The following is a 51,466-nucleotide window of genomic DNA, read 5'->3' as shown; positions in this document are numbered from 1 at the left end:
GGCACTGCCATGGAGGACAGGACAGTTGACGACCGTCCCCCGGAGGTGCCCCGTGCAACCCGCGATCTTCAATCCCTGGGTCTGGCGTGACCCGTCCGCCCTCGCCGGCGGATATACGCAGACCACCCCGTCGGCCACGCCACCGGAAGGTCACGACGGTGGTCAGGACGGCCCCGACGCGCCCGGCCCCGGTACTCCCGTCGACCTGGTGGGCTACCACGTGGAGGCGACCGACGGGCGGATCGGCACCATCGACGAGGCGAGCAACGAGGCGGATGCCGGATACCTGGTGGTGGACACCGGCCCCTGGATCTTCGGCCAGAAGGTGTTGCTGCCGGCCGGCACGGTGGTCCGGGTGGATCACCACGACCGCGTCGTGCACGTCGACCGGGCTCGGCAGGACATCAAGGACGCACCACCGTTGGACGCCGATCACGCCGACCCGGAGTACCGGGAACGCGTCGGCAGCTACTACGCCGACAGCTACCTTCCCCCGCCCGGGGCCATACCGCGGGTAATCTGACCTCGTGGTCCGGCTGGGCAACTGCGTGTCGGAGGCGACCGAAACGGTCGACGGCCTCCCGTTCGGTGCGCTGCCCGGGGCCACGACCAGCCCCGGCGATGGCCGGGAGCAACTTCTCAACGTCCTCCGTGCCGGTGGTCTGCGGTACCGCGCCGGCGCGCGATGGCGGACGGCTCGCTGAGTCGATCCCGCTGACCGAGGGGGCCCGAACGGGCCCCGCTCGGCGCGCGCCCGCGTCACCCATCCCCGGATACGAGAGGCACACCCACCATGTCCGTCGCACGAATGCTCACCGGCGACCGGCCCACCGGCCGCCTTCACCTCGGCCACTACGTCGGAAGCATCGCCAACCGGGTACGGCTGCACCGGCGCTACGAAAGCTTCTTCATCATCGCCGACCTGCACATGCTCACCACCCGCAACCGCCGTGCGGACATCGAGCAGGTCTCCGGTAACGCCCGGGAGATGGTGAGCGACATCCTGGCCGCCGGTGTCGACCCGGAGCGGGCGACCTTCTACCTCCAGTCGGCGATCCCGGAGGTCGGCGACCTCAACACGCTTCTCCAGAACCTGGTGACCGTTCCCCGGCTGGAACGGGTTCCGTCGCTCAAGGACATGGCCCGCGACGCCGGCAAGGAGGAGATGCCGTACGGGTTGCTGGGTTACCCGGTGCTCCAGGCCGCGGACATCCTCTGCGTCAAGGGCGAGGTGGTCCCGGTCGGTCGGGACAACGCGGCGCACGTGGAGGTGACCCGCGAGATCGCGCGCCGGTTCAACCACCTGTACGGCCCGGTCTTCCCGGTGCCCGAGTTGATCCCGGCGGACACGCCGAGCCTGGTGGGCACCGACGGCGCGGCCAAGATGAGCAAGAGCCGGGGCAACACCATCGCCCTGTCCGACGACGCCGCCACCGTGCGCCGGAAGGTGCTCGGCATGTACACCGACCCGAACCGGGTACGGGCCGACGTGCCCGGCACGGTGGAGGGCAACCCGGTGTTCGCGTACCACGAGGTTTTCAATCCGGACCGCGACGAGGTCGCCGACCTGGCCCGGCGCTACCGGGCCGGGCAGGTCGGTGACGTCGAGGTCAAGGAACGGCTGATCGTCGCGCTGGAAGGGTTCCTGGCGCCGATTCGGCAGCGTCGGGCCGAGATGGAGGCGGACCGCGGGTTGGTGGACCGGCTGATCGTCGAGGGCACCGAACGGACCCGGGAGGAGGTTCGGAAAACCGTGAACGAGGTACGCCGGGCGATGGGGTTGACCGGCGCCTACCAGCAGGTGCGGCGGCGGGCTGAGCGGAGTCGGCGTCGGGCGCAGACGTGAGGCGGGAGCATTCGGGTGCTCGGCGGGGGGACCGGTCGAACCGTCGACCGGTTCGACCTGCCCCGTGGCGCAGAATGCGGGGATGAGGGGGATTTCGGGCGTTCGACCGGTGCCGGTCGCGAAGACGCACCGGACCACGATGTTCGAGATCTTCTTCGATCTGGTCTTCGTCTTCGCCCTCACCCGGGTCATCACGTTCATGGCCGGGTCGCCGAGCGCGCTCACTCTGGCCCAGGGGCTGCTCCTGCTCCTGCTGCTGCTCTACTCCTGGGGGCCGTACACCTGGGTGGGGAACCTGGTGCGCGCGGACGTCGGTCTGGTCCGCGCGGCCACCCTGGTCGCGATGGCGGCGATCTTCGTGGCCGCCCTGGTGCTGCCGGACGCGTGGACCCAGGGCCCGGGGCTCGTGGACGCGCCGCTCGCGCTCGCCCTGGCCTACGTCGTCGGACGCGCGGTGCAGCTCGTGGTCCTGTTCTGGGTGAGCACGACGGACCCGCCACTTCGTTCGACGCTGCGCTTCTTCGTCGTGCCGGTGGTGCTGGCGTGGTTCCCGCTGATCGGTGGAGCGCTGCTCGGCGGCGCGGCACAGACCGCGCTCTGGACGGTCGCGCTGCTGACCGACATCGGTGGCGCCCGGATCGCATCGGCCTTCCGGCCGTGGCATTTGCGCAGCGTGGGCCACTTCACCGAGCGGTTCGGTCTGGTGCTCATCATCGCGCTGGGCGAATCGTTGATCTCCGCCGGTGCGGGGCCGCGGACGATGGCGCCGGTCAGTGCGGCGGTGACGGCCGCGCTGCTCGGTCTCGCCAGCACTGTGTGTCTGTGGTGGCTCTACTTCGACCGACTGGCGCCCGCCGCCCGGGAGGCCGTCCGCAACGTGCCGGATGACCGACGCGGCCACGTCGCCGGTGACGCGTACGGCCTCGGGCACTCGCCGTTGATCATCGGGGCGATCTACGTCGCGCTCGGCATCGAGGAGGTGATCGGCCGGCTCACCGAGGGGTCTGGGCAGGCCGATCCGCTGGGCTGGGAGGCGGCCACCGCGCTCTACGCCGGCGCGGCCGTCTACCTGCTCAGCAGACTTGCCTTCCGCCGACTGACCCTCTGGACGATCTACCCGACGCAGGTCGTCGTGGCTGTGCTGCCGCTGGTCCTGCTGCCGGTCGGCCGTTCCCTGCCGCCACTGGCGGCGCTCGCCCTGCTGACCGTGCTCCTCATCGGCGTGACCTGGTTCGAGCGACGGGTGGATCGCCGCGACGAGCGGCCCGAACCCGCCCGGCCGGTCCGGCCGGGAGAAATCTGACGTGCCGTGTCGACATCCCCGGGCGCCGATCGTCGTCATGCTGTACGGCGACCTGCCGTACCGAGAGGAGCCAGAACGTGAAGTACATGCTGCTGTTCATGAGTCCCGTGGCCGACGGGGAGGCAGTCGACAACGGGTGCACGGTCGAGGACTGGATCCGCTACGACCGGGAGATGAAGGACGCCGGGGTCTGGGTTTCCGGGTACCCGTTGCAGGACCTGACCACCTGCACGACGGTGCAGGTCGGCCCCGGCGGTGAGCGCACGATCACCGACGGGCCGTTCGCCGAGACCCGGGAACTGCTCGGCGGGTACGACGTCATCGACGTGCCGGACCTCGACGCCGCGTTGGACTGGGCGGCCCGCAGCCCCGGTGCCATCGGTACCGGCTCGGTCCAGGTTCGCCCGATCTTCGAATTCGACATGCCGGGCTGACCATGACGGACGGGGAGGCAGCAGTCGGGTCGTCGGTGGAGGCGGTCTTCCGGGAGGAACGCGGTCGACTGCTCGCCTCGCTCGTGCACCGCTTCGGGGACCTCGACCTGGCCGAGGAGGTCGCGTCCGAGGCCATCGAGGCGGCGCTCGTGCACTGGCCGACCGACGGCGTTCCGAGCCGGCCCGGCGCCTGGCTGCTCACCACGGCCCGGCGACGGGCGGTGGACCGGCTGCGACGCGACAGGGTGTTGGCGACGCGGCTCGCCGTACTCCGGGCCGAGGCCGAACGGGCCGACCCCGCCCCACCCGCCGACGCGGACCGCGACCTGCCCGACGACCGGTTGGCGCTCTTTTTCACCTGTGCGCACCCGGCCCTGGCCGCGCCGGACCGCGGGGCGCTCACCCTGCGGTTCCTCGCCGGTCTCACCACGGTCGAGGTGGCCCGGGCCTTCCTGGTGCCACCGGCGACGATGGCCCAGCGACTCGTCCGGGCCAAGCGGAAGATCCGGGACGCCCGTATCCCGTTCCGGGTGCCCGGCGAGGACGAGTTGCCCAGTCGGCTGCCGACGGTGCTCCAGGCCGTCTACTCGGTCTTCACCGAGGGGTACGCGGCCAGTTCCGGCCCGGATCTGCAACGGATCGACCTGGCCGAGGAGGCCATCCGGCTGGGCCGGATCCTTCGACGGCTGCTGCCCGCCGAGCGGGAGGTCGCCGGGCTGCTCGGTCTGATGCTGCTGGTCCATGCCCGGCGGCACGCGCGGACCGGGCCGGACGGCGCGATGGTCCTCCTGGAGGACCAGGATCGCGGGCGCTGGGACCGCCCGATGATCGAGGAGGGGCGCGGGCTGGTGGTGGTCGCGTTGACCGGGCCCACCCCCGGCCCGTACGGGTTGCAGGCCGCCATCGCCGCCCTGCACGACGAGGCGGCGGACGTGGCCGGCACCGACTGGCCGCAGGTGGTGGCGCTCTACGACGTGCTGCTCGACCTGGTGCCCTCGCCGATCGTCGCGTTGAACAGGGCTGTCGCGGTGGCGATGCGGGACGGGCCGGAGGCGGGGCTCGCCCTGCTCGACGGGTTGGCCGACGATCCGCGTCTGCGCGGCCACCATCCCTATCCGGCGGCACGGGCCGACCTGCTGCGCCGGCTCGGCCGGTACGACGAGGCCGCCGAGGCGTACCGCAGCGCGTTGGAGCTGGTCGGCACCGAGCCGGAGCGGGCCTACCTGCTCGGCCGGCTCAGAGCCGTCACGACCGAGTGAGCTGTACCCTTCGCCGGGTGAGTCTGCCTCTGCCTCCCGGTGAGTTCGCCGCGTACCTGTTCGACTGCGACGGCACGATCGTCGACTCGATGCCGCTGCACTACGTGGCCTGGCAGCGGGCCTTGGAAGAGTGGGGCTGCGAGTTCCCGGAGGACCTCTTCTACGCCTGGGGTGGCCGGCCGACCGCCGACATCATCGTCGCCCTGAACGAGCAGCAGGGCCTGGCGATGCCGGTCGCGACAGTCGTCGAGAACCGTGAGCGCATCTACCAGGAGTTGTTGCCGCAGCTCGCCGCGGTGCCCGACGTGCTGGCGCACATCCACGACGCGCACCGGCGGGTGCCGTTCGCGGTCGTCTCCGGTAGCACCCGCGCCTCGGTCACCGCCTCCCTCGACGCGCTCGGCCTCCTGGACCGGTTCGACGTGCTGGTCTGCGCCGACGACTACACGCGGGCCAAGCCCGACCCGGAGGCGTTCCTGCTCGCGGCGGAACACCTCGGCGTACCCCCGGAGTCGTGCCTGGTCTTCGAGGACACCGACCTGGGCATCCAGGCCGCGACGGCGGCCGGCATGGCCTCGGTACGGGTGCCGCAGCAGCGCACGAGCTGAGCGCTCAGGCCACCGTGAGCAGGAGCTTCCCCGCGTAGGAGGTCTGCAGACGCTGGTGTGCCTCCCGCACCTTGCCCAGCGGGAACGTCTCCGCGACGTGCACCACGAACGGTCCCGCCTCGATGAGTTCGTTGAGGCGCTGCAACTGCCGGGGGTTCGACTCGCCGTCGTACGCCCGGACCACGACGCCGGGGCGTTCGCTCGGCTCCGGCTGCACCCCGTGGGCGTACGCGACCACGCCACCGTCGACGAGCGCCTCGGTGAGCCGGTCCACCGTCGCACCGCCGGCCATCGCGAGGATGGCGTCCACTCCGGCCGGTGCCGCGTCCCGGATCCGGGCGAGCACGTCGTCCAGGTCGCCGTGGCCGTCGAGGGAGATGTCGGCACCGAGCCGGGTCACCAGTGCGACGCCGTCCGCCCCGGAGGCCACGGCGATGACGTTCAGCCCCTGGCGCTTGGCCAACTGCACCGCCAGGTGACCTTGACCACCGCTCGCCCCGAAGATCAGCAACCACGAGCCGGCCGACAGGCTGAGCGTGTCGAGCCCGGCCAACGCGGTCAGCGCGTCGGTGGGCATGGCCCCGGCGTGCTCGGCCGGTACGCCGTCGGGCACCTTCGCCGCGTACTCCGCCTTGACGGCCGCGTACTCGGCGTAACAGCCACCCTTGGGCCGGGTCGTGGCGGAGACGTAGACCAGCTCTCCGACCGCGACGTTGGAAACCTTGCTGCCGGCCGCGATCACGGTTCCGGCACCGTCGGAGCCGGGCACGATCGGGAGGGAGGACCCCTCCGGCACGAAGGTGCCCTGTAGCTCGTACGCGTCCCACACCCCCACGCCGGCGCTCAGGACCTTGATCAGCACCTCGTCGTCGGCGACCTCGGGGATCGGCAGCTTGCGCAGCGTGATCACCTCCGGCCCACCGAACTCGTCGAAGGCCGCGGCCTGCATCCGCTCTGGCACATCCCCGTCAACCATGTGGATTCCCTCTCCGTGCCGGCGTCCCCGTCGCAGCATGCCGCCTCGGGGACAGCCCTGACCGGGTGCCGAACACCGTTCACCCACAAGGACGACCGGGCCGGGTTGACGCGCCGCGACAGGGCGTAGCCGGGCGGGCGGAGCAAGCGACGGGAAAGCACACCGCCGCCGACCAGGGCCGGCGGCGGTGACGAGAGCCATGATCAGGACGTCTGCGGCTTCGGGCCGCGCAGGGCCTGCTCGACGGCGTCGCGTACCCGGGCGTCCTCGCGCGCCTTGCGCTGCGTCCGGTTGCGGCGCTGGTACAGGTACGCGCCGACGAGCACGGCGATCAGGACGACGAACACCAGCACCAGCATCCAGGGAAGGGCCCAGCCGTGCGCGGTGGCCTGGACCGGCTTGAGCGAAGTGGTGGAACCGGAGGCGTCGGTCAGCAGCGGGGTGACTGTCGCGGTCGCGGCCAGCGAAACGGCGGGAGCCACCCCGGGCACCGGCACCGTCACGTTCCAGCTCTCGCCGGGCAGCAGCTCCGGCGGCGCGGCGATGTCGCCAGCCCGTACCCGCAGCAGGCCGAACGGACCCGAGACCGTCACCTCCTGCCGGCCGGACAGGGCGGCGTTGCCGACGTTGTGGACCTTGTAGGTGATCGTGGCGTCGCCCTTGACGAACGGGTTGGGCGAGCCGGCGTACGCGACGTGGAGGTCCTCGATCGCGAGGTTCGGCTTCAGCTCGCCGCCGACCCGCAACTTGATCCGGATACCGAGACGCCTGTCGACGTTGATGCCCTCGGCCTGGTCGGTCTGGGTCAGCGCGGTGAGGATGCCGCCGACGTAGTCACCGGGGGTGGCGTTCTCCGGCACGCTGATCTTGAAGGGCACCTGCGCGGTCTTGCCGGGCTGGACCACGACACTGTCGGCGTTCGCCTTCACCCAGGCGCCGACGGCGACGGACTTCTTGTCCTTGGTGAGCAGGTCGAGCTGGCCCGCGTCGGTGGTGAAGCCGTCGGCCGCGTACACGGCGAGGGTCAGCGGCGCGGAGCCGCGGTTGGCCACGACCATGGCGTCCTCGACGGCACCACCGGGGTTGACGTTGTAGCTGTAGCTGGACCGGGCCTCGCCGTAGCTGTTGGAGGCCGTCCGGACCGTCCAGGCGACGTCGCCCTCCGCCGCCGAGGCGGGGACGGCACCGACACCGACGGCCGCGACGGCGGCGAGCACTGACAGTGCGGTCGTACGGAGGAGTGTCTTCCAGCGCGTTACGGACGGGTACATGTCGGTTCCTTGAGGTGATCTTGGGAGGAGTGCAAACGGGTGGCGGGGTAGGCCCCCGAAGGTGCCTACCCCGCCGAATGGAGCGGTCCGGTCAGCTGCTCAGCGCAGTGATCGTGAGGGTGGTGCGGTAGCTACCCTTCGCGATGCTGTCCGGGATCTTCAGGTCCAGGTCAGCGCCGAGCTTGGCGCCACCACGGGGGTGACCCTGCGCGGCCGCACCGAGGGCGCTGGAGACCGAGAGGCCCTTGCCCTGGTCGTCGTAGGAGGACAGGACCGGCGCGCCGGCCTCGGCACCCGCTCCGGCGTCCAGCACGTACGGGGTCCAACCCAGGTAGGAGCCCGAGAAGGTCTTGTCGGCGTCGGAGAAGTCGCCGACGTTGGCCGAGATCGACCACGGCGCGAGTGAGCGACGGCTGTCCGACACGAGGATCGGGTTGATCTTGCCGTTCGCCTGGAAGTAGGTGCCGTCGCGCTCCTGCGCGGTGCCCAGGTCGACCAGACCGTTGTAGCCGTCGATCGTCCAGCCGAACTCGCCCGGGGCCGGGTTCGGCACGTTCACCTGGATGGACTGGCCGTCACCGTTGAACGGGTGCACCGTCACGTTGTCGACGATCGAGCCGACGGGCTGGCCCTCCGGGGTGTTGACGCAGGAGAGGCCGTTCTCGACCGACGCGTTCGGCGCCGCGCAGGTGCCGCTGCGGATGTTGGCCAGGACCAGCTTGTCGCTGCGCACCTGCACCTTGACGTAGCTGCGGACGTGCTCCTGGTTCTGCACGGAGTTGTACCAGTACTTGTTCGGATCCAGCGGGTCCGGGCCGTTGCCCCGGATGCCCGTGCCACTGGTGTCCGGCTTCTTGATGTCGTAGTACTTCGAGCCGGAGGCCGAGTTGGCGGTCACGTAGATGACGCCGCCCGGGCCGGGGAAGACGTCGGCGGCACCCGGCTTCTCGGCCGGGTTCTCCTTCTGGCCGTTCTTGATGGAGTAGCTGCGCGAGTAGCTGTGGTCGTGGCCCTGCAGCACCATGTCGATGCCGAGGTTCGAGAAGGCCGTGGTGAAGTCTTCCCGCCGCTGCTTGTTGTCGGTGTCGGTCGCGTGGCTGGCCGGCGAGTAGATGGAGTGGTGGTAGACCAGCACCTTCCACTTGGCCTCGGAGCCGTGCTTGTTGACCACGTCGGTGATGTACGCGACGTGGGCGGCGTCACCGGCGTTGCTGCCGTCGGTCGGCAGCTTGTAGCTGTTGCTGTTGATGTCGATGAACAGCACGTCCTTGTAGACGAACCAGTAGTCGCCACCGGACTTGGTGCCCGCCGGGTTCCCGTTGTCGTAGTACGGGGCCGTGCGGTCGGTGTTCGGGGTGAAGTGGTGCTGCTCGTAGGACTTGCCGCCGACGTCGTGGTTACCGATGGTGGCGACGACGGGGTACTGGCGCAGCTGGTCGGGAGCCATGAACGAGGTCCACTGGCCCTCGTCGTTGGCGGACTCGACGTGGTCGCCGCCGGAGACCAGCAGTTCGGCGTTCGGGTTGGCCGCGGTGGCGACCTTCAGGGTGTCCTCCCAGCCGGCCTGGTCCTTCAGCCGGTCGCCGGAGGAGCCGATCTGGGGGTCGCCGAAGAACAGGAAGTCGTAGTCGCCCTCGAAGTCCTGCGTCTTGAAGTCGTAGGTCGGGGACCAGCTGCCCTCGGCCCCGACCCGGTACGAGTACGCCGTCTTCTCGCGCAGGTTGCTGATCGTGGCGTGCCGGTTGAACCCGGTGGTGGAGGTGTTCGCCGCACCGACGGCGTCGAAGCTCACGGCGTTCGCCGGGAACTCGCCGTTGACGATCTCGGCGGTCGGGGCGAGCTGGATCTTCTGGGCGGTGTCGGCGGAGGAGTACCAGGTCACGATGCGCTGGGTCTCGTCGGCGCCGACGCCGAGGATCACGCTGCTGATCGTGGTGGACTCGGCCGCGCTCGCGGTGGCCATCAGGCCACTACCGAGGGCCGCTCCCATTCCCAGGAAGCCGGCGACGACCCCGGCGACCAGGCGCCGCCGGACGAGCCCGGAAGCCCGTGTCGAGGTGCTCAATGTCATCGACATTGTTCCCTTTTCAAATAGAGAAATGGATGTGTCTTCACCCGACGCTGGGGAAGCGAATCCACGCTTTCGCCGCCCGATGAACCGATCATGAACATGATCTTGCGAAAGACTGCACTTCGCAAACTACTTAGCCTTACTCAGGACCCGGAAATGCGCTGCACAAACCAGATGAGCCCCATGATGGACACCGCTCCAGAAACAGCACCGGTCGCCCAGAGACCGGTTTTCGGCGCACGGCGACGCAGCACGAGCAACAGCGGGAAGACAACCGCGATAATGGTCAACTGCACGACTTCGATGCCGACGTTGAACACCAGCAACGACCACAGCAGGGTCCACGACCACGCCTCGTCGATGCCCAACGCGCCGGCGAAGCCCAGGCCGTGCACGAGGCCGAAGCAGAACACCACGCCGAGGCGGATCCAGCCGGCCCGGTCCAGACTGAGGTGCCCGTGCCCGGCCGTCTCCAGGTCGGCGGCGTGAGTACCCCGCCGCCAGATCCCCCACAGGTGCCAGCCAGCGACGACGGCGATCGACAACGCGATAACCGGCTCCACGATCGACGCCGGCACCTCGACCAGGCCGAGCGCGGCGAGCATGAACGTCACCGAGTGCGCCAGGGTGAAGCTGGTGGCCGCGAGCACGATCTCGCGAAGCCGCCGCGACCCGGCGATGAGCGCCAGCAGGAACAGGATGTGGTCGATCCCGGACAGCAGATGCTCGGCGCCCAGCAGGAAGAACTCCCCGAACCGGTCGTACCAGGCCTGCCCGGTGGAGAAGGAGGGGTGGGCCGCGTCGAGTGCCGCGCTGCCCGTACGGCCGTCGAGCTCGTAGGTGACGATCGTCTTGGTGCCCTTGACGTACCCCTCGCCGTCCGGGAAGAGATCGCTGCGCACCTCGTGCTCGTCGACCCGCTGGGCGCAGGTCCAGTCCAGCAGCAGGTCCGCGTACGGCACGCCCTCGCGCTCGCCGATCGTCGCGTCGCCCACCTGCGTCGGCCGGCACGCCGTACTCCCCGACCTGACCTCGAAACGGTCCGAGACGTACCGGAGGACCGTCGACGCATGGCTCCTCAGGGCCGCGGCCTGGGCACCGGAGTCACCCGCCTCGAACGCGGCGGTCCCCGCCTGAAAGAGCGGATCGTCGTCACCGGAATCGGCGGCGGAGACGACCAGGAGGTCATATTCGAGCTCGACCGCCGTGCGAATGTGACCCTCGTCTCCCGCAGTGATTCTCGTGTACACAGTCGACGAGAAACCGTGCGCGGACGCCGGACCGGCGCCCAGAAATGGGATCACCGCCGCGGCGATCCCGACAGCGGTGACGATAACGGTGCGGCGGACGCGCCCTAACATGCGACTCCCTTGGTTGGCCAGTGCACGTTGCATGCCGAGGGTGAACACCAACCCGCGTGCCGACGAACCGCCGGAGAACAAAATCCCCGAGCGGCTACCCGCACATTGCCGTCGAGCGGAATTGCGATAGGAATACGGGAAAGAACGCGCGCTCCGCGCCACCACCCGAGAGGACGACCACCTTGCGCCCCCCGCTTCGGGCCGTCGCCATGCTGGCCGCGACCGCCGCGCTGGTCACCGCCTGCAACTCCGGCGACGACTGGTCCCAGCCGCGTCCGGCACCCAGCGCCGTCGGCACACTGGGCCCAGGATTCGTCGACCCCTCCACGAAGCCCGCGCCGGAGGCGACGATCACGCCGCGGCCGGGCTCCTGGTCCGGCGTGCACCCGCCGAAGGACTACCGGGTGGTGCTGCTGACCGCCGGCGGCGACGTCCCCACCAAAGCCCTCGTGACCGCGGTCAAGGAGTGGGCGGGCGACGAGCACGTCGATCTCCGGACGATCGTCGTCGGCAACGCCCACGACGCCGTTCCCAGCATCGCCGAGGCGATGGAGATGGGCCCGGATCTCATCGTCAGCGCGGGCAACGACCTCATCGATCCCCTCGCGCTGGTCACCCCGAGTCATCTCGACGAGAAGTTCCTGGTGGTGGGCGCGGAGCTGGCCGAGCCCACCCACAACGTCACGGCCGTCGACTGGGACGGCGCGTCGTTCCGAGGCGAAGGGCTCGGGGCGTCCTCGACGTACGACCCGGCCTCGTTCACCGGGGAACGCTGCGCCGCGGCCATCCGGGCAGGCGTGGCCGCCGTCCTCAACGACCTGACCGGGATCGTGATCTGGCTCTGACGATCGGATCCGGCCGAAGCCGGTGACTCCGGCACCGGTGACCGAGGACACGGTGCGCGGAACCGTCCGGCAGGGTGGAATCAGATGCGTGAGCAGAGCACACACCAGGAGTGACGGTGGGATGCGTGCTCTGCCGGACCGCCGTCCGGCCGCGCCCGGCGGTGACGATGCCTCCTCGTCTCCCGCACCGACGCGGGAGGCTGCGGCCTATCGACAGCGCTGGGCGGTGCAGACGATGGCCATCGCGCCCGACGACCAGGTGCTGGAGATCGGCTGCGGGCGAGGAGCAGCCGTCTCCCTGATCGCCGACCAGCTCAGCACCGGCCGGATCATCGCCGTCGACCGCTCGGCGACGATGGTGCGACTCGCCACCGAACGGAACACGAGCCACATCGACGCCGGCAGAGCCGAGATCAGATGTGCCGGATTCGAGTCGGCCGACCTCACCGACCACCGCTTCACCAAGATTTTCGCGGTGAACGTCAGCCTGTTCTGGTTGGGCGACGCGACGCAGCAGATCGACCGGGTACGAAGCCTGCTCGCGCCCGGTGGGCAGCTCTACGTCTTCGGCGAGCGGCCCGGCACCGCGCACGCCACGGCGAATCTCACCGCGACCGAGGTGCTGCTCCAAGCCCACGGCTTCGTGACGACCAGGTCGAGCGTCGTACGCGGCAAGGGCCGGGTACTCACCTGCGTCAGCGGCACACCGACCGAGTAGGTCGGGGCCTGCCCCCCATTGGACGTTGCGATCTCTTGGGACTTACCGGGGCAAGAACTGCGCAATCGCCAATTGATCTATCGCTCTCCGTCTGCACCCATCCGGGTTGCAGAGGTGTCGTAGCATTGACCGCGAACGTTATTCATCCCGGCACGGGGAGGGCGCGGCATGAAGTTCGACATGGGAGCGCAGACTCTCGGGAGTCTCACGAAGCAGACTCAGGGGTCGTCAGATGATCTCGGGAGTCTGATCAAGCAGTTGATTGCCGCCGCCGAGCCGCTGCAGGGCAACTTCAACGGTGCGGGGCGGGTGGCTTTCGACTCGTTCAAGGCGAACGCCGATTCGATCACCGCTGCGTTGAATTCGGCGTTGGGCGCGATTCTCGGCGGTCAGAGCGGAATGGATTCCGCGTTCGGTCAGGGTGACACCGAGATGGCCGACAACGCATCGTCGGCGGCGGGGACCGCCAACTTCGACGCCGCCAGGTTCTCAAGCGGCCGCTGATCCGGGGGAGTGGGCAGGTTATGAGCACGGACCGACGCAGTTTTGACGTGGGCACCTCGCAGCAGGTTCAGGGTGACCTCGCCGGGATCATCGCCCGGTTGGAGGCGGTGATCTCGCAGCGCAGCGCCGATGTCTCGGCCGCGATGGCGGACTTCCAGGCCGACGGTGTCTCGGAGGAATACCGGACGGTCGAGGATCGGTGGAACCGCGCGGCGAGCGAGGTGCGCACGATCATCGAACTGGTCAAGACCACCATGGTGAAGAACGACGACACGGCGACGACCACGTTGGCCAAGGCGCGCACGGCGGTGCAGTCCATCGGCTGAGCCAGGTTTTCCTTACCAGTGTTGACGAGGGAGCACTAGCGTGAGCGCCTGGGATATCTCCCCCGGTGGAGTGCGTGATGTCCTGAATCGCACGCATGCCGCGGCCGCCCCGTTCGAGGGGCAGATGAAGAACTTCAACTCGGCGTTGGAGGGTTCTGCCGTCCAGTCGAGTTCGGAGATCGTCGGGCAGGCGCTTCAGGGCTTCGTGGAATCGATCCGTACCGACCTTGAGTTCGTGTTCACTCGCACGGGGGCGTGTATGAATGCGGCGGCGCAGGCGACGAACGCCTATGTCCAGGGTGATCTGGACATGGCCGCCAACGCGCAGCGCAGCGCCTCGGCGGCACCCGACCCGTCGGCCACGATGCCGGGGCCGGGCCGTCAGGCGGTGCCGCAATGATCAATCCGGGGGAGATTCCGCAGATTCCAGGTGACATGGACCTGCTGGCCACCCACGCACAGACGATCAAAACCACCGGCGTCGACTTCGCCAACACCGGTCAGGCTGTCGACACCACCTGGCAGGGCTTGGCCGCGGTCTACGAGGCGCCGGAGGCGGCGCAGTTGTTCGCCGCGTCCGGCCCGATCCGCACCGTGTCGGCGTCGGTCGGCGAGGACGTCCAAGCCGTCGGCACCGCCCTGGCCACGTACGCCAGCGAGGTCAGGGAGATCAAGGCCCAACTCGCCGCGTTGAAGGGCCAGGCCGAGCAGTTCGTCGCCTCCACCACCGGAGACGAGGACTGGCGCGAGGACGAAGGCAAGGTCAACCAGCACAACGGGTTGATCTCCGCGGTGAACACGCAGGTCGCCGCGTTCTTCGAAGCGCAGCGCAAGTGCGCCAACACCATCAACGCCCTCTACGGTGGCCGCCAGTACCGGGCCGACAACGCCGACGGCACAGTCGAAGACGGCGAGTACGGGTTCGACGCCAACACCCTCAACGCGGCCGCCGGTGAGGACGGGGCGTTGCCCTGGGGCAGCACCGAGGAACACGACCGTGGGTTCCTCGGTGACGTCGGCGCGTTCTTCGGCGGCGTCGGCGAAGGCTTCGTCACCATGCTCGGAGACCTCGGTGCGCTGATCGGCCGCGACCCCACCACCGGCGAATGGAGCTGGGACACCGCCGGTCAGGCCTGGTTGGGTCTCGGCAAGTTCGTCTGGGCGGTCTCCATCTACATCAACCCGGTCACCATCGTGATCGACCAGACGGTCGGCATGCCGTTCATGGAGAAACGCGAAGCCGGCAACCTCCTGCTCAACGCGGGTAAGACCATCATCGCCTACGACATGTGGGGTGAGGACAAGTCGAGGGCCGGTGGCCTCGCCGCGTTCAACATCGTCTCCGCCGTCGTCGGCACCAAGGGCGCCGCCTCCGGTCTGCGCGGCGCCGGCGCAGCCGTCAACAGCATCCGAGGCAGCGCGACCGCCGCCCGCATCAGCGCCGGCTTGGTCCGCGCCGGCAACTGGCTCGACAACCTGCCCACCGTGGGCGAGGTCGCCATCAACTTCGCCAAGAAGTTCGACATCCAGATTCCGCAGCTCGGTCTGGTGCCCGCGATCGCGGGCGACGTACCACCCGTCGGACGCGGCTTCGACGTCGAGATGCCGGGCGACCGCACCCCAAACACCATGAACATGGACGGCGGCAACAACCCCGCCGGCAACAACCTCCCCGGCGACACCCCACCCACCAGGAACCTTCCCGAAGAGACCCCACCAGCTGCCAGGAACCTGCCGGAGGACACCCCGCCCACCAGGAACCTGCCGGACGACACCACCCCGCGCAACGTCCCGGACGACACCACCCCGCGCAACGTCCCGGACGACACCACCCCGCGCAACGTCCCGGACGACACCACCCCGCGCAACGTCCCGGACGACACCACCCCGCGCAACGTCCCGGACGACACCACCCCGGGCAACGTCCCGGACGACACCACGCCTGGCAAAGACGTGGATGCCGACGACGGCCCCCGCAACGATGGCAGCAACGACTCGGATTCCGACGTCGATCCGGATGACAAGCCCGCAGAGCAGGGCGGCGACGAACGCGGCGACAGGACTGCGGACGACGAGCCCGTGTCGGGTAGACAGCCCGAGCCCGACAACGCGGGAGATTACAAGCCGCCGTCAGCGGGTGACCAGCGCGTGGAGAACCCGCCTAACTTCCCCGAACCCGAGGACCCGGGCCCTGCTCCCAAGGTGACGGATCCGGAATACGCGCGAGACCCGAGCCGAGGCTCCATCGTCGATGAAATCGACGTGAATGACACCAGCCGAGTGACGACTCGAGACGGCCTTATTACCGAAATCGATGGAAAGCCCGTCCGGGACTACATGGAAGACCTGTCACGGCAGCGTGCAACCGACGTACATGTCCCGGGGCGCGAACGAGGCGAGGGCCCAGTTTCCGCCACCGCCATCGATCTCCGCACGGGCAAGATCGCCGAAGGCGTCAACGGTACGGACCTGGACCTGATCGACCCGAAGAATCTGCATCCGTTACTACGCGACAACTATCTGGATCTGGCGGAGTGGAAACACCCGGTCATGCGATCGGAGACCGAAGCCGCGCAGGTGCCGGTGCTCGATCCGGTAACCGGCCGGGCGGTCCGAAACGAAGCTGGCGACGTCATAACCAAGGACGCGGTGCTGGATGGGCGGGCACACTTCGACAATCCGCTACGTCACGCCGAGGTCAAGGCGACCAATGAGCTACTTTGGGAGCGCCAACGATTGCACGATGAGCAATGGAGGCGCGAACACGGACCGGATTCAGAGCCGCCGCCGCTGGGCCGGGACGTCCTCGATGAAATGCGTTTTGATCCACGTTGGCTGGACGACGCACGTCACCATTCGCCCGGCGACCCGGCTCCAGCCTGCGGAAACTGCAACAGTATACTGCGGGGCGTCCCGAGCTACACCGGTCGCTACCAGTTCCCGCCTGGCGACTACCGGCGCATGGATACGTTCGAGCCTCCGTGGAGTGACTGATGCGCGTTGACGAGAAAGAGACCTACGTAGGTGACGACCTTCGGGTGATGCACGGTGATGAACCTTTCACCGGCGAGGTGGCGGCCATGGACCCCGGGGGAAATATCGTCGAGCTCGCCACCTACTTCGACGGCGTTCCCCACGGACCTCAGATCATCTGGTATTCGAATGGCCAAAAGAAACAGGAAGGCGTACGTGACTACGGTCGCAACGTCGGAGAATGGCGACGGTGGCATGAAAATGGCCAGCTAGCCGAACGTACCGTTTTCGGCGACCAAAACCTGCCGGTAAGCCGAAAGCGTTGGGATGATCAGGGGAATCTGACCGAGGAAGGACCGTAGCCTCTAAGGATCTTTGTGGCTTCAGGGCTACGGAGGCCGTACGGGACCGCTCAGACCCCAGCGGCGCTGCACGCTCGAACATGGCCGCCCTGGCAGCCAGTTCATTCCGCAGTAAGAGGACGGCCTTCCGCCGAGTGGTACCCGACCGGCGAGCGCAAGGCTGAGGGCAACTCGTTACGGCACGGCTGTCGGCGTCCACGAGGAGTGGCACCGTAACGGCAACCCCGCCGGCCGTGTCGAGTTCGACGACCAGGGCAGGATGCTCAGCCGGCAACGCTGGGCCGAGGACGGCACGCCGATCGAAAGCCACGTCGCGCAGGGCTGAACACCCGATGCCGGACGGCCGGGGTCGCTGCCGTCCGGCGCACCCGTGGGGCGGTCAGCCGGTGCCCTGGCCTGCGGTGCTCAGGCCGTACCTGCGCAACACCGCGGTGAGGTTCTCGTACGGGGCCCCCGGCCCTCTGTCCACTCGGTACCACCACGCCCGGCGTGCGCCCCGGCCGAGCGCCCGGCCTGGGACCACCTCCGGCTCGGAGTCGAGCGCCTGTTCCTGACGGCCGACCAGGATGCCCAACGGCAGTGCCGGAAGGCTCGGTGTGCTGGACCGTAGCCCGCCGGACCGGCCCGGGTGCGCTGTCACGATCATGCTGCGCACTGTCGTCGCCAACGTCTCGGCGAGTGTCTCGACCGTCTCCTCGTCGACCACCGACAGCGGAGGGCCGGCCAGCCGGAGCTGTTCGCGGACGCCGACGTCGACCCGCTCGACCGTCAGGACCCCGAGCAGCGCCGAACCGCGCTCCCCGCCGACGATCGTCACGCTGGACGGTGCCGGTGCCCGCGTACGGCAGAACGAGGTGAGCTCGCGGCGCGACCACCGCTCGGTCACCGGCTCGGCGACGCCCCACCCGATCGGGTCGTCGCCGGTGAGGGCGCGCACGGCTGTCTCGGTGCTGGCGCCGAGGTTCAGGGCCTCGGTGGCCGGGTGCAGCGTGACGATCTGGATCTCCAGGCCGCCGGACCACGGTACGGCGGTCGGCAGCGGGCCGCCGGTGGGCGACCCGTTGGACGCCGAGAAGCGTCGGCCGTCCCAGTGCAGGGACAGCCCGGTGAGCCCGTCGCGGTACTGGTCGCCGGCGCGCACCACCCACTGCCCCTGCGCCTGGGCCAGCATCACTTCGAGCGGGTACGTGATGGAGCCGTCTTCGGGCGTGACGATTTGAAGCAGCAACCCGTTGCGGACGGCGTCGACCGCCGCTTCGGCGAGCCAGGGCGAGAGGCCGACCACCGCGCGGTTCTGGTGCAGGACGACGGCTCGGTCGGTGATCGTGTCGGTCGCACCGGTCATCGGTTCGCCCATGTCAGTCCTCCCGTTATCGATACCAGCGCGGTCGTGAAACGGCGGGTCACCTCGGCGGCCTGCGGGTCGCCGTCCGGTGCGCGGCTCTCCACCCACCAGACCCGGCCGCCGAAGGAGTCATCCAGCGCGACGCCGAGCAGCCGTTCCGCCTCGCCCGGCACCTGGACCAGCCGCGCGGTCTCGACGGTCAGCAACAACCGACCGTCGGCAGGGTCGAACAGCTGCACCAGCCCGGCAGCGTCGACTGTGTCCATCTTGAGGTCGGACCCGACCGCGACCAGGGCGCCGATCATCGTGGCGGCGTCGGGCTCGGAGCGGCACAGGGCCACCGTGTCGTACGTCATCAGTGCTCCTTGGTCTCGCCGAGGTACGCGGTCTGCGTCATGCGTGGGGAGTGACCCGGGCGGATGAGCTGCCCGCGGCCCACCGGCAGGACCGTCGGCCGTACCCCGGTGAAAAGTTGGCCCTCCGTGCGGTCACCGGACATCAGCAAGCTCAGACAACCGGCCTCGCGCACGGCCAGTGGGAACGGCTCGAACAGGCCGCGCGAGGCACCGGCCACCCGACGTGTCATCACGACGTGCAGGCCGGTGTCGCGTGCGGCCGCCACGTAGGGGACGAACGCGCCGAGCGGTTGGCTGGCCGACGCGGCGAGGATGTCGTAGTCGTCGATGAGCAGCACGATCCGGTGCCGCGCCGACGCGGACGGCTGCCTCGTCGCCAGTTCCTTGCACACCGCCGCCGACAACTGCTGGGCGAGCGTCGCGTTGGTGGCGTATCCGCCGCAGTACGCGTCCGGCACCACGTCGGCGAGCCCGCGGCGCGGGTCGAACACGGCGAACACCAGCTCGTCGGAGGAGTACTGCCCCATCAACTCCTCGGCCACGAGCTTCAAGAGGTTCGTCTTGCCGGTACGGGGGTCGCCGAGGACGAGGAAGTGCTGGTCCTGGCCGAAGAGGTCGAGCACGGCGGGGCTGAAGTCGCTCTCGAACCGGCCGAAGGGGACCACGCCGTGCCCGGCGGGCGTGTCGGCGAGGTCGGCCAGCGGAAGTACGGCGGGGAGCACCCGCACGGGTGGCGGCAGTGGCCCGGACCACGATCCCCGTACCGACTCGGCGGCGGAGACCAGACCGGCGTTCGCCGGATCCGGCCGGCCGTCGAGGCGGGGCAGGGCGACCTGGGCGAACAGCTTGCCGCTGGTCAGCGCCCGCCCGGGCTGGTCGGACGGGATGCCCCGGGCCAGCCTGCCGTCGATGCTGGACTCGGCAGGCTCGGTGAGCCGCAGCTCGATGCGGTTGGCGAAGGCGACCTGCTGGGCGGCGCGAACCTCGTTCCACCGTCGGGCGGTGCCGATGACGTGGATGCCGTAACGGCCGCCTCTGGCGAGCAGGTCGTGCACCTTGGGTTCGAGGCTCTCGAACTCGGTGTTGAGCTGGCCGTACCCGTCGATCAGCAGCACCACGTCGACACAGCCGACCTCCGCGCGTACGCGTTCGTCGGCGGCACGGAGGTCGTCGATGGTGTCGAACTGGTGCTGGGTGTAGATCCGCTGGCGTTGCGAGAGCATCGCGTGCACCTCGTCGACGGTGCGGCGGATGCGCTCCCGGTCCTCACGACTGGCGACGCCGCCGACATGGGGCAGCCCGGTGAGGCCCGACAACCCGTTGCCGAGCAGGTCGATGCCGTAGATACCGACGTCGGTCGGCCGATAGGTGGTGGCCAGACCCAGGGCCAGGGTGCGCAGCGTCGTCGTCTTGCCGGTGCCGGGCCCGCCGAGCACGAGTGCGTTGCCGCCGCTGCCGGCCAGGTCGACCAGCCAGGGGCCCTGCCACTGGCGGGCCGGATCGTCGAGGCGGCCGAGCGGCACCGGCAACCCGGCTCCGGCCTGCCCGGCGATCTCCAGCCGGAGCCCGTCCGGGGTGCTGCGGATCCCTCCGGCCGCCTGGTCGAGGGTGAGGGCGGGCGGCAACGGCGGTAGCCAGATCGCCTGGACGCGTTGGTCACTCGCGGCCATCTGCTCGACCACCGTGGAGAGCAGCGTCGGACCGGTGGTGCGCTTGGTCGCCTTCGGCTCCTCGGGTACGCCGTCGTCGGTGTCCCGGCGGACGGTGCCGAACACCGGCATCGGCTTCGCCATCGGCCCGACGATCGGGGCGAGTTCGGCGTCGGCGCCGTCGGTGAGCGGGCCGGACACGTAGGCGGCCTTGAACCGCTGGTAGATCGAGACGTCGACCTTCAGGTACCCGTTGCCGGGTAGCGGCGGCAGCTGGAACGCGTCCACGGTGTCGAGGACGGTGCGCGACTCCATCTCGGTGAGCGTGCGCAGCCCGAGACGGTAGGCCAGGTAGTTTTCCAGGCCGCGCATCTTGCCCTGCTCGACCCGCTGGCTCGACAGCAGCAGGTGCACCCCGATGGATCGGCCGATCCGACCGATCCGGAGGAACAGGTCGATGAACTCCGACTTCGCGGCGAGCAGCTCGCCGAACTCGTCGATGAGCACGAGCAGGTGCGGCAGCGGGGGCAGGGTGCTGCGCTCGCCCTGCACCGCGCGCAGCAGGTGGTACTCGACGATGTCGGTGACCTTGCCCGCGTCCGCGAGCAACTGCTGGCGGCGCTGCACCTCACCGTCGAGGCTGGTGTACATCCGTTCCACCAGCGCAGCGTCCGCGACCAGGTTGGTGATCAGGCCGGAGACGTGCGGCATCTCGGCGAACGGCGCGAACGTCGCACCGCCCTTGTAGTCGACGAGCACCATCGCCAACCGTTCGGGCGGATGGCTGGCCGCCAGGGCGAGGACGAGCGTCCGCAGCAGCTCACTCTTGCCCGACCCGGTGGCGCCGACACACAACCCGTGTGGGCCCATCCCGAGCTGAGCGGATTCCTTCAGGTCGAGCAACACCGGTCGTCCCACCGGATCCACCCCGATCGGCACGCGCAGGAAGTCGCGCTCACCCCGCGGCCGCCACAGCGTGGCCAGATCCAGGTTCGTGGGATCGGACAACCCCAGCAGGTCCTGGAAGTCGGCCGGCGGGGTGCCGGTGCCGTCGTCGTACGAGTCGGCCGACAGTCGCAGCGGTGCGATCCCCCGGGCGAGGCCCTCCACCAGCGGCACCGGCACCTCGTCGACAGTGCCGACCACCGTCATCGGCGGCGACGCGGTGAGATCCTCCAGGGTCAGCGAACCACCGTCGAGGGTGATCCGCCGGGAGATGTCGCCGGGCTCGTGCAGCCGGTCGGCGAGCAGGTGGACGACTGTGACACCGAGGCTCCCGAGGCCCACGAACTGGTCGGGGCTCGCCAGCGCGCGGGCCACCGCGCCGTGGGCGTCGTCGATGACCAGCAGCCGCGACCGCGTACGGGCCTCGGCCCTACCGGCGTTGTGGCGGAACGACTTGAGCGCGTTGGTGGCCCGCTCCTCCAGGTCCGTGGCGAGGAGTTCGGCGAGCGTCTCGGGAGCGGTGACCAGGAGCGGGGTCGGGCCGCTCGGGCCGATCGAGGCGCGGTCGAGCAGGTGCGGCAGCCAACGGGCCCACTGCCAGGTCGTCGCCCGCTCCGGTGTGGTGACGACCGCGAGCGTCACGTCGTCGGGGGCGTGGAACGCGGCGACCTGCACGAGGACGGCGCTGGCGAGGGCGACGACCTCGTTGTAGTCCGGGCAGATCACGCTGACGTCGCCGGCGCAGTCCAGGTCGACCCGGACCGGCAGCCCGGGCGTCAGCTCGAAGCGTCGCATCAGCGACTGCGCCTCGTGACGCATGAAGGGGTCGAGCGGGTTGGTCGGTGTGCTCTGCTCGCGCAGTTGGATCGGCCGGACCGGTAACGCGCCCATGCCCACCCGTACCCGCAGGAAGTCGACGTCGGCACGACGGCGCTCCCACAACCGGGCCGGGCTGCGGATGACGTCGAGCAGCCGGCTGACCGGCGGGTCCAGCACGGTCGCCTGTTCCTGAAGACGTTGCTCGTCCTCGCGGAGCTGCTCGCGTAGCTCTTCCAGGTAGTCCTGGTAACGCTCACGCTGGACCCGGCGCTGCCGACCGGCCTTGCCGAGCTGGGTGAGGTACATGGCTCCGGCGGCGGCCAGCGCGACGACCATGACCACCGCACCCAACGCGGCGAAACCGGAGCCGCGCAGGAACATCATCATGCTCATCGCCACGCCCGCGCCGGCCATCGGCAGCAAGGCCTGCAGCCCGACCGCGGATCGGCCGTCGGGGAGCTGCGGTGGTGCGTCCAGCACGAGCGGATCCATCGTGGACGCCGGACGGGCGACCCGGGTGGGGCGGTGCACCATGCGCGTCGACATCAGGGCGTCCTCCGGTCACATCCGCCGGGCCGTGGCCAGCGCCAGGCCGGCCGCGCGGGTCGCCTCGACGAGTGTCGCCTCGCCGATCCGCGACGGCGTGATGAGCGCCCCGGCCGCCAGGTGCCGGTCGTAGGGCAGCACCACCACCGGCACGCCGGTGTGTTCGATCAGCTCGCGGGCGGCGTCGCCGAGGAGCGCGGCGCGGCCGTCGGGGTTGCTGGTGCTCAGGACGACCACCACCCGCGCCAGCCACGACCCGTACCCGCCGTCGATGATCCGGCGCAACGCCTGGTAGGTGGCCCGGACCCCGTCCGGCGTCCCCGCCGCGACGAGCACTACCGAGTGCGCGTCGGCCATCGCCGCCGCCGCGGTGCGGGACTCCAGGCCGGGCGGGCAGTCGACGACGGCGACCGCGAAGAGCCGCGACAGCGCCCGCGTCACCTCGCTGCACAGCGTCGGGTTCGCGGTGCCGCTCGGCAACACCCACAAACCCGTTCCGGTACGCGGAAGGAACGGCTCGAGCGCGCGGAGGTCGCCGCCCCGGGCGGCGATCAGGTCGGGTGCCAGCCTCTCCAGGGGCGGCTCGCCCGGCGCGCCGAGCCGCCAGGTCAACGAGCCCTCGTACGGGTCGGCGTCGGCGGCGAGCACCGGATCGGCTCGCCGCGCCGCGAAGACCGACGCCAACACCGCTGCCACGGTGGTCTTCCCGGCCCCACCGTGCACCGAGGCGACCGCGATGCGCCGCCCGGTGTGGACCGGCACCTGCACCTCGGCCGCGAGGTCGGCCAACTCCCGGGTGGCCTGTCCACTGGTGAACATCCGGCTGACGCTGCGCCACAGTCGCCGCGGTGCCGGATCGCCGGGACGGATGCGCCGCACGAGCGACAGGTCGTCCAGCTCCGGCCCGGTCGGCTCGCCGGGCACCCGTGGTGTCGGAGCCGACCGGGGTGGTGCCGACGCCGGCTGGCGAGGAGCCGCGGCAGGGGTGGTCGAGCCTCCCGGCACCCGCAGTTGTGGTGGGTGCGGTCCGTGCCCCCCGGAATGGGTCGGCCCGGGAACCGGTGGAGCACTCATGCCACCGCCTCAATCAGAACGTGTCGAGAAGTCGCGAGTAGAGCCCGAACACCCCCACCGCCACGGGGATCAGCGCCATCACGGTCAGCGCCTCGACGCGGTCGGCGTACTGCCGGGCTCGCGCCAGCGCGTGTGGTGGCGGCCGGTAGGCCAGGATCACCAGGGTCGCCGCGCAGAAGGCCAGCGCCACGAGCGCCGGACCCCACCAGGCACCGGGTGCCTCCCGTGCCCAGCGGGCCAGCAGGCCGCCCGCGATGACCAGCGCGCCCGACACCAGCCCGGCCACCTCGACGGTCAGCGGGAACGCCCGCATCCGCAGCAGCAGAGCGGTGGCCACCAGCGCCGCCAGCACCAGCGCCCAGGGGCCGGCCGCGGCGGCCAGGACGAGGCCACCGAGCGCCGCCGACGTCGCCGTCGCCAGCGTCGCCACGGCCAGCCCTCGGTGCGCGGAGTCGACTGCGGCCAACACGGCGACGCGGCTGACCGACTCGTCGTTGCTCCGCCGGTCGTCGAGGCGGGTGAGCCCGGACGCGATCATCGCGACCCGGGGCAGCAGGCCCAACATCCCCACCGACACGATCGTCAGCACCGCCGCGACGCGTTCGGCGGGCACGGCGAACGCGAGGGGTACGCCCCAACCGGCCACCAGGGTCAGCAGCGTTCCACCACCGAGGACGCCGGCCCGGCGGTTGCCCGTCACCGCGCCCACGGCGAGCACGACGCAGCCGACGCCGATGGCCCAGAGCGCCCAGCGCACTGTGTGCCCGCTCGTCAACCCGGGCACCATGGTCATCGTCATCGCGGCACCGCTGAGCAGGACCGCGATCCCGACGGCCCGCCTGCCTACCAGCCCGACGAGGAGACCAGCCAGCGCGACCACGGCCCCGATGACGGTGACCGCCACCGCCCCCAGCGGTGGGGCGGCGAGCACCGCCGCCATGCTGGCGGCGACCAGGCAGACCGCGGTGGCGGTCCACATCCGCGCGGTGGTGCCCCATCGCCCGTGCCGCCGGGCGAGATCGTCGCCGACCTCGTCGGCGACGTCGTGCACGATCGCAGCCGGTGGAGCCTCGGAGATCGGGTCGACCCGCAGCATGGCGCCATCAGGGACGGCCGCCTGCCGCAGGCTGCCGCCCGGATCGAGCACGGTGCCGTCGAGGGTGCTGATCTGGTAGCCCCGGGAGTCGTCCATCGGCCGGTGCCCGACCATGGCGACGATCTCGGGCAACAGCAGACCGAGCGGCTCGTCGGCCGGCAGCACGAGGTCGATGCGCCGGTGCGCCCCGGCCAGGGTCACCCGGCTGAGCTGGCCTGCGGCGCTGGAAGACTGCGTCTGGGTCATCGCGCCGCCTCCGACTGGGCCGGTGGTGGGTTGCGTGCCTTCTGCTGGTCGGCGATCACGCCCTGGAGGAAGGACCAGCCCACACACCCGGCGCAGGCCACAGCCGCCAACACGAGCCCGATCCGCAACCAGCGGAAGCCGTCACCGGTGGCCCGGACACGGCGCTGCCTGCCCCACAGCAGCAGCTCACGCATTCGGGCACGGCGGACCGCGACCGACTCGATGAGCTGGGTGTCGTATTCACGAGCCACGGCCCGATTCTATCCACGACCGCTAATCCGACGGGGGTGACGATTCGTGGCGGCGACCCGGCCAACTGGTCGTTCCTCATGGATGGGCCCGCGACGGAATCGTCCGTCGCGGGCCACCTTCCATGGATCAGCGTCGCAGGGTCAGCAGACCCGGCTCAGCGTTGCAGGGTCAGCAGACCCGGGCGGTACGGCAGGAGGCCGTAGTCGACGCCGTCGGAGCTGGGGGAACGGCCCTGGTAGAGCAGTTGCAGGTTGCAGGCGTTCACGGTCATCGTCTGGTCCGCGCTGGTCCGCAGCAGCTCACCGTGGCTGATGTCGTTGGTCCAGGTGGCGCCGCTGTTGACCTTGCCGGCGAACGGGTTGCTCTGGGACGCGGCCTGCGGCGTCCACGTACCACCCAGGCTGGTGGCCGTGAAGCTGCGGAAGTAGCGGCCCGTCGAGCCGATCGCCTCGACGATCATCAGGTACTTGTTCAGGCCCTGGAGCTTGTAGACCTGGACGGCCTCGAACAGGTTGTTCGTGGTGTCGGTCATGATCGTCTGGTAGTTGGAGCCGAAGCTGCCGGGGAAGTTCCCGATCGGCATGCTCGCCCGGTAGATCTTGCCGTTGTCCCCGGCGAAGAACAGGTACATGTTCTGGTCGTCGCCGATGACCGCCTGGTCGATCGGCCCCGTCCCCGAACCCGTGATGCTGCCGCTGAACAGCGTCTGCGGCGACGACCAGCCGTTCGGGTTGGTCGGGTCACTCGAGGTCCGGTACGAGAACGCCGGGCCACCCCACTGGTACGCCAGCACCCAGATGTTGCGCGGCGCGAAGTAGAACAGCGACGGCGCGACAGTTCCCGAGTTCATCGCGTTCTGGCTGGCCGAGCCCATCTGGTTGTAGTTGCTGAACAGCCCGAAGTTCATCGAACCCCAGCTCGACCCGAAGTCGTGCGTGGTGGCGTAGACGAGCTGCTGGCCGTTGTACGGCGCGACGGTGAAGTCCTTCAACGACACCCAACCGGACCTCGGCTGCGCCAGAGGGCCCGTCGACGACCACCGGTACGTCGAGGGAAGGTCACAGGTGCCGGTGGGCGGCGGCGTGGTGGTGGGCGGGGTGCCCCCGTCAACACGGACGAGCTGCCACTGCTGGTTGGCGCCGTTCCAGTCGTCGTACTGCACGATGTTTCCACCGTCGGCGGTCGAGGCGCCCTGCACCTCCATGACCTTGTTGCTGTTCCGGTTGATCAACCGCACGTAGCCGCTGTCCGAATCGGCCAACCGGAACTGCTGGTTGGTCCCGTTGTTGTCGGACCACTGCACGATCGCCGCACCGTTGGCCGTCGAACGCTGATAGACGTCGAGCACCTTGCCCGACAGCCGCGACTTCAACCGGTAGTAGCCACCACCGGAGTCGACGAACTGCCACTGCTGCTGGTTGCCGTTGTTCCGGGCCCACTGCGTGATCCGGGCACCGTCGTTCGTGGCCAGGTTGTAGACGTCCAGGGCCTTGCCGCTGTTGCGGTTGACCAACACGTACCACGCGCTCGTGTCGACGGTCGCGGCGGCGGCGGGTGACTGCACCGCCGCCACGGCGACACCACCGACCATCACCGCCGCCGCACCGGCGGCGAGAAGCCGGGGCAGCCACCAGCGCCGCCGCGTGGGCGGCGGCGCGATCGATGGAGACCTATCTAGGGCAGACATGATCCTCCTCCAATGACCAAGAGCCGAACGGCCTGCCCGGAGCTGGGCCCACCGCGACGCGTGGCCGGGACCAGACATCCCAGCGTTAGCGTTAACAAGACGCCTGGATGCCCCAGCGCACGCCTGATTCGAGATCGACGAAGCAGGGCTTGCCCGGGAAGCCAGCTCCTCGTCGTCCTTAGGCATCGACTGTGAGCGATAACATGGCGTTCGTCAAGACGTAACGTGTTGGGAACATCGATGGCTGCCATCGCGTCGGGCGCGACGTGATCGCGCCGCGCCGAACACCCGCAGGCCACCACCCCCGCTCGACCGGCGGGTAACTTCCGGCTCCCTAGATCGTTGATCGCCCTGTGCGGCCAGCCCCCGACCGTGACCGTCACGGCGTCATCTCGGGATCGTCTCGACCTGACATGCGAGCGTCGGCAGAAGGCGCGGCGGGAACGGCGGACCGATGACGAGCACGGAGCCGACCGGGCCGCGACGTAGCCTCAGGTCGTCGAATCGGGCGACGCTCCTGGAGCTGTTCTTCGACGTCTTCTACGTCGCCATGTTCGCGCAGCTCTCCATGCAGTTCGCCGGGAATCCGAGCTGGGGTGGCCTGGGACAGACCCTCATCCTGCTGCTGGCCGCATGGTGGACCTGGTCGACGACGGTGAACGCCACCGAGTTCTACGACCCCCGGCTTCGGGCGATCCAGGCCGTGATCGCCGGAACGGTCTTCGGCGTGGCCCTGATGGCGGTCGCCGTACCGGCCGCCTACGGCGGGCGCGGGCTGCTCTTCGCCGGCGCGTACGTCGGCATCCACGTGCTCCGGGGGATCCTGCTGATCGTCGCGCTGCGCCCACGCCGTGCGCACGCCCGGGAGGAACGCGTCCTCTTCTGGTTCGTCCTGTCCGGGATCCTGTGGCTCACCGGCGGGTTCGCCGGACCGGCCTGGCGGACCGGCCTGTGGGCCGGCGCGATCGCCGTCGACTACCTGGCCGCCGGACTGCGCTACCCGACACCTCGACGAGGTCGGCAACCCATCACACGGTTGAGCACGCACTTCGGCGAGCGCTACCAGCAGATCGCCATTCTCGCCCTCGGCGAGCTGGCACTGATGTCCACGTTGATCTTCAGCCGCGCGACCTACACCCCGGCCCGTGCCGTCGCGTTCCTCACCGCGATCGTCACTGCACTGCTGTTCTGGCAGATCTACGTGTTACAGAGCAACAAGCTGGTCGACCGGTCGGCGCACCTGCGTCCGCACGCCTCGATCCTGTTGGCCCCGTATGTCTACGCCTTCGTCGTCACCGGCATCATCGCCACGTCCGGCGGTGTGGACCTCGCCCTCCACGACCCGCAGGGAACCACACCGGCGAGTTGGGTCGCTCTCCTAGCCGTCGGACCGGTCCTGTACGTGCTCGGCCGGATGAGCTCGGAGTACGTGCTCCTCGGCCAACTCCCGCCCACCCGCATGGCCTGGCTGGCGCTGCTGCTCGCCTCGACACCGCTGCTGACCATGCTGACCCCGGTGCTCGTCATGATCGTCACCGTGGCCGTCCTGGTCGGCATCACGATCACCGACGTGCGGCGGCTCCGACGCGCCGCCCTGGCGGACTAGCTCCCTGCCTCCCGCACGAGGGGCAGCCTCTCCGAACCGCCCTCCCGAGCGCCGGTGCGTCCGTACGACCGGAAAACGCCGGCGCGACGGGGAGTGGTCCCGGTGATGGCCGCGACCGGGTTCGGACGGAGGCGTCCTTCGCCGCCTCGACAATTCAGGCTTCAGCCGTAGACCTGCTTGGCGTGGGCTTGCCAGGCGCCGAGAGCCGCCGGGCGCACGTCGCGCCAGAATTCCTCGGGTGCCCCTTCCCGGATCAACGTCTGCATTTCCTCGCTCGCAGTATCAAGCACCATGCCCAGCGCCAGCGCGCCACGCTCCGGTGTCAGCTTCTCGGCGCTCGCGGCGACCGCCGCCTTCCACTCCTCGTCGGTCAGGTACTCGTCGATGAGTCGCAGGATCTGGGCTTCCTCGAGCGCAAGGTGCTCCCGTAGTGCCGGGTCCAACCGCTGCGCGATGTCGGCCAGGGTTTCGCGGTCGGCGGCGCCACCGGACTCCTTCCACCGCCCGGCGGTGGCGGCCAGGTTCAGCAGGTCGATGTGGAGGTGCTCATGCTGCGACTCCATCGTCACGACCAGCGGCTGAATTCGGTCGGGGCAGCGCTCGTGCAGCTTCGGCCAAACGTGGTCGTCTTCACTGGAGTGGTGCCCGGAGAGCAGGTCAGCCAAAAGAATGGTGTGCTCCCCGACCACCGAGGCTCGCGCCACGTCACCCGCCGCAACGCCACGGACGGTCTCCGGAAGCCGCCCGAAATGCAGGCGGAACGCATCGTGCGCACCCACCATGTCGCGACTGTCTGCCACTTTACTCTCCTCGTCTTCCATGACTTCTCTCACCTGCTGATGCAATCTGGGTGCAGCAGCAGACGGTTCTGAGACTGGCCGTACTCATTGGCGCGGACGCGAGCCGTCGCCTGTCGGCTGGCTGACGGCGGCGCGGCTGTGAATAAACGCGGCCCACGGTGATCGCCGCTGCTACTGCGCGATCGTGTCCAGCCAGGTGTATCGCAGGCGGGTCGCGCGTTCCACGCTGGCGGTTGCCGCACCGAGCCCGAGGGCGATGTTGGCGACCAGCGGTAGCTGGATCGGCGAGCTGAACGTCCCGAAACGCTCGACGACCGGAGGGATCCGCATCGCGATTTCGAGGAGTTGCGGGATCAGCAGCAGCGCTGATGCGGACAGGACCAGCAGAGACAGGACGCTGATCGTGCGGCTCAGCATGCGGTGGTCGCGGTGTAGTTTCGCGCGGCGGCCCTCTGCTGAACGCTGGTCGGGAATGAGCTGACGCTCGGGGCCGTCCTCGGGGATGAAGTGGCAGCGACGCAGACCGAACGCCGACGAGATCACCTCGATGCTGCCGCCTTCGATGGGAAAGACCGCTGGGAGTGTCGAGACCGCATGATGCCGGCTGTTGCGGTAGAGGTGGGCCTTACCCTTGCCGTCCGAGGTTGCTACGCGCTGCCAGTACGGCACATCGACCGCGTAATGCTCGCGCACGCTGCCCGCGCCGCTGGAATCCGCCGGGAGGTAGAACAGGGCACGTGAAAGGACTTGCCACCCGCGGAAGGGTTTCAGCGCGCGGCCACTGCCGGGCGTGATTTTGCCAGCGGCCTTATCGCGGCGTCGCCGGGTGAGCATCGGGTCTCCTCCAAGACGGTAAGACGTCTGATGGGCTTCGTGCGGCGACCACCGACGGGCAACGCTGCGATGGTCGGGCCGGTCTCCGCGGCCAGTGGGTGCTCAAGGCCGGTCGGGCGGGCGTTTCGCGTCGTGCTGCTGCAGGAGGGTGTCGAGTCGTTTGAGGACGCGTAGCTGGGCCGGGTTGTAGAGCTCGACGAGCGCATGGGCCATGGTGAGTCCGGCTGCTGTCGCTCCCAGCGGGGAGCTTTGCAGGGGATTGTTCAGCTGCGGGTATTCCCCGCGGAGCCGGACCGTGACCGGAACCATGCGCCGGGCCAGGTCTTCGACCGTGCCGTCGTCTGCCGTCGCGGGCAGACGATCGAGTTCGACGTCGGTCTCCTCCCGCCGGTACAGCACCTGACGGAACGCCTCCAACGTCGGTTCGTCGAAGACCGCCGCATACACCGACAGCAGCAGCCGCTGTGTCGATGACAGCTGCGCCGACAACGCCGCGAAACCTCGCGGGGTCACGGCCGGCGCATCGTGGTCCAGCACCTGCGCCAGCTCCGACCGGATCCGCGTCAAATGCTCGATGGTCACCTCGAGTTCCGCATGCAGCGCGCGGATTTCTGCAAGGCCGCCGGCGCCAGCACCGTCCATCGCGGCGATCTGCGGAAGACTGATCCCGAGCTCGCTCAACCTCTTGACCTGCAGCAGACGGATCAGATGCGACACCCCGTACCGCTTGTACCCGTTCGCCGCCCGCTCGGGCTCGGCCAGCAGCCCGACCTTGTGGTAGTGCCGCACGGTGCTCACCTTGGTGTGCGTGATCCGCGCCAGCTCTCGCATGCTCCATGCCATAACGAGCCTTCACCCCTTCGCCCTCGTCAGTTCCCGCGCCGCTGCGTTGAAGAGCCGGGTCTCAGCTCAACAGCAGCGGCACCAGATAAGCCAGCGACAAGGCCTCATAGATCGCGCCGATAACGAACAACGCCAGCACCGGCAGAGCGAGCCACCCGATCCGCTTCAGTCCGTGGACGTAACCCCGCCGCCGGTTGACCGCTCCGGCAGTCGAGGGCCGTATCCAAGACCTACCCAGCAGGTAGGCGCCGAGCAGCAGCAGCACGTACGCCTGGAACTCGATCACCATCGTCAAGGAGTGTGGGATCAGAGTCATCGTCGTGACATGATCCACCGGCGCCAGAGTGATACCGGTCTGCACCGCGAAGAACGCGAAGACCGCGACCCCCAGAAAGGGCACCACCAGCGACGGCAACAGGATCGCGGCCAGCGCGATCCGGCCGATGTTCACCACCATGATGGTCAGCGCGAACAACCACGGAGTACGTAGCAGTGACACGACCTGATCCGTCGTCCCGTCGTCCTCCATCGACCCCTTGAGTGCCGCGTTCAGATCAGGAACCACCGCTCCTACCACCAGACCGACTGCCAGCAGGCCGTAGGCCATGAGGCTCAGCCACAGGTAGGGACGCAGATTCTCGCGGATGATCCCGAGCGGGGTCCGGATCACGGGCATGGGGGACACTCCGTACGTTCGAAGTCGCCCGTATGGCGACCTTGCGCACCCATGAGAACGTGTGCGCTTAGCGCACGGTCAAGAGCAACTCGCAGTGGCTCCTGCTCACCGCTGGCGGCTGGCAGGCCGAACGCGAAGCAATCGGTGCCGGGTCCGACCCGCGCACGGCTGGCACCAACACACCCACCAGCGCAAGCAGGCAACCTTGCCGGGAGCCGCCTTACCGTTTCGTGGCCGAACCGGTTGCGGCTCTACCGGGCCGGTCGGCAGCACCACCATCGTGCGCAGTGGCGAGAGGAAGACCGGCACCCAGGCGACGGCCATGCCGACGGTGCCGCACCAGAGCGCGGCCCGCAGCGACACGTACTCCCCGACGAAGCCGGCGAGCACCGAACCGATCGGCAGTGCCCCGGAGAGGACGAAACGCATTGTGGCGTTCATCCGGCCCAACATCCGATCGGGAGTGATGGTCTGCCGGAAGCTGACCAGCAGGACGTTGTCGATCGACGCCTTCGCCATCATCAACAGGTACGCCACAGCGGCCGCCCACAGCCAGACACCCCGGTCGGCGAAGGGCAGCAGCAGGTAGACGGGCGCCACTGTCGTCGCGGCGACGATGAGGGTCCGCCCGTAGCCGAAGCGCAGCGCTAGTCGCCGGGCGGCCATCGTGCCCAGGACCGCGCCCACCCCGCCCACGGCGAAGAAGACGCCGACCAGTCCCTCCGGCAACCGCAACTCCCGGACGATCAGCAGCGGAACGATGACGACGATGACAGTGGAGGCCAGGTTCACCAGCGCCCCCGATGCGGCGACGGCACGCAGGGCGGGCTGTCCGGCGACGTACCGCAGGCCCTCACCGATCTCTCGCCACAGATGCCGGGGCCTGTCGGGTACGACAGGCGCCGGCTCCGGGCGGCGGATCGGGCAGAGGCAGAGAAACGACCACAGGTAGGTGAGCGCGTCGACGGCGATGGCCACGGGCGCGGTCAGTGCCTGGACGAGCGCACCGCCGGCCCCCCGGCCGACGATCCGGGAGACCGCCTCGGTACCGGCGAGGCGGGCGTTACCGGCCACCAGGTGCTCGCGTCCGACGACAGTCGGCAGATAGCTCTGCGCCGCCACGTCCGAGAAGACCCGGCCCGCGCCCACCAGGAAGGCGACGACGAAGAGTTGGGTCATCGTGAGGATCCCCCACCACCACGCCAGCGGCACCCAGGCCAGCAGCAGGAACCGGACGAGGTCGGCGGCGAGCAGGACGGGACGCCGACGCATCCGGTCGACCCACACACCGGCGGGCAGGCCGATCAACAGGAACGCCGCCGTGGTGGCGGCGTTCAGCAGGCCCACCTGCTCCGGGCCGGCCTGCAGGGCCACGATCGCCGCCAGGGGGAAGGCGATGTAGCTGATCTCGCTGCCGACTCGACTCACCGCCGTACTCGCGAAGAGCAGTTCGAAGTCCCGATTCGCCATGCGGAGAGCATGGTGCGACATCAGATCCAGCTGGATAGATTTAGACCACGCTAAATTCCAGGAGGGCGATGCTCACCATCGGGTTCTCGGCGTACGACCTCGCGGTGATGCGGTTCGCGTTCTCGCCGATGCAGGAGATCGTCGCCAGCGTCCGCGTGCTCAAGGATCCAGCGGCGCACGCCCTGCACGTGCCGTGGGTCAAACAGGTGGCACCTCGGGTGGCCGCGGCAGCGGGCGCCTTCGACCTGCTGTTCGCCCTGGTGCCGGTACCGAGCTGGTACATCCCCGACTTCGTCACACCACCCCCGACGACGCCGGTACCCGATCTGCAGACCGAGCTAGCGGATCTCCGCCGCATCGAACCGCAGCGGGTACGCACAGACCTGGACCGGTTGGCGACCTTGCGGGACCCGGCGCGGCAGAGCGCGACCAGCGGGTGGAACGAAACCAAGGCGCGCACCGACGATGCCGAGTTGCACGCCATGTGGACCGATCCGTCGGCGGGGCTGGATCGCCTCGCCCGGCAGATGAACGACTACTGGAGCCTGGCGGTCAGCGAGTACTGGCCGCGGTTGCGCAGCCTGCTGGAAGCCGACGTGGTGCACCGCGCCCGCCGCCTGGCCGACGGCGGCCCCACGAGCCTCTTCGCCGACCTGGCACCATCCGTGAGCTGGCAGGACGACCAGCTCACGATCGCTCATCCACGCTTCGTCGGGCATCGCCAACTGGACGGCGAGGGCCTGCTGCTCGTCCCGTCGGCGTTCGTCTGGCCGACCGTCTTCTCCAGCACGATGCCACCCTGGCAACCGACCCTGACCTACCCCGCCCGCGGCGTGGCGACACTGTGGGAGCAGCGGACCACAGCGGCCGCCCCCGCGCTGGAACGGGTGATCGGGCGCTCGCGCACCCGGCTGCTGCTGGAGCTGGACGCCCCGGCCTCCACCACGGAACTCGCCTACCGCACCGGCCTGACGCCGGGAGCCGTCTCGCAACACCTGGGCCTGCTGCGGTCGGCCGGCCTGGTGGGCGCGTCGCGCAGCGGCCGGCTGGTGCTGTACTTCAGAACCGACGCGAGCGACATGCTGCTGACCGAGGTTCGGGACTGACTGACACCATCCCATGACTGGCCCGTGGCCACCTCGATCAACCGGCGTTGGACGACGCGGCCTGAAAGGCGGCACCCGCCGTCTTCGCCGGACACCGTGGCTGACGCCGGGGCCGCACAGACGTCGGGAACTGGAAAAAGGCCGCAACCCCTGTTACAGCAGGTCACGGCCTTGATCGTTGGTGCGCCCGAAGGGACTCGAACCCCTAACCTTCTGATCCGTAGGAGGAAGGGTAACCCACCTTCCCCACCGAATACAAAGTCTCATAGCTCGTACTGTATTGCAAGCCCTTCGTCCACGCGGAGGGCTTTTTGTTTCGGCTGGTCCACGCGCTGCAGGCGACGGGCAGGGTGATGGGCTCGCCGCTGCCGGGCTCACCGTGCTGATTTCGACCCGCCCGTGCTCGACCGGTGCCGAACATCCGAGCACCATCGGAGCACCATGCGGGCCGCGATATCCCTCGGATCTGAGCGCCGAGGGTTCTGGCGATGTCGACAATTAGGTAGCACGCACGCTCCCCAATGACCGCCTTCATCTCCCGCTTCACTCGGACCGAGGCGGGACCGCTGGCGCCACCCACAGACCTTGGCGCGGTGATCCGCGCTTCGATGACAGCGGGAGCGGGCGGCCGAGTGCGGCGATGTTAGTCGTCTTCGGGGTCGGCGAACCGTAGTTCGGCCGCCGCCTCCGCCATGGCGGAGTCGTCGAAGTCCGGTAGCGCCCGTTCCGGCAGGTGCAGGTCGGCGTCCGGGTCGATGCCCTCTGAGCTGCCGATCAGGTCCAGTAGGAATTCCTCGGCACCGCGCAGCAGTACGGGGTCCTCCGTCCAGAAGCCGAACTCGAGGCTGCGTCGTGACGACGCCGTGAAGTTCGCTGACCCGATCCAGAGTCGCTTCGGGGTGAAGGCGGTGACGTCGGCCGGCCCGAAGTCGTCTTCGTCGTGTTCCCAGAGGCGGCCGAGTAGCGCCAGCTTGGCGTGGAGGATCGGTGGCATGGACCCGTTGGCGCCCACGCCCTTGCGGAAGCCGATCGTCCGCACGGTCGGGATCATCTCGTCGCCGGGCGGCAGCGACCACCCGGGTCCGATCATCGGGGGCTCACCGTCGACCAGTGAGGTCAGTTGCTCCAGCGGGGGGAAATAGCACACCGGGAGACCGGGCGCGCGGGTGTTGAGGTCGGCCAGGCGGCGAAGCTTGTAGGGCAGATCCGGCGGCTGCACCTTCTTGTCCCGGGCCTGCTTGCTGACCACCACGCAGGCAGCCTGCAGCCTGGCGAGTTCGTCGAGCAGTTCCGGGTCGTCCATCCACATCGCGCAGCCCAGCAACGTCGCCCCAGGCCCATGGTGTTGGTCCCACCGCTGCTGCCGGTGCTCTCGGAAGTCCCGGATTCCCTGTACCAGGCCAGCCAGCACGTCCCGACCGAAGAAGGCCTGATTTCCGGCCGGGCCGACGTCGAGCGCACGGTCGTACCACTGCCTGAATTCCGGCTGCGCTTCCTCGTCCCCCATGAAAGCAGGTTAGAACCTTCGCGCCTGCGGCCCGACCGCCGCCGGGTCAGGAGGCGTTGGCGGCGGTCTTCCGTGGCGTCGGTCAGCGGGTCTTCTTCGTCGCTCGCTTGCGAGGCGGGGTCAGCAGGTCGGCGATCGCGGCGATGGCGGACGGCACGAGCCGGTAGTAGGCCCAGACGCCGCGCTTGTCACGCTCGAGCAGGCCGGCCTCGGTGAGGATCCGCAGGTGGTGGCTAACGGTCGGCTGGGAGAGTCCGAGGGGCGCGGTGAGGTCACTGACCGACGCCTCTCCCTGCGGGGCCGACTGGATCAGGCTGAGCAGTCGCAGCCGGGCCGGGTCGGCGAACGCCTTCAGCACTCCCGCGAGCCGTTCGGCATCGGCGCGGTCGATCGGCTCGCCGGCGAGGGGCGAGATGGCGGGCGTCGCACTCTTCACAGTTCCCACGTCGTGCATCGTTGCAGCTGACACCGTCGATCGGCTGGTGAACGAGGGCAGGATCACCGTGAGTTCGTGTAGGCACCCACCGCTTCTGCCGTCTCGGCATGATGATCTATGGATCGAGGGAGGTGTCGTGCGTGCCCGGGTCGGGTGATGTGGTGGTCGTCGGGGGTGGGCAGGCGGGCCTGGCTGCCGGTTACTACCTGCGCAGCGCCGATCTGGATTACGTCATCCTCGACGCCCAGCCGCAGCCGGGTGGCGCGTGGCGGCATGGCTGAGAGTCGTTGCGGTTGTTCTCCCCAGCGGAGTACAGCCCGCTGCCGGGGTGGGGCATGCCGCGGCAGGAGGGTGAGGAGTTCCCGACCGCCGGGCACGTCGTGGACTATCTGCGGGGCCTACGAGCAGCGCTACGACCTTCCGGTGCTCCGGCCGGTCCGGGCTCAGAAGGTGCGGCGAGCCGGGGAGCGCCTGGCGGTGCAGACCGGCGCCGGGGAGTGGCTAGCCCGGGACGTCATTTCGGCCACCGGGACGTGGGAGTGCCCTACGTGCCCGACATCCCGGGGCCGTGCGGAGTTCGCCGGCCGGCAGCTGCACACGGTGCACCACACCTCGGGATCAGGGGCCACTGGTTCTACGTCATTTGCACGGGTTGAGCGTCCCCTGGATGAGTGGCCCGGACCTCGTTGCGCAGGGTCCGGACCGCTCCACATCCGCGCTGTGGTCAGGCTTGACTGCGGTGTTGTTGTGGGCAGCGCGGGATGCGGCGATCAGTGACGCGCCGAGGTTCGCCGCTTTCTGAGGGGTGAGCCGGATCGTCGTACGGTCCCAGAAGCCCGACAGCAGCGATGCGGCCAGGTTCCGGACCGCGTTGTGGTTCATCCCGTCGAGCTTGGTCATGTCGGTGGGGCGCTGTTCCGGGTTGTCGATGGCCAGCGTCACTGATGGCGGCTCGTCGTACCCGTCGGGAGAGTTGAACGCCTGAAGGTCGACCGTCGCCACCTTGATGTCGTTGGAACATTCGTGGTGCTGGCCGTACACGGCGGCCACGTGCCGGTCGTGCAGGCGGACGCCGTCTTCGGTAAGGCACTCCCCACCGCACCACACCGGGCACTGCGGCTCGGCCGGCTTGGCGGGTGGAAGCAGGTAGCCGGCGTGCGACCACATCGCGAAGTCCACCATCGCGTCCAGCACCTGCTCCTCGGTGCAGTTCAACCGCACAGCCTGCTCAGCGACGCTCAGACCCTGCTGGGTAAGTCGCTCGGCGACCACGCCGCGGAACACGCTGATCTTCTGCTCGGCCGTCAGGCCCTCGTCGTGGACCACCAGATCGGCCACGGTCTGGTCGAGGCTCGGCCGGTATGGCCTCGGCGCTGGACCGGCCAATCCGGCCTCGACCAGCTGGTTGTCCGTATCGCGCGCCATGGCCACAACTCGTCCGACCGCCGTCCGCACCTGCTCAGCCTCGTCCAGCGTGAGCCGCAACGCCGCCGTCGCGCCCTCGATCACGAACTTCACCACCGGCTCGACCGCGTCGGCGTGCTGCTCCAAGTCGACCTCCAGCCCCGGCGGCCGGTACGTCCCATCGCTGCACGACTCGCCGGCAGTACTCACTGAGCTGTGTAGCGACAACAGCACAGGCGGCGAGTCGTCTGGCCAGTGGATGCGATCCTCGAGATGGTCGCCGTCCTGGTGCGTCGCGACACACCAGGAAGGACACGCCCGCCTCAGCCAGTACGGCCGGTGCGTTCGGCGGGCTTCCATGACCGCCTTCCTAATGGAGGTGGCGAGGTAGCCGGCGTCGGCCAGACTGAGCGGATCCGGAGCGGACACGACCAACTCCGCTGGGGTGTTCTCCTCGGGCTGGTCAAGGTGCTCCAGTGAGAAGATCTCCACCGCCATTCCGCCGACCTCACCCTTATGGGTCTGCATCACCATCCGGGAGTGCCCCCGGGCCCGGTCGCCCGGACTACCCAACTCCTCCTCGGCGTGGACCTTGACACACCATGGCGGGCAACCGCCGAGGTGGGCCGTGATGTTCGAGCTCACGATCTGGTTCAACGGAACGACCATATCGATAGGTTCACACGTGGCTATTGTGGGAGGACGGACACCGTGTCCACCAAGCTGGCAGCGCGGTAACCGGAACCGGTGCTCAACGGGGCGTTGTGGTTTGAGAATCGGGCATTGCGATGCGCGGGGTGGGTGGTAAGCCTCCCCGTCCTCCCGATCGGCGGTCGCGCTGTGCCGCGTGTGCCAGAGTCTCGGTCCAGTATGCGTGTAATGACCGGCCGTGTGCGGGCCCCCTCGGCCGTTCACACCTCAGCGTGCAGCCGTCTTGCGCCCGGGATGGTCCTCCAGGATCTGTCGAGCGAGGTGTACGGGCGCGGGTCGGGCTGTCCGCCCGTCCCAGGCCAGCGAATGCCCACACAGCCGCGCGCTGAGCGCCGCGAGGTGTTGGCGTTCGAAGGCGCCGTGTTCGAGGAGAAGAAATTCGGTGCAGGTCATCGCGTGCCAGGGTGTGCGTAGTTCTCTTGCTTCCGCGAGGTCGAATCGTGTCTGACGGTGGCCAGCTCTGACGCTGGATTGGAACGCTTTGTCGCTACGCGAGCGGTTGATGAGGTAGTAGGTGTCCTGGTGCGCGCCGGGAAGGTGGTAGAGCCGTTCGGTGGCTGGGACTGCACCGTCGTCGACGTTTACCCGCTTTCCGGTTGCCCTGACGGGTTGTGGCAGCTTGCTGTCTGATGCCGTGTTGACCCTGACCAGTGAGATGTCGGCTGGGTTGATCATTCCGAGGTGGGGCAGCGCATCGAGCTGTCCGTTACCCAGGTTTTTGTTGGTGGTGCCGGACCACAGTGGGTACCGGTTGGAGCCGTCGATGTAGATGATCATCGGGATGTCGTCGTAGCGGGTGCGGAGCTGGTGCAGGGCCCGTTCTGTGTAGGCCCGCGCCAGTGCTGTGCGGGTGGTGGGGTTCGGGTCGTTGAACTGGCTCAGGTCGGTGGCGTGATGTGCGGCGATGGCGGTGGGGAGGTCGTTCCAGCCGTGGGCGTCGGGGTGGTAGCCGAGCATGTGCCAGGGTGTGTCGGTTCCGTCGCTAATGAGGGCGGAGAGGCTGATCATGCGGGTGGCGGGTTGGTTCTGTTCGCGGGTGTAGAGACCGACGACGACGCATGGCTGCGGCTGCAGGGGGCGCGAGAACACCCGGGTGGGTGTGGTGGCGGTGAGTCCCGCTGCCCGGAGGAGGTCTCGTACGGCGGCATTGGCGGGGTGGTCGACGGCGTCAGGCTTGGGCGTTGACGCTGGATCGATGAACTGGCTGACGGTGCCGTGGGCGGCCAGGGCGCGGCGAAGCTGTGGCTTGGGGTCTTCGGCGGGCTTGGCTGCGGCGAGTTCTTTGTTGCTCTCGGCGAGTACGAGGTGCAGGGCGTCCGGGGTCTTGGTGGAGATGATCTGCTCGGCGAGGGTGTTCCGGAGGTGCGTGGGTCCGGGAGCGACCAGCATGTCGGTCTTGGCGCTGTCGAAGGTGATGGTGAGCGCGCCGTCGAGGAAGGTGCTCCCTGCGGTTGTGAGGCTGTTCTCGGGGAGGTTGAGTACTTCGGTGAGCGCCTGGGCGGACCGGTGGCGCTGTAGGTCGTCCTGGTAGACGACGCTGATGTGGATCGGCCGTGCTGCCGCGTTGACGGCCGAGGCGAGTTTCGCGTGCCGGTCGGGGTCGCCGGGGGCGTCGATGTTGCGTATGGGTGTGGTTTCCAGGACGAGCGACTCCGTGTTGAGCCTGGCGGTGGCGTGCTCGAGCACGCAGTCCAGGAATCGGCGGCCCGGTCCGGAGCCGATGGGGTGCCTGTCGGGTCTGGTGGCGTGCCGGGCGCGGATGCGGGGGTGGGTCGCGAGGAGGTCATCTGCGGTGAAGTCGGCGGGCACGCCGCGGATGCTGAAGGAGTCGACGAGTTGGGGAAGGAGCCCGGTGATCACGTTTCGGTTGGTGGGCCGGTCGTAGCGGTGTCTGGCGGTGAGCAGCATGCCGGTGTCGTCGGTGGCGATCCAGAGGCTCTTGGCGTTGCCGGGGAAGCCAGTGGTGGCGCTGATGTGGGCGTCGAGGTTGAGCAGGATACCGGGGTAGCCGGGGACGGTGATGGGTTCGAGACTGATGTAATGGATGCCTTGTTCGGCCCTGGGGTGCGTCTCGGGAAGCGGGCGGTTGAAGGCGACGAGGTTGCCGTCGATGTCGGGACGGAGAAGCAGGTCCGTACCGTCGGGCAGCTTGAGCGCACCTCGGAGGAGCTCGATAGTGCGCCAGGTGGCGACGTCGAAGACCCAGTTCGGGATGTCGGCGTGTGTCACCGTGCCCGCCTGGAGGTACTTGGCGATGTGAATCGTGCGTGGCTTGGTACGGCGTAGCAGTGGGCCGAGGAGGTCTTCGAATGGTGCGCCGTGCCTGGCCACGAGGTCTCGTTCGAAGGCGGCGAAGAGCCGGCTGATGATGGCGGTGTCGATCTTCTTGCGCATCAGGAGCAGCGTGCCGGGGCCGTCGGGATCCTTGCAGATGGTGGCGTAGTCGCTGGACACGTAGCGCAAGCCGAGGCTCAGATCCCTGTACGGCAGGTTCTTCGGGTGGCGGGTGTATCGGCGGTTCAGGTCCTGCCAGGTGTCGTTGACCTCGCTGCCGAGGGTGTAGCCGTGGATCTTCTCCGCCATCGCTTCGGTGTAGGGAAAGGCCAGGGTGCGCATCAGGGGTTCCTGTCGTTGATGCCGGCAAACGTGAAGAACGCGTCGATGGTGGTGCCGTAGATGGAGCGGACCTGGTCCAGTTGGTTGTCGTCGCGCCATCGCTGGTGGAGGTTGCGGATGAGGGAGGCGAAGTCGCTGCCCGGTGCGGCGCCTCCTCGGTGGAAGGCGTTGTCGACCAGGTGAAGAGTTGTGTTGGTGCCGCCACGCCTTGCGCGCCCGGCGAGTTGGATCAGGTCGGCCAGGACGTCGGCGAAGATCGCGGTTCGCACGTCGGGGGGCAGGCGCCCGAAGGCGGGGTTGGACCTGTTGATGAGCTCCAGATGTTTAGCGGCGATGCGGTGGCGTTCGTCGAGTTCCTTGCGCGGGTCCTCGCCGGGGTGCCGGTTGCGGCGGGCGTGGGCACCGGTGTGGGCAACCAGTGCGGATGGTTCGTCGATGAGCTTGATGGGCCGGACGCATACCCAGATGGAGTCGAGCGCGGACCGGTGGCCGACGACGATGTTGAGCCCGCGGGCAACCCGTGCGAAAGGTGAGATCAGCACGTCCCTGCCCGTGCCCGGGAAGGTCCGCAGCCGGCTGGCGGGGATGGCGAGTACGTCGTCGGGGATTTGCAGGCCGCGGCGGTCACCGGCGGGGACGGCGACGGCGATGCGGGTGCGGTGGGCTCCCCCGGCGATCAGGCCGCGGCAGAGGGCGAGCATCTGGTCGTAGGAGTTCGTGACGAGCAGGACCCGGGCACGGGCTCGGCGTTCGGCGTCCCGGTGGTCGTGCAGGTCCCGCAGTCTCTGTTCGAGGATCTGGTCCCAGAGGCCGGATCCGATGCCTTCGAGTAGTTGGGCCTTGCGGTTGCGGGCTGCTCCGGAGATGACGATCCCGCGGTTGGTCGTGTGGTCGTTGACGGACGCGTTGCTGACGGTCAGCCTGCCAGTGCCAGTGCCAATGCCGGCGTTGTCGGGGTAGTAGCAGGCGACGTCGGCATGGACGTGGTTGGTGGGGGAACCGGGTAGGTAGGCGGTCGCGGAGAGTCCGACGATGACTCTGGGCGCGCCCGTGAGCGCGGGAGCCGTAGTGATTCCGAGGTCTGCGGTGTAGGCGTGCGGGTCGCCGGAGAGGATCTCTGCGGTGAACTGCCGGTCGGAGCGGCTCTCCGGGTCGCCGGTGACGGCGAATCCGAAGACCGTTCGGCCGATCGGTCCTTCGGGTGTTGCCTGCCAGGAGGGAGCGCGGTCCAGCGCGGCCTCGACGTCGTCGGCGAGCCGCATGCCGCTGTCGCGCATCAGCGGCAGTAGGGCTTCCAGTTCAGCGAGCCCTTGCTGGAGTTCGCCGAGGAACGCCCTACGTAGGAGAAGGTGGGCGGTCTGGATCTGCCACGCCGAAGCGGTGGGGTCTGCCGGATCGTCGTCCTTCCCGGTCTGACGGCCGCAGTCCGTTTCGTCCAGGTCGACGTCGGCGTCCGGTTCGCCCTCGTCGGTGGTGGGCGCGGTGATCGTTTGGATCGCGCTGACTATGCCTTGGCTTCTTTTGTGGATCAGATCGGATTCCGGTTCGTCGGCGACGACGAGGCGCAGTTCCTTGCGTAGGTCCGCCCAGCCGGCGGGTAGTGCGTCAGGGTCGGGTTCGTTCTGGGTGAACAGGGATTTGAACCTGTCGAGTTGGTCGTCGCTGGGGCGGTCTTCGAGTTCGTTGAGGCCGAAGAGGCGGCAGGCGAGGAGGTTGTCCCATCGGCGTGGCAGGTGCAGCCTGGCCTGTTTGGGGCCGAGTGGGTCCTGCGGGTCGATGAACCCGTTGACGACGGCGGCCAGGTAGCGCTCGGAGAGGAACTCGACCCGGTGGATGGCCCGCTGGAAGGCGAGTTCGAGTTCGCCCGGCACGTTGTCGGATTCGACCTGTTCCTTGCGCTGGTCGTCGAGCTTCTCCAGGAGCAGCTTCTGCGTGTCACGACGGGCCAGGACGAGGGTGCGGCCGGACTGAGTGACCGCATGTCCCTGGAAGGCGTCGACCTCGTCGACAAGGACGATGTCGGCGCGCCGCAGCAGCAGCTCCTGCGCGCTCATCCGTCCGTGGAGTGTGCCGTTCGTGATGACGGGAAACGGCACCGAGCCCTGCTGGAAGTAGGCGTGGTTGGTGACAATGATTTTGGCTGGGCCGGCGGCTTGCCGCCATGGCGCCCACTTCTCGCAGGCTCCGATCAGAGGGCATCGGTGGCGGCCTTCGACGCCGGGCTCGTGCAGATCCGTGCAGGGCTCCTGGCCTGGCTGCCATGCGGCGCCTTCTTCGTCGCTCAGCATGCAGGAGTAGCCGAGCTCCTGCCAGGTCCACCTGGCACCGGCCGGATCCTCCGGTGCGTCGTTGGTGCGCTGGACGGCCACCTCGATGAGCCGTCGGTGGGACATGAGTGCGACGACGGGGATGTCGAGGCTCAGCGCCGCGAGGTCACTGCGGATGGCCGCGACAAGATCCAGCGTGCTCTCGACATCAGGGGTGAGCAGGACAACGGTGCGGCGGCCTCCTCTGTGGCTGGCGAGGTGGGTGGCGGCGACGCGCATCCAGACGCTCTTGCCGGAACCAGTGGGAGCGATCATGAGCTGGAGGGGCCCTGCCGCGAGCTTCAGCCGGTCGACGGGTTGGCCCTGTGGCGTCCGCAGCTTCCGCGAGAATCCGTCCAGGACCTCCGCCAGGCGGAAGGCATCGTCACCCCGCTTCTTGTCGATCAGTTCGGCGGTGGCGTGCATGTCCGCGAGGTCGGCCACCACCTCGGCTGGCGCGGTGGCGTCCAGAACCGGGACAGGCGGGTAGGGCATCGGCGCCCGCGGGATGAGGTAGGTGTTGCGCCGGAACTCGTCGCGGCTGGGGCCGGCGAGGAAGACCGACGAGCTGTAGCGCCTGTCGGCCAGCGCCTCTGGGGGGACGCGCAGCGGGGATGAGGCATCCTCCAGCTCCTGCAGCGCGGCTGTGATCAGATCACCGACCGGCACACCGTCGATTACCTGCAGGAAGTCTCCGGACTCAAGGTAGCGGGGCGACCGGTTGTTGCGCAGGTGCTCGTCGAGGCTGACGCGCAGGCCACCTTCTGTGGCCAGGCGGCGAGGGCGCAGATGGATGAGGCGGTCGATCGCATGTCGTTGCGTGGCGGTGAGGTCGTCGCGCCAGAGGCTCCACACCCCGAGCTGGCCGGAGAGGAGGAACCGCGCGTCGCGGGGGTCGACCGCGGGCGCGCCTTCCCAGGTCTCGGTGGGGAAGAGCTGTTCGGCCAGGCCGAGCGCCAGACGCAGCGACGGTCCGATGAGGAACCGGTTGGCGGTTCTGTGGAAACGCGAACGGTTGCTCATCCGGCTGCAGCCCTCTTCACCTCGGTGAGGAATCGGCGAGACGTCGTGGCGAACCGGCGCCGTGATCCGGTGGCAAGGCGCAGCCGCTCGTTGAGGACCGCCACATGGCCCGCCCGGTAGTCGGGGACGACGATCAACAGGTCAGATTCGCCGATGCCGCCCCGGCGCAGCAGCTCGTTGGCCAGCCGCGCGGGGTCGGTGTAGTCCTTGACATCGACCCGCCAGGGCCGCCGTCGTCCTGGCGCCCGCACTTCCAGGTCGTACCGGTCGACGTGCGGCCACAGTCTCGCGGTGACGCCCGGCATCGTCTCGAGTTCGCGGTGCAGGCGGACCTCCTCACAACCGGGGATGGTCGAGTACCGCCAAGCCGGCCGGACGAGGCACACCTGCCCCTTGACCGGAACCGCAGTGGTGACCTGTGGTCCGCCCAACTGCGCGGCACGCTCGACATTCCACGCGCCGGCCACCGGTGCACGGCCCTTCGCCGCCTTCACGGTGATCGAACCGCCGAGAGCCTTCGCGTGCGGCGGGTAGGCACAGGCAAGCCGACCGAGTTGGTACCGCATCGGGTACCGGCACACGGGGCACCCGAACCAGTAGTACTCCCCCTCGTGCGCCACCCACGCCCACGCGGGGATCTCCTCGACCAGGCCCTCGCGGGGCAGCCCTGCGGCCTTGATCGCGTCGATCACCTCCGACATCTCCCCCGCCGCGTGTTCGATGACGGTCCGTCGCGCCCGCCGGTATCCCTCCTCCGTGCCCGTCGCCAGCATCTGTCCGTAGAGCCAGCCCTGTACCTTCTCCGCGCTCAGGCGCGGCACCGACCAGCCGACGACATCGGAGGCCGTCATCGACGGCGCGAGGTTCTCCATCAGCAGGTCAGCGGCAGCAGCACTCAGCTGTCCGTCCTCCACCAACAAGACCTCGTCGCACGCTTCCCTCAGTGGGGCCGGTAGAAGCCCGGACAGCGGGCCGGTCAACAGGTCGGTGAAGGCCACCAGGGGCAGCAGGGGTTCACCGTGCGCCAGGTGCGCCAAGGCGACCCGCCCGTGCAGGTCAGCCACCTGCCGCCAGCGCTCGCCGGGCGGTCCCGGCGACGTCCAGATACTGGCGGCCTGCGTCACCGTGGTCACGACTGTGTCCCGGCCGAACCTGGTCAGATCCGCCGTCATGCGTCACCTTCCTCCCCGGCCGCTCATCCTGGGCGACCCGCAGCGCAGCAACTGGACACCGTGTGCGGCCTGATCGACGTCCGCCGCGGTCGCGGCGCACAACAGATCACGTCACACAGAAGGCGGCGTGATCTGCGGGAACACACTCAGCGTCACCAAAGTGGCGTCATCGCGCTCAAAACTAAAGCACAGATGCTAGCCTTCTGCACGCAGGTAAAGCAGGAGGTGAGAATCGTGTCGAAGAAGATCCGGCCCGCAGCATGGGCGACGTCCCTGTTCGGCCGCGACGTGGCAGCCACGCTGACGGAGGCCATCCCGTCGGCCATCCAGGCCGCCGTCGGACGGCAGATGGACGGCCACCATGCGGTCCGCCTGACGTCGCGCCACGCCTTCGGCGGAGGCTGGCCGGCGCGGTACGAGGAACTGGTCAACCACCTCGGTGAGGTCCCCGGCGCCCAGACGGTGCGCCCGTCGGGCAAGAGCTACCGCATCGTCGTCATCAACAACGTCGCCGTGCTGCCGGTGGAGTACGCGAAGGACCTGGCGACCGCCTACGACAGCCCTCGCGCCCTGAAGAAGATCAACAAGACGACGCTGGAGCTGGCGCGGCTCTTCGGCCCCAAACCCGATCATGAACAGCCGGCCTTCGAAGGAATGGAGTCCGAGTCGGACACCCACGTCACCGACCTCCTGCGCGGGCTGGAACCAGACGGTATCGTGATCATCTACTACGCCGCGCACGAGCGGCACGGGCTGCTCAACATCGGATGGGGCCAGATCAGCGTGAGCCAGACCGGCACAGCGAGCTGGGTATCCGCACAACCCCTGCTCGTCCCGTCCGCAGACCCGATCCCCGGGCTTCGCCTGGTAACCCAGCCGTCGGCCTCGACCGCGTCGCCGCGATTCGACCAGGCGGAGCTGGCCAGCCCGACGCTGCGCGCCCGTACCGCCGCTGAGCAGGCCACCGTCAGTCCCGTAGCCGAACGTAGCAACCACCAACAGCGAAGCGATGCCCAGAACTGACGAGCCCGATGACCTGTTCTCTGCCGGCGGCCTTCCCGTGGAGTCGCCCTCGGGGTCAGCCGGTGCTGTCGCCAGGCAGTTCGACTCGGCACGTCTGACACAAGCTCGCCAGCTCGCCGGGCTGACCAAGAAGGAACTCTCCGACCGGGTCGGGGTCAGCGCTGCGGCCATCGGCCAGTACGAATCAGGAGCGCGGCCACGACCCGAGATTCTGATCGCCCTCGCCGAACACCTTGGCTACCCCGTCGGCTTCTTCCAGGTCGGGCGTCCCTACGCCCGCCTCGACTCCTCCGCAGCGCACTTCCGCCATCTCCGTGAGACACGCTCCTACCAGCGCGCCAAGGCCATCTCCTTCACCGAGCAGGTCTGGGAACTCATCTACGCCCTCGAACGGCGCGTCTTCCTGCCCCACGTAGACCTTCCCGGGTTCGCCGGCGGCGAGATTCATCCCGGCGCGAGCCTTCCCACCGAGCCGGTCCAAGCTGCCCGAGCTCTTCGTCAGCACTGGAATCTCGGCACCGCGCCCATTCCGCACCTCGTGCGCACTCTTGAGGTCCACGGCATCGTCGTCGTCCATGCGCCAGCCGACGGCGACTTCCGTACCGTGGATGCTTTCTCGACCTCCCGGCTACCCCGGCCGTTCATTGTCATCAGTCGCGATCGATCCCAGGATGTATACCGGCAACGCTTCACCGCCGCGCACGAACTCGCCCACCTCGTACTCCATGCCGACGCCCTTCCCGGTGACTCCAGGCATGAACGGGACGCCGACGCCTTCGCCGCGGAATTCCTCACTCCGCGCGATAGCATCAGCCCCCTCCTGCCCGCAAGGGTGAACTTTGCGGCGTTCGCTGAGCTCCAGCGCACGTGGGGTACGTCGATCCAGAGCCTCATCTACCGCTGCCGAGAAGTAGGCCTCTACACGGACACTACTGCGGCACGCGCCTACCAACGCCTCAACCAGTCCAAACCAGCCCTGGAACCTATCGACGGCTTCCCCGGTGAACAGCCGACACTCCTAAGAAGAGCCTTCGAACTGGCCGCCGAGCATGGGCTAACCATCTCCGCGCTGGCGCAGGAACTGCGCTGGCCGGTGGAGCGGATCCGGCAACTACTTGGTGCTGTCACCGACCGCCCAACACTCAACCTCATAGCCGGCGGCAAAGCGGCGGAGCAGCCGTCGCCAATGACTGATCACATTCGTCATTTACGGGCAGTTGCTACGGACATGGCCTAACGACCTCCGCTGGGACACGTCTCCAACAACCCCGAGTAGCCGTTCAGCCTGAGCGGCAGAGCAGCATTGACGGGCATGCCTCGCTCAGTGCCAGGATCCGTGCCAACTTGGCCTCCACAGGCTGGGTTCCGGGCGGGTTCCAGGGCAGAGGGTCAAGTTCAGACGGCGTTGACACCCGCAGCCACCCGCGCTGCCCGCGGCCGTCATGCAGACCGAAGCGTCAGAGACGTCCTGCAGGACGGGCAGGAGACGCTCACCAGCGTGCAGTCGTCGGCGCATGGGCTCCAGTCCCGGCAGCGGTGGCATTCCCTGTCGGGATCGTGCCGAGTCGTCGCCAGCTGCCGGCAACTGTTGCAGATCCACCAACTGTCCGCCGGCGCTATGGGCTGCGGAACCGTCAGCAGGTGAAACGGTCCACGGACGGTGTAGCTGCGCCCGCCCGTCAGCTGGACCAGCCCTTCGCGCAGGACGCCAGCCGCGTAGTCGGCGGTCCATTGGACGATCTCTGCTCTCGCGCGCCGTTCGGCTTCTACGGCCTGCGCGACCCCTGCCTTGGAGATCATCCATCGACTGGAGACCTTCACTACCGGTACTCGCTGGCCGCCCATGGACACAGTCCCGCCTCGATGCGCCTGACTGCGGTACCAGGAATACGCGTTTCCACCGCCGAAGGTGGCCACGCCCTCGGCCAGCGGGATCAGGTCAGGACCCGCATCCATGATCGACAACCTTCCTCCAGCAATTTCAGAGCTGGCGGGAGACCGCTAGGAATTCCATGGTATGCCCGGCCACCGACAGGACGGCGAGGTCGAGACGGGAGCCCTTCAAGGTGCTTCCGTCCTCACCCCGGTGAAGCCGGACCCGGTCCGCAAGACCCTCCTGACCGCGGCAGTCCTCGAACGGGCCGGTTAACGACGTGGTCATCCTCGACCGGCGACTCGATCACACCAGCCGCGTCCTGGTCGACGACCACCATGTCGCGTTGCTCCGCGTCGACAGCCTCGACCCTCGCAGGCTCATCTCCGGAGTCGGCTGGAAGCTGGCCATCGACGCCGGACTCGGCGTCGGACCGGCTGACTTCAACGCCGTGCTCCTGCGCCGATTCCCCGCTCAGATCCGCAGCGACCAGGTTCCGGGTTGGAAGGGTGACGTCCCCCAGCCACGCCGTGGTGCCACGGCCGCCCTCGCCGACCTTCAGCTACGCGATCCATGCGGATCCGTCCAACTCGCCGGAACCGCCGTCGGCGCTGCCTTCGTCGGCGTCGTCACGGCATGCCTCGGAGTCGCGCAGGGCATCCGCACCGCCCTGTCCGGAGACGGCTTCGACGTGATCAACCTGCACCTGCAGACCGACGACGTCGATCTCGCTCCGGCAACCTGCGAGGTCGATGTACTCGCGACCCGCCTCTGCGCCCTGTAGGGGTGCTGGGCGTGCGCTGTAGCGCCAGGGCATCGAACCCCTGCGCCTGCCCTCGGCGCGCCAAGGAGTGAACCTACTCGACGTGGGGGAATGTGAGGGCTCGAACCCAGTAGGGCCTGCCGCTATCGAGCAGCTTGGCGGCGCGCAGTCGACGAGCGGTCGCAGGCGGGACGTGGACCTGCTCGTTGCCGACAGGTGGAACCGCGTTGCCGAAGCCTCCGAACAAGGACAGGTCACGGCGTTCGGGGTATACCTTCTTCCACTGGGCGTCTGGCTGGGTGATGAGCGCGGGATCGCTACGGCGATGCTGCCAAGCGTCGTGAAGAAGGTCAGCGGTATGCGTTGCGGCGCCGGTCAGGTTGTCAAGAACGCCGCTCATGGTGGTGCCAGCGTGCTCCCATAGCAGGAGATCCTGGGGCTGCTCTCCGAGGACGAACGCCTCGGCGTCGGTAAGTTGCGGGTTTCTGGGCAGGTGCAGGACGTATTGAAGCTCGTCGCGCTGGGTGCGCCGATAGAAGCGGCGTAGTTCGAAGCGGTGGGCCCTGTGGATCATGACGTTGCGCATGTCCAGTGCCCAGGTCAGCCAGCCGCTGGGCTGCCGGTCGAACGCCGTGAGGATGTTGCTGATGGCACCGTCCTGCAGCGTCCTGGCGGGCGAACCCTCCGCGGCGAGGAGATTTCGACGGACCTTGTCAGGGCCAGTCTTGGCGGTGGCGACCGTCGTCCAGCTTGCGGTAACGAGGTCTGCGGCGATGCCGAGAACACCGATGGTGGAGGCAGCGAGGAAGTCAAGGCTGCTGCCGCATGCTTGGAAGAAGCCGGTGAGGGCGGCGTCGATGCGGGCAGCCCTCTTCTCTTCGGGGTCGCCGCGCATCGTGAAGGGGTCGACGCCCTTGCTTGCGTGTTGGCGTAGCCAGTTCGTCTCGGCGTACCAGGCTTCGTTGAAGGCGATCTGATGCCAGGCCGCCATGTTGAGCATGTTGCGGATCTGTCCGGTGACCTGAAGTAGGTAGTCGCTGGCGAAGATGATCCTCGGTTGGTCGAAGTACCCGTACCACCAGTCGAAGCCACCCCGGACTTCGTTGAGGTCGGCTTCCATCATGGCGTGAAGACGGTTCACGCGGTCTACCGCAGCGCGTACTCGCTCGTTGTGAGGGGCCACCTGAGCATTCTCGCTCCACGACAAACAGGTGGATCCGGACTGTGCCTCGCGGCCATGGGCCGCCGGCCGGTTGGGGTGACCCTATGGGGTCGGGTCGCACCGCTGCGCGGGAGCCAGCCGGGTCGTACGTGCGCTGCGGGGCACGGAGACCTTCGGCATCACGGGCGGTGGCACCAGAGCGCGCCACCTGCCCCTCGCCACGCGATCACTCGGTGACAGCCGTCAGGTGCGGCGGTTCGCCGCCGGTCTTGAGGAAGGTGACTGCCAGTTGTATTGCTGTTTCGGGCCGCAGTTGTAGGTGCTCGGCCGGGTACTCGGTGGGCACTCCGCCGAAGTCGAAGTGGAGTCCCTTGGTCGGAGTTTCCGCTGTGGGGTCGTTGAGGTAGTCGCCGTCGTCGGCGATGTGTACCGCGAAGGCGTGGGTGGGGTGACCAAGGCCGATCTGGATGCCGGGTGGCAGGTCGTCAGTGTCTTCGTCGGTGTCGCTGAAGATGGTCAGCACGACGGGCTCGCCGGCCTGTTGGATCTCGCGAAGGAGTGCCTCCAGGGCGGCAGAGTCGGTCAGTTCGACCTCATGGTTGTCGCGCCGGTCGCCCCGGTCGTAGGTCCAAGTCACCTTCATGCAATCGCCTTTCCGTTGCCGGTGTAGGTACGCCAGTGGCGTACCTGTCCGTCATCGTCGCGTACGTATACGGCCAGCTGCGCCCCGACCGGCAGGAGCCGGGAGAGGATCTTCTCGCAGCCGTAGGGGGTGTAGTCGCAGGGCGCATTGTTGGTCACCACAGCTGCCTGGGTGATGTGGTCGCGGCGCATCCGGGCGGCAAGCTTGGCCTCCAGATGGTCGGTCGTGGTGGCGATGAGCTTGTAGGCCGGCTTGAGGTCGGCCGCGGCGGCCAGGTCACGGCCCGACCTCATGGGTATCCGCTCACCCCCGATCAACGCCACGCCGGAAGTAGGGTCTTTTGCTTGCCGCCGAGGCAGGCCCCGAGCCGCATCGGTCAACTCTCCGGGCACCGGCTCGGGTGAAGCCGACGCTTTCGTTGCACTCGAGGACGTGTCGCGTGTGGCGGGCGGTCGGCTGATGTCGCTGCCACCGCCCATGGTCAGTTTCCCAGCTCACCGACCTGCCGCGCCTGCGCCAGCGCCACGTCGACGTGCTGTCGGGCTTCGGTTCCGCGGGTCCGGACGATCGCCAGGACCTGCAGCACCTGCTGCAGCCGCGATAGGGTGGGACCGGGCTGT

Annotated in this window: 46 protein-coding genes (1 of these 46 running past the window's edge); 19 read left to right on the top strand and 27 right to left on the bottom strand. The window is 68.7% G+C overall.

The features are described from left to right. The first annotated feature begins 52 nt into the window (after window positions 1–52). From O7617_RS13440 to O7617_RS13415, 6 genes are all read left to right on the top strand, one after another. Window positions 53–523, top strand: coding sequence for a PRC-barrel domain-containing protein (locus O7617_RS13440; protein WP_282263880.1), 471 nt, complete (start codon window positions 53–55; stop codon window positions 521–523). Between the two features lie 270 nt (window positions 524–793). Further along, entirely contained in the window at window positions 794–1,846 is a 1,053-nt protein-coding gene (trpS, locus tag O7617_RS13435) for a tryptophan--tRNA ligase (RefSeq protein ID WP_282263879.1), read from the top strand. Window positions 1,847–1,928: 82 nt separating this feature from the next. Next, window positions 1,929–3,149, top strand: a complete 1,221-nt coding sequence (locus O7617_RS13430; RefSeq protein WP_282263877.1) for a low temperature requirement protein A — start codon at window positions 1,929–1,931, stop codon at window positions 3,147–3,149. Window positions 3,150–3,235: 86 nt separating this feature from the next. Beyond that, window positions 3,236–3,583 (top strand): YciI family protein, encoded by a 348-nt coding sequence (locus tag O7617_RS13425; RefSeq protein WP_348773871.1) that lies wholly within the window; start codon window positions 3,236–3,238, stop codon window positions 3,581–3,583. A 2-nt stretch (window positions 3,584–3,585) separates the two neighbouring features. Further along, entirely contained in the window at window positions 3,586–4,842 is a 1,257-nt protein-coding gene (locus O7617_RS13420; protein WP_282263873.1) for a DUF6596 domain-containing protein, read from the top strand. A gap of 17 nt (window positions 4,843–4,859) precedes the next feature. Further along, window positions 4,860–5,450, top strand: a complete 591-nt coding sequence (locus O7617_RS13415; RefSeq protein ID WP_282263871.1) for an HAD family phosphatase — start codon at window positions 4,860–4,862, stop codon at window positions 5,448–5,450. Window positions 5,451–5,454: 4 nt separating this feature from the next. Here the strand turns inward: O7617_RS13415 and O7617_RS13410 are convergent, their stop codons facing one another. From O7617_RS13410 to O7617_RS13395, 4 genes are all read right to left on the bottom strand, one after another. After that, entirely contained in the window at window positions 5,455–6,426 is a 972-nt protein-coding gene (locus tag O7617_RS13410; protein WP_282263870.1) for an NADP-dependent oxidoreductase, read from the bottom strand. Window positions 6,427–6,629: 203 nt separating this feature from the next. Further along, window positions 6,630–7,697 carry a DUF916 domain-containing protein gene (locus tag O7617_RS13405; protein ID WP_282263869.1) on the bottom strand — a complete coding sequence of 356 codons (1,068 nt, stop codon included), beginning with the start codon at window positions 7,695–7,697 and terminating at the stop codon, window positions 6,630–6,632. Between the two features lie 91 nt (window positions 7,698–7,788). Further along, the gene (locus tag O7617_RS13400) at window positions 7,789–9,768 is read right to left on the bottom strand and encodes an FN3 domain-containing metallophosphoesterase family protein (RefSeq protein WP_282263858.1); all 1,980 of its coding nucleotides are present in this window, start codon (window positions 9,766–9,768) and stop codon (window positions 7,789–7,791) included. A 143-nt stretch (window positions 9,769–9,911) separates the two neighbouring features. Beyond that, window positions 9,912–11,129 carry a HupE/UreJ family protein gene (locus tag O7617_RS13395; protein WP_282263857.1) on the bottom strand — a complete coding sequence of 406 codons (1,218 nt, stop codon included), beginning with the start codon at window positions 11,127–11,129 and terminating at the stop codon, window positions 9,912–9,914. 182 nt (window positions 11,130–11,311) lie between these two features. Between O7617_RS13395 and O7617_RS13390 the strand changes: the two genes are divergently transcribed. From O7617_RS13390 to O7617_RS13360, 7 genes are all read left to right on the top strand, one after another. Then, window positions 11,312–11,974 (top strand): hypothetical protein, encoded by a 663-nt coding sequence (locus O7617_RS13390; RefSeq protein WP_282263855.1) that lies wholly within the window; start codon window positions 11,312–11,314, stop codon window positions 11,972–11,974. A 121-nt stretch (window positions 11,975–12,095) separates the two neighbouring features. Further along, entirely contained in the window at window positions 12,096–12,692 is a 597-nt protein-coding gene (locus O7617_RS13385; RefSeq protein ID WP_282263853.1) for a class I SAM-dependent methyltransferase, read from the top strand. A gap of 168 nt (window positions 12,693–12,860) precedes the next feature. Then, the gene (locus O7617_RS13380; protein WP_282263852.1) at window positions 12,861–13,196 is read left to right on the top strand and encodes a hypothetical protein; all 336 of its coding nucleotides are present in this window, start codon (window positions 12,861–12,863) and stop codon (window positions 13,194–13,196) included. A 20-nt stretch (window positions 13,197–13,216) separates the two neighbouring features. Beyond that, complete coding sequence (locus O7617_RS13375) at window positions 13,217–13,522, top strand: pore-forming ESAT-6 family protein (protein ID WP_282263851.1); 306 nt, start codon at window positions 13,217–13,219, stop codon at window positions 13,520–13,522. A 40-nt stretch (window positions 13,523–13,562) separates the two neighbouring features. Then, window positions 13,563–13,922, top strand: coding sequence for a DUF6507 family protein (locus tag O7617_RS13370; RefSeq protein WP_282263850.1), 360 nt, complete (start codon window positions 13,563–13,565; stop codon window positions 13,920–13,922). Continuing rightward, the gene (locus O7617_RS13365; RefSeq protein WP_282263849.1) at window positions 13,919–16,516 is read left to right on the top strand and encodes a YwqJ-related putative deaminase; all 2,598 of its coding nucleotides are present in this window, start codon (window positions 13,919–13,921) and stop codon (window positions 16,514–16,516) included. The genes O7617_RS13370 and O7617_RS13365 overlap by 4 nt, the downstream gene beginning before the upstream one ends. Continuing rightward, window positions 16,516–16,857, top strand: a complete 342-nt coding sequence (locus O7617_RS13360; RefSeq protein ID WP_282263848.1) for a hypothetical protein — start codon at window positions 16,516–16,518, stop codon at window positions 16,855–16,857. Before O7617_RS13365 ends, O7617_RS13360 begins: the two co-directional genes overlap by 1 nt. Window positions 16,858–17,236: 379 nt before the next feature. Here O7617_RS13360 and O7617_RS13355 read toward each other — a convergent pair whose 3' ends face one another. From O7617_RS13355 to O7617_RS13325, 7 genes are all read right to left on the bottom strand, one after another. Next, window positions 17,237–18,214 carry a DUF6177 family protein gene (locus O7617_RS13355; protein ID WP_282263847.1) on the bottom strand — a complete coding sequence of 326 codons (978 nt, stop codon included), beginning with the start codon at window positions 18,212–18,214 and terminating at the stop codon, window positions 17,237–17,239. Next, complete coding sequence (locus O7617_RS13350; RefSeq protein WP_282263846.1) at window positions 18,199–18,558, bottom strand: hypothetical protein; 360 nt, start codon at window positions 18,556–18,558, stop codon at window positions 18,199–18,201. The genes O7617_RS13355 and O7617_RS13350 overlap by 16 nt, the downstream gene beginning before the upstream one ends. After that, window positions 18,558–22,517, bottom strand: a complete 3,960-nt coding sequence (gene eccCa, locus O7617_RS13345; RefSeq protein ID WP_282263844.1) for a type VII secretion protein EccCa — start codon at window positions 22,515–22,517, stop codon at window positions 18,558–18,560. Before eccCa ends, O7617_RS13350 begins: the two co-directional genes overlap by 1 nt. A 15-nt stretch (window positions 22,518–22,532) precedes the next feature. Further along, complete coding sequence (locus O7617_RS13340) at window positions 22,533–23,441, bottom strand: hypothetical protein (protein ID WP_282263843.1); 909 nt, start codon at window positions 23,439–23,441, stop codon at window positions 22,533–22,535. Window positions 23,442–23,604: 163 nt separating this feature from the next. Then, the gene (eccD, locus tag O7617_RS13335; protein WP_282263842.1) at window positions 23,605–24,933 is read right to left on the bottom strand and encodes a type VII secretion integral membrane protein EccD; all 1,329 of its coding nucleotides are present in this window, start codon (window positions 24,931–24,933) and stop codon (window positions 23,605–23,607) included. Further along, window positions 24,930–25,184: a hypothetical protein gene (locus O7617_RS13330; RefSeq protein WP_282263841.1), complete on the bottom strand. Its 255-nt coding sequence runs from the start codon at window positions 25,182–25,184 to the stop codon at window positions 24,930–24,932. Before O7617_RS13330 ends, eccD begins: the two co-directional genes overlap by 4 nt. 155 nt (window positions 25,185–25,339) lie before the next feature. Further along, window positions 25,340–26,872: a non-reducing end alpha-L-arabinofuranosidase family hydrolase gene (locus tag O7617_RS13325; RefSeq protein ID WP_282263839.1), complete on the bottom strand. Its 1,533-nt coding sequence runs from the start codon at window positions 26,870–26,872 to the stop codon at window positions 25,340–25,342. A gap of 454 nt (window positions 26,873–27,326) precedes the next feature. Between O7617_RS13325 and O7617_RS13320 the strand changes: the two genes are divergently transcribed. Further along, a complete protein-coding gene (locus tag O7617_RS13320) occupies window positions 27,327–28,478 on the top strand; it encodes a low temperature requirement protein A (RefSeq protein WP_282263838.1) in 1,152 nt (383 codons plus the stop codon). Window positions 28,479–28,639: 161 nt separating this feature from the next. Here O7617_RS13320 and O7617_RS13315 read toward each other — a convergent pair whose 3' ends face one another. From O7617_RS13315 to O7617_RS13295, 5 genes are all read right to left on the bottom strand, one after another. Beyond that, entirely contained in the window at window positions 28,640–29,299 is a 660-nt protein-coding gene (locus tag O7617_RS13315; RefSeq protein WP_282263837.1) for a hemerythrin domain-containing protein, read from the bottom strand. A 150-nt stretch (window positions 29,300–29,449) separates the two neighbouring features. Next, window positions 29,450–30,112, bottom strand: a complete 663-nt coding sequence (locus O7617_RS13310) for a hypothetical protein (RefSeq protein WP_282263836.1) — start codon at window positions 30,110–30,112, stop codon at window positions 29,450–29,452. Between the two features lie 102 nt (window positions 30,113–30,214). Then, entirely contained in the window at window positions 30,215–30,943 is a 729-nt protein-coding gene (locus O7617_RS13305; RefSeq protein WP_282263834.1) for a MerR family transcriptional regulator, read from the bottom strand. Between the two features lie 73 nt (window positions 30,944–31,016). After that, on the bottom strand, window positions 31,017–31,631 hold the full coding sequence (locus O7617_RS13300; RefSeq protein ID WP_282263833.1) for a hypothetical protein: 615 nt from the start codon (window positions 31,629–31,631) through the stop codon (window positions 31,017–31,019). Between the two features lie 105 nt (window positions 31,632–31,736). Continuing rightward, the gene (locus tag O7617_RS13295; protein WP_282263832.1) at window positions 31,737–33,101 is read right to left on the bottom strand and encodes an MFS transporter; all 1,365 of its coding nucleotides are present in this window, start codon (window positions 33,099–33,101) and stop codon (window positions 31,737–31,739) included. A gap of 68 nt (window positions 33,102–33,169) precedes the next feature. Between O7617_RS13295 and O7617_RS13290 the strand changes: the two genes are divergently transcribed. Beyond that, the gene (locus tag O7617_RS13290) at window positions 33,170–34,207 is read left to right on the top strand and encodes a DUF5937 family protein (RefSeq protein ID WP_282263830.1); all 1,038 of its coding nucleotides are present in this window, start codon (window positions 33,170–33,172) and stop codon (window positions 34,205–34,207) included. Window positions 34,208–34,850: 643 nt separating this feature from the next. On the opposite strand, the gene O7617_RS13285 is transcribed toward O7617_RS13290, so the two are convergent. Further along, window positions 34,851–35,714 carry a hypothetical protein gene (locus tag O7617_RS13285; protein WP_282263828.1) on the bottom strand — a complete coding sequence of 288 codons (864 nt, stop codon included), beginning with the start codon at window positions 35,712–35,714 and terminating at the stop codon, window positions 34,851–34,853. Between the two features lie 82 nt (window positions 35,715–35,796). Continuing rightward, window positions 35,797–36,168 (bottom strand): metalloregulator ArsR/SmtB family transcription factor, encoded by a 372-nt coding sequence (locus O7617_RS13280; protein WP_282263827.1) that lies wholly within the window; start codon window positions 36,166–36,168, stop codon window positions 35,797–35,799. A 122-nt stretch (window positions 36,169–36,290) separates the two neighbouring features. On the opposite strand from O7617_RS13280, the gene O7617_RS13275 reads away from it, so the two are divergent. Next, window positions 36,291–36,431, top strand: a complete 141-nt coding sequence (locus O7617_RS13275; RefSeq protein ID WP_199172051.1) for an FAD-dependent oxidoreductase — start codon at window positions 36,291–36,293, stop codon at window positions 36,429–36,431. A gap of 358 nt (window positions 36,432–36,789) precedes the next feature. Here O7617_RS13275 and O7617_RS13270 read toward each other — a convergent pair whose 3' ends face one another. The 4 genes from O7617_RS13270 to O7617_RS13255 form a co-directional block, all read right to left on the bottom strand. Further along, window positions 36,790–38,088 (bottom strand): hypothetical protein, encoded by a 1,299-nt coding sequence (locus O7617_RS13270; RefSeq protein WP_282263825.1) that lies wholly within the window; start codon window positions 38,086–38,088, stop codon window positions 36,790–36,792. A 384-nt stretch (window positions 38,089–38,472) separates the two neighbouring features. Beyond that, window positions 38,473–40,881: an RNaseH domain-containing protein gene (locus tag O7617_RS13265; RefSeq protein WP_282263824.1), complete on the bottom strand. Its 2,409-nt coding sequence runs from the start codon at window positions 40,879–40,881 to the stop codon at window positions 38,473–38,475. After that, on the bottom strand, window positions 40,881–44,210 hold the full coding sequence (locus O7617_RS13260) for a hypothetical protein (RefSeq protein WP_282263823.1): 3,330 nt from the start codon (window positions 44,208–44,210) through the stop codon (window positions 40,881–40,883). The genes O7617_RS13265 and O7617_RS13260 overlap by 1 nt, the downstream gene beginning before the upstream one ends. Beyond that, complete coding sequence (locus tag O7617_RS13255) at window positions 44,207–45,382, bottom strand: hypothetical protein (RefSeq protein WP_282263822.1); 1,176 nt, start codon at window positions 45,380–45,382, stop codon at window positions 44,207–44,209. The genes O7617_RS13260 and O7617_RS13255 overlap by 4 nt, the downstream gene beginning before the upstream one ends. Before the next feature lie 60 nt (window positions 45,383–45,442). Here O7617_RS13255 and O7617_RS13250 point away from each other — a divergent pair, with 60 nt between their 5' ends. Together O7617_RS13250 and O7617_RS13245 are read left to right on the top strand one after the other, a co-directional pair. Next, complete coding sequence (locus tag O7617_RS13250) at window positions 45,443–46,405, top strand: hypothetical protein (RefSeq protein WP_282263820.1); 963 nt, start codon at window positions 45,443–45,445, stop codon at window positions 46,403–46,405. Next, on the top strand, window positions 46,392–47,642 hold the full coding sequence (locus tag O7617_RS13245) for an XRE family transcriptional regulator (RefSeq protein ID WP_282263818.1): 1,251 nt from the start codon (window positions 46,392–46,394) through the stop codon (window positions 47,640–47,642). The genes O7617_RS13250 and O7617_RS13245 overlap by 14 nt, the downstream gene beginning before the upstream one ends. Window positions 47,643–47,845: 203 nt before the next feature. Here the strand turns inward: O7617_RS13245 and O7617_RS13240 are convergent, their stop codons facing one another. Next, entirely contained in the window at window positions 47,846–48,370 is a 525-nt protein-coding gene (locus O7617_RS13240; protein ID WP_282263816.1) for a hypothetical protein, read from the bottom strand. A 188-nt stretch (window positions 48,371–48,558) separates the two neighbouring features. On the opposite strand from O7617_RS13240, the gene O7617_RS13235 reads away from it, so the two are divergent. Continuing rightward, window positions 48,559–49,062 carry a hypothetical protein gene (locus tag O7617_RS13235; protein WP_282263815.1) on the top strand — a complete coding sequence of 168 codons (504 nt, stop codon included), beginning with the start codon at window positions 48,559–48,561 and terminating at the stop codon, window positions 49,060–49,062. Between the two features lie 73 nt (window positions 49,063–49,135). On the opposite strand, the gene O7617_RS13230 is transcribed toward O7617_RS13235, so the two are convergent. The 4 genes from O7617_RS13230 to O7617_RS13215 form a co-directional block, all read right to left on the bottom strand. After that, window positions 49,136–50,182: a hypothetical protein gene (locus O7617_RS13230; RefSeq protein ID WP_282263813.1), complete on the bottom strand. Its 1,047-nt coding sequence runs from the start codon at window positions 50,180–50,182 to the stop codon at window positions 49,136–49,138. A 247-nt stretch (window positions 50,183–50,429) separates the two neighbouring features. Beyond that, window positions 50,430–50,846 carry an Imm1 family immunity protein gene (locus O7617_RS13225; RefSeq protein WP_282263812.1) on the bottom strand — a complete coding sequence of 139 codons (417 nt, stop codon included), beginning with the start codon at window positions 50,844–50,846 and terminating at the stop codon, window positions 50,430–50,432. Beyond that, window positions 50,843–51,139, bottom strand: a complete 297-nt coding sequence (locus O7617_RS33460) for a DddA-like double-stranded DNA deaminase toxin (RefSeq protein WP_348774176.1) — start codon at window positions 51,137–51,139, stop codon at window positions 50,843–50,845. The genes O7617_RS13225 and O7617_RS33460 overlap by 4 nt, the downstream gene beginning before the upstream one ends. Window positions 51,140–51,327: 188 nt before the next feature. Continuing rightward, window positions 51,328–51,466, bottom strand: the end of a protein-coding gene (locus O7617_RS13215) for a DUF6244 family protein (RefSeq protein WP_282263810.1). Its footprint extends 389 nt past the window's final position; only the last 139 of its 528 coding nucleotides appear in the window; the start codon falls outside the window, past its right edge — the gene reads right to left on this strand; it ends in the stop codon at window positions 51,328–51,330.

This window comes from Micromonospora sp. WMMD1155, from assembly GCF_029581275.1.
Classification (GTDB): Bacteria; Actinomycetota; Actinomycetes; order Mycobacteriales; family Micromonosporaceae; genus Micromonospora.
This window is presented reverse-complemented; position numbering and strand designations above follow the sequence as displayed.

What these genes read in the sequence shown, in the direction of transcription:
- O7617_RS13420 (WP_282263873.1), top strand. Translation starts at nt 3,586, where the DNA reads ATGACGGACGGGGAGGCAGCAGTCGGGTCGTCGGTGGAGGCGGTCTTC.
- O7617_RS13255 (WP_282263822.1), bottom strand. Translation starts at nt 45,382, where the DNA reads ATGACGGCGGATCTGACCAGGTTCGGCCGGGACACAGTCGTGACCACG.
- O7617_RS13305 (WP_282263834.1), bottom strand. Translation starts at nt 30,943, where the DNA reads ATGCGAGAGCTGGCGCGGATCACGCACACCAAGGTGAGCACCGTGCGG.
- O7617_RS13385 (WP_282263853.1), top strand. Translation starts at nt 12,096, where the DNA reads ATGCGTGCTCTGCCGGACCGCCGTCCGGCCGCGCCCGGCGGTGACGAT.
- eccCa (WP_282263844.1), bottom strand. Translation starts at nt 22,517, where the DNA reads ATGTCGACGCGCATGGTGCACCGCCCCACCCGGGTCGCCCGTCCGGCG.
- O7617_RS13310 (WP_282263836.1), bottom strand. Translation starts at nt 30,112, where the DNA reads ATGCTCACCCGGCGACGCCGCGATAAGGCCGCTGGCAAAATCACGCCC.
- O7617_RS13295 (WP_282263832.1), bottom strand. Translation starts at nt 33,101, where the DNA reads ATGGCGAATCGGGACTTCGAACTGCTCTTCGCGAGTACGGCGGTGAGT.
- O7617_RS13350 (WP_282263846.1), bottom strand. Translation starts at nt 18,558, where the DNA reads ATGACGTACGACACGGTGGCCCTGTGCCGCTCCGAGCCCGACGCCGCC.
- O7617_RS13325 (WP_282263839.1), bottom strand. Translation starts at nt 26,872, where the DNA reads ATGTCTGCCCTAGATAGGTCTCCATCGATCGCGCCGCCGCCCACGCGG.
- O7617_RS13365 (WP_282263849.1), top strand. Translation starts at nt 13,919, where the DNA reads ATGATCAATCCGGGGGAGATTCCGCAGATTCCAGGTGACATGGACCTG.
- O7617_RS13395 (WP_282263857.1), bottom strand. Translation starts at nt 11,129, where the DNA reads ATGTTAGGGCGCGTCCGCCGCACCGTTATCGTCACCGCTGTCGGGATC.
- O7617_RS13410 (WP_282263870.1), bottom strand. Translation starts at nt 6,426, where the DNA reads ATGGTTGACGGGGATGTGCCAGAGCGGATGCAGGCCGCGGCCTTCGAC.
- O7617_RS13320 (WP_282263838.1), top strand. Translation starts at nt 27,327, where the DNA reads ATGACGAGCACGGAGCCGACCGGGCCGCGACGTAGCCTCAGGTCGTCG.
- O7617_RS13375 (WP_282263851.1), top strand. Translation starts at nt 13,217, where the DNA reads ATGAGCACGGACCGACGCAGTTTTGACGTGGGCACCTCGCAGCAGGTT.
- O7617_RS13245 (WP_282263818.1), top strand. Translation starts at nt 46,392, where the DNA reads ATGCCCAGAACTGACGAGCCCGATGACCTGTTCTCTGCCGGCGGCCTT.
- O7617_RS13290 (WP_282263830.1), top strand. Translation starts at nt 33,170, where the DNA reads ATGCTCACCATCGGGTTCTCGGCGTACGACCTCGCGGTGATGCGGTTC.
- O7617_RS13260 (WP_282263823.1), bottom strand. Translation starts at nt 44,210, where the DNA reads ATGAGCAACCGTTCGCGTTTCCACAGAACCGCCAACCGGTTCCTCATC.
- O7617_RS13265 (WP_282263824.1), bottom strand. Translation starts at nt 40,881, where the DNA reads ATGCGCACCCTGGCCTTTCCCTACACCGAAGCGATGGCGGAGAAGATC.
- O7617_RS13380 (WP_282263852.1), top strand. Translation starts at nt 12,861, where the DNA reads ATGAAGTTCGACATGGGAGCGCAGACTCTCGGGAGTCTCACGAAGCAG.
- O7617_RS13400 (WP_282263858.1), bottom strand. Translation starts at nt 9,768, where the DNA reads ATGACATTGAGCACCTCGACACGGGCTTCCGGGCTCGTCCGGCGGCGC.
- eccD (WP_282263842.1), bottom strand. Translation starts at nt 24,933, where the DNA reads ATGACCCAGACGCAGTCTTCCAGCGCCGCAGGCCAGCTCAGCCGGGTG.
- O7617_RS13315 (WP_282263837.1), bottom strand. Translation starts at nt 29,299, where the DNA reads ATGGAAGACGAGGAGAGTAAAGTGGCAGACAGTCGCGACATGGTGGGT.
- trpS (WP_282263879.1), top strand. Translation starts at nt 794, where the DNA reads ATGTCCGTCGCACGAATGCTCACCGGCGACCGGCCCACCGGCCGCCTT.
- O7617_RS13225 (WP_282263812.1), bottom strand. Translation starts at nt 50,846, where the DNA reads ATGAAGGTGACTTGGACCTACGACCGGGGCGACCGGCGCGACAACCAT.
- O7617_RS13280 (WP_282263827.1), bottom strand. Translation starts at nt 36,168, where the DNA reads ATGCACGACGTGGGAACTGTGAAGAGTGCGACGCCCGCCATCTCGCCC.
- O7617_RS13285 (WP_282263828.1), bottom strand. Translation starts at nt 35,714, where the DNA reads ATGGGGGACGAGGAAGCGCAGCCGGAATTCAGGCAGTGGTACGACCGT.
- O7617_RS13355 (WP_282263847.1), bottom strand. Translation starts at nt 18,214, where the DNA reads ATGGGCGAACCGATGACCGGTGCGACCGACACGATCACCGACCGAGCC.
- O7617_RS13425 (WP_348773871.1), top strand. Translation starts at nt 3,236, where the DNA reads ATGCTGCTGTTCATGAGTCCCGTGGCCGACGGGGAGGCAGTCGACAAC.
- O7617_RS13405 (WP_282263869.1), bottom strand. Translation starts at nt 7,697, where the DNA reads ATGTACCCGTCCGTAACGCGCTGGAAGACACTCCTCCGTACGACCGCA.
- O7617_RS33460 (WP_348774176.1), bottom strand. Translation starts at nt 51,139, where the DNA reads ATGAGGTCGGGCCGTGACCTGGCCGCCGCGGCCGACCTCAAGCCGGCC.
- O7617_RS13300 (WP_282263833.1), bottom strand. Translation starts at nt 31,631, where the DNA reads ATGCCCGTGATCCGGACCCCGCTCGGGATCATCCGCGAGAATCTGCGT.
- O7617_RS13270 (WP_282263825.1), bottom strand. Translation starts at nt 38,088, where the DNA reads ATGGTGATGCAGACCCATAAGGGTGAGGTCGGCGGAATGGCGGTGGAG.
- O7617_RS13360 (WP_282263848.1), top strand. Translation starts at nt 16,516, where the DNA reads ATGCGCGTTGACGAGAAAGAGACCTACGTAGGTGACGACCTTCGGGTG.
- O7617_RS13430 (WP_282263877.1), top strand. Translation starts at nt 1,929, where the DNA reads ATGAGGGGGATTTCGGGCGTTCGACCGGTGCCGGTCGCGAAGACGCAC.